Raw genomic sequence first — 57,671 nt, 5'->3', positions numbered from 1 at the left:
GATCTACTACCTGATGACGGACCGTCAGCCGGACGGTCGGCTGCACCGGAACCGAAGCGACATCCTGCACTTCTTCCTGGAGGGCGACCCCGTCGAGTACCACACCGTCGACGCGGACGGGCGGCTGCGGGTGCAGACGCTGGGTGGCGGCGCGGGCGTGCGGCATCTGCTGGTGCCGGGTGGGTGGTGGAAGGCGTCGCGGTTGCCGGAGGGAGCGCGGTACGCGCTGGTCGCGGAGGTGGTGACGCCCGGGTTCGACTTCGCCGACCACGAGTTCGCGCGGGAACAGGACCTGCCGCAGGCGCATCGCGCCGCGCTGCGGGCGTTCCTCGGGTGATGGGGTCGTGAGGCCTCGGGTGAGGGCTGCTGCTCTGTCTCCGCTGCCACGCCTGCGAGGATAGGCAGCATGCGCATCACGGTACTGGCCGGAGGAATCGGCGGAGCGCGCTTTCTGCGCGGGCTCAAGGCGGCGGTCGGTGAGACCGACGAGATCACGGTCATCGGGAACACGGGCGACGACATCCACCTGTTCGGGCTGAAGGTCTGCCCCGACCTGGACACCGTGATGTACACGCTCGGCGGCGGCATCCACGAGGAGCAGGGCTGGGGTCGGGCGGACGAGACCTGGTCCGTCAAGGAGGAGCTCGCCGCGTACGGGGTCGGCCCGTCTTGGTTCGGGCTGGGTGACCGGGACTTCGCCACGCACATCGTCCGCACCCAGATGCTCGGCGCCGGATATCCGTTGAGCGCCGTCACCGAGGCGCTCTGCAGCCGCTGGGAGCCCGGCGTCCGGCTGCTGCCGATGTCCGACGACCGCGTCGAGACCCACGTCGTCATCGAGGACCCCGAGCAGGACGGCAAGCGCCGCGCCGTGCACTTCCAGGAGTACTGGGTCAAGCTCCACGCCGCCGTCCCCGCCCAGGCGATCCTGCCCGTCGGGGCGGAGACCGCGAAGCCCGCGCCCGGCGTGCTGGAGGCCATCGCCGAGGCGGACGTGATCCTCTTCCCGCCGTCCAACCCGGTGGTCAGCATCGGCACCATCCTGGCCGTCCCCGGCCTGCGCGAGGCGATCGTCGCCGCCGACGCGCCCGTGGTCGGCCTCTCCCCGATCATCGGCGGAGCGCCGGTGCGCGGCATGGCGGACAAGGTGCTGGAGGCCGTGGGCGTGGAGACCAGCGCGGCCGCCGTGGCCAAGCACTACGGCCCGGGGCTGGTCGACGGCTGGCTGGTGCACACCACCGACGCGGACGCGGTGGCCGAGGTCGAGGCGGCCGGGATCAGCTGTCGCGCGATGCCGCTGCTGATGACCGACGTCGACGCCGCGGCGGAGATGGCCCGCGAGGCACTGGCGCTGGCCGAGCAGGTGCGCGGCGACCAGGCGAGCAACGGACAGGCGAGCAACGGGCAGGCCGCGAACGGGGAGACGGAACGCGGATGAGCGTCGAGACCGTGGAGATCGTCGGCGTCGACGGACTGCCGGAGGTCGCCGCCGGGGACGATCTGGCCGAACTGCTGCTCCGCGCCGAGGGGTTCGCGCCCGTCGACGGTGACATCCTGGTCGTCACCTCGAAGGTCGTCAGCAAGGCCGAGGGCCGGCTTGTCCAGGCGGACGACCGCGAGGCGGCGATCGACGCCGAGACCGTGCGCGTCGTCGCCCGCCGTGGCCGGACCCGGATCGTCGAGAACCGCCAGGGGCTGGTGATGGCCGCCGCCGGGGTGGATGCGTCCAACACCCCGCCAGGGACCGTGCTGCTGCTGCCCGAGGACCCCGACGCGTCGGCGCGGGCGCTGCGCAAGCGCCTGCACGAGCTGACAGGGTGCCGCATCGGCGTGCTGATCACCGACACCTTCGGCCGCCCCTGGCGCAACGGCCTCACCGACGTCGCGATCGGCGCGGCGGGCGTGCGGGTCCTGGAGGACCACCGCGGCCGGTTCGACAACCACGGCAACGAGCTGGCGCTCACCGTCACCGCCGTCGCGGACGAGCTCGCGTCGGCGGCCGACCTGGTCAAGGGCAAGACGTCCGGCCGCCCGGTCGCGATCGTGCGCGGCCTCGGACACTTCGTCACCGACCCGGACCAGGACGGCGACGGCGTCCGCGCGCTGATCCGCCCGGCGGCGGAGGACATGTTCCGGCTCGGCACCTCCGAGGCGATCCGCGAGGCCGTCACCGGACGCCGCACGGTCCGAGCCTTCACCGACGAGCCCGTCGACCCGGCCGCGGTCCGCCGCGCGGTCGCCGCGGCGATCACGGCTCCGGCGCCGCACCACACCACTCCGTGGCGCTTCGTCCTGGTCGAGAGCCAGGACGCGCGCACGCGGCTGCTGGACGCGATGCTCGCGGCCTGGAACCGCGACCTGGTCGACCTCGACGGCTGGGACCCGGAGCGGGTCGCCAAACGCGTCCGTCGCGGGGACGTGCTGCGCAACGCGCCGTACCTGGTCGTGCCGTGCCTGGTGATGGACGGCTGCCACGCCTACCCCGACGAGCGCCGGGCCGCGGCGGAGCGGGAGATGTTCGTGGTGGCGATGGGCGCGGCGGTCGAGAACCTGCTCGTGACACTCGCGGGCGAGGGGTACGGCTCGGCGTGGGTGTCGTCGACGATGTTCTGCCGCGACACGGTCCGCGAGGTGCTGGCCCTCCCGGCGGAGTGGGACCCGATGGGCGCGGTCGCCGTGGGGCGGACAGCGGACGCGCCGAAGGTGCGTGAACCACGCGATCCAGAAGCCTTTTTGACGGTCAGATAGTTGCAGTTACCTCCAGGGTCGCGGGGCTCTGCTGACGTGCGGCTCCGCCGCGCGGGCGCGAGACTCACCGTGTGCGGATTGCCCTGCTCGTTCTGGGCTCTTCCTGCGCGGGTGGCTTAGCGCAGTTCCCCGCGCCCCTGACAGTGCAACCACCTGCGGGAGCGAACCCCACCTTGTCCCGCCCACGCGGCGGAGCCGCACATCTGCAGAGCCCCGCGACCCCAGGCAGTGCAACTACATCTCGCGGAGATCCAAAGGTGCGTATCGGGGCGCGCGGCGGGGCGCACCCACGTGCATGGTGTGGAGGAGCCTGCAGACGCGGTAGCGATGCGGGCGGTACGGCTCCAGCAGTTCCAGCATCACCGCGTCGTCGCTGCGCTCGCGTCCCGCGAGGGCCCAGCCGACCGTGTTGGGCAGGTGCAGGTCGCCGACCGACACCGCGTCCGCGTCACCGTTGCTGCGTTGCAGCGTCTCCGCCGCCGTCCAGACGCCGATGCCGGGGATCATGGTCAGTCGGGCCTCCGCCTCGGCCGGGGGCATCACTGAGGCCTCCTCAACGCGCGGGGCGACCCGCGCCGCGCGGACGATCGTCGCGGCGCGCTTGCCGTCGACGCGGGCCCGGTGCCAGGCCCAGGACGGGATCGTCGCCCAGTCCTGCGCCGCCGGGGGCGCGTACATGTGCGGCGGGACCTCCGCGTCGCCCGGCGCGGGCTCGCCGTATGTGCGGAGCAGCGTGCGCCACGCCTCGTACGCCTCGCCGGTGGTGACCTTCTGCTCCAGGATCGCCGGGACCAGCGACTCCATGACCAGCCCGGTGCGGCCGATCCGCAGTCCCGCGTGGCGCGCGTGCGCGTCCCGCAGCAGGCGATGGCCGTGCGGGTCGAAGGTGGACGGGTCGTCCTCCGCGCCCAGCCAACGTGGGACCGCGTCCAGCAGCCACGGCGCACCCGCGCCCCACGCGGTCGCCTCGACCGCGCCCTCGGCCGGGCGGGCCCGCAGCCGCAGCGTCCCGACGCCGGCGGGGGTGCGCGAGACCCGCCACAGCGCGCCGTCGCGGTCGCGACGGTAGGACGGGTCGAGGGGACCGCGACGGAGAAATCCGAAGGTCAGGGCCAGGTCGAGCGGTCCGTCCGGCCGCCACACCCGCGTCGCGCAGGAGGTCGGGCGCGACGTCGGACGCGGCGTCCCGCCTGTGGTTCCGCGCCTTCGCGCAGGCGCTCCGGTCCCGCTGTTCACCTGAGTCAGGCTACCTGCACGGAAAGTTCGACGGTGGGGGTCTGGTCTCTTCGCACCGGTCACGCCGTAGGCTGGGCACCACCATGAGCCAGACACCCTTCAGCGGCGCAGAGACCCCCGCCGATCTGCTGCGCTCCCTTCTCGACGCCGATCCGGCCCGCCCGTTGATCACGTACTACGACGACGCCACGGGCGAACGCGTGGAACTGTCGGTCAAGACGTTCGACAACTGGGTCGCCAAGACCGCCAACCTGCTCCAGGACGAGCTCGCCGCCGCGCCCGACGACAGGGCCGCGCTGATGCTGCCCGCGCACTGGCAGACCGCGATCTGGCTGTTCGCCTGCTGGTCGGTGGGCCTGCTGGCCTGTCCCGGCGGCGACCCGGCCAAGGCACAGCTCGTCGTCAGCGGCCCCGACCACCTGGAGGAGGCCCTGACCTGCGAGGGCGAGCGCGTCGCGCTGGCGCTGCGGCCGTTGGGCGGGAGATTTCCGCAGTTGCCGGCCGGCTTCCTCGACTACGCCGTCGAGGTCCCGGCACAGGGCGACCGCTTCGTCCCGTACGCCCCCGTCGATCCGGGCCGCCCGGCGCTGGAGATCGACGGCGAGCAGCTGAGCGGCTCCCACACCGTCTCCCTGGCGGCCGAGCAGGCGCGGCAGTTGGGCGTCGGGCCGGAGGACCGGGTGCTGAGCATGCTGTCGTACAGCGACTGGGACGGCCTCGCGGGCGGGCTCCTCGCCCCGCTGGTCGCCGGCGCGAGCGTGGTGCTGTGCCGCAACAGCGAGAAGCTGCACCCCGACAAGCTCGCTCGCCGCGTGGCGGAGGAGAAGGTCACCCGGACTCTGGGCTGAACTGGTGCAGGCGGGGACGTTGCACTGTCCGGGGGCGCGCGCCCTCGAGGTGGATGCAATGTCCCCCGCGCCCAGAACTGACTGGGTGTCACCCGAGTGGATCACTCAGGAAGTGCCGCGCGGACCGCAGGGCGATGATCGGTGGACGGCTTCATCGATCCCATGACCCGGGGGGCTCCGTGCCGGACGGTCCGATCCGCACGCCGCGCAAGCGGGTCCTGCGTTGGCTGGCGGCCGGGCTCGGCCTGTTGCTGGTCGTCGCCGTAGGCGCAGCGTGGATCGGCTACACCGCGCTGAACTCCAACATTCGCACGGACTCGACCACCGGGCGTCTCCTCGGGCCGGACTCGTCGCGGCCGACGCAGGCGAACGCCGCGCAGAACATCCTGGTCATCGGCTCGGACTCGCGCGCGGGCGCGAACTCCTCGTACGGGAGCTCCGCCGGGGCGCGCTCGGACACCACGATCCTGCTGCACATCGCCAGGGACCGGCGCAGCGCCGTCGCCGTGAGCCTGCCGCGGGACGCCATGGTCGACGTGCCCGCGTGCACGCTGCCGGACGGGCGGGTCACCGACCCCTACTTCGGGATGTTCAACTCGGCCTTCGAACAGGGCGGCACTGCCTGCACCATCCGTACCGTCGAGGCGCTGACGGACATTCGGATCGACCACTTCGTGGTGGTCGACTTCACCGGGTTCAAGAAGATGGTCGACGCGATCGGCGGGGTGCCCGTCTGCCTGAACGCGCCCGTCACCGACAAGGACGCGAACCTGGACCTCCCGGCCGGGCGGCAGACCCTCGACGGCGAGCAGGCCCTCGGCTACGTCCGCGTGCGTTACACCCTGGGCGACGGCAGCGACACCGCACGGATGGGGCGTCAGCAGGACTTCCTCTCCTCGATGGTGCAGCAGGTGGAGAGCTCGGGAGTGCTGCTCAACCCGACCCGGCTCTACCCGCTGCTGGACGCCGCGACCTCCGCGCTGACCGTCGACCCGGGACTGAACTCGCTCGACAAGCTCTACGACCTCGCCTCCAGCCTCTCCGACATGCCGTCAGATCGGACCACCTTCCTGACGGCCCCGCGCGAGCCCTACGCGTACGACCACAACCGCGACCAGTTCAAGCAGCCGGACGCCGGCCGGCTCTTCGAGCAGCTGCGCAACGACCAGGCCGTCTCCGTCTCCGTCACCCCGGCCGGCACCGCGCCGTCCAACACCGCGCCGTCCAACACCGCGCCGTCCAACTCCGCATCCGTCACGGCGGCTGCGACCGCGACCGTCGCGTCCCCCGCGCCGACGTTCAGCGGGCGTACCGGATCGCAGGACATCTGCGGCGCGTCGTAGGCCTGAGTCACCCCACCGGGTGAGGGGTGGCGTCTGCGCGCCGGTCGGTACCGCCGCTCCCGCTACGCTGGGCGCCGCAGGCGCAGGGTGCAGGGCCGGGCAGAATCGGAGCGGTGCGTGGGGACGCGGGGCAAAGGCGGCAAGGGCAACGGACGGCGAGCCGACTCGTCGCGCGCCCACACACGCTCCAGACGTTCCGGCGGACGGGCCGCGCCCCGTCGTGGCACGCACAGCGGGCCATGGCTTGCCGCCGCGGCCGGATTCCTGGCACTGATGGTGATCGGCGGCTTGCTGCTGCTGCACGGCGCCGGCACGCCGAACGCCGCAGCCGCCATCGACGCGACTGCGACCGGGACCGGGACCGGGACCAGCGCGCCCGTGAGCCCCACCGCGCCGCCACCCTCACCCGTCTGCACGCCGGAGCCCGCCGACACGGCGTTCGCGCACGCCGGGCCCAAGGCGCAGCCGATCGACGTCCGGGTCACCGTGCTCAACGGCAGCGGCACGTTCGGGCAGGCGGAGGCCGTGCTCAGCTGGATGCAGAACACCGTCAAGTACCTGCGCACCAGCAACGGCGGCCCGGCCCCGCACAACCAGCCGCTGACCACGCTCGTCTACGCGCCGAACCACATCGCCCAAGCACGGACCCTGGTCGCCGCGCTGGGCCTGCCCGCCGCGTCCCTGCACGGGAACGGGACGTCGAAGGGGCTGCGTGACCCGATGGTGCTGACCCTCGGCGCGGACTTCCACGGCGTCGGCAAGGCGTTCTCCGCCTGCTGAGCCGAGCCCAAGTCGCTGGGCCGCTGCACCCGCTTTGCCTGCTGGGCCCCTGGGCCCTCGGGCCCGAGGCTCAGTCGCGCTGCGCGGTCGTGCTCGCGATGACGCGGTTCGCCAGCGAGCGCGGGCTGGTGAGGAAGCCCCAGCCCCAGGACATGTGCATGGTGGCCAGGGCGACCGGCAGTTGGGCGCGGGCTGAGGCCGACAGGCCGCGGCCCTCCTTGACCGAGCCGAGCAGGATCGCCGCCGCGTAACCGCCCGGCAGCACGAAGGCGACCGGCGTCAGCGCGACCCCCGCGACCAGGCCTACCGCACAGCCGAGCAGGGCCGCCGGCGGGGCGAGGTAGCGGAGGTTGACCGAGCCGCGGTGGTAGCGGGTGACCACGCGACGCCAACGCCCGTAGTCCTTGTACTGCTTGGCCAGGGCCCGGACGCTCGGGCGCGGACGGTAGGTGACCTTGAGGTCCGGCGTGAACCAGATCAGTCCGCCGTCCTGCCGGATGCGGTAGTTGAGCTCCCAGTCCTGGGCCCTTATGAACTCCTCGTTGTAGCCGCCCTGTTGCTCCAGCACCCGACGCCGGAACACACCCAGGTAGACGGTGTCGGCCGGAGCGGCCTCGCCACCGGTGTGGAAGGCGGCGTTGCCGACACCGATCCGGGAGGTCATCGCGGCGGCGACGGCCTTCTCCCACTCGGTCTCGCCCTCGGCGTTCATGATCCCGCCGACGTTGGCCGCGTCCTTCTCGTCGAGCAGCCGGACGGCGGTGGCGATGTAGCCGGGGGTGAGCAGGCCGTGCCCGTCGACGCGCACCACGATCGGGAAGCGCGAGCCCTCGATCGCCGCGTTGAGCCCGGCGGGGGTGCGACCGGTCGGGTTGGGGACGGTGCGGACCTCGCGGGAGGTGCCCGCGGACTCGGCGACCAGGGCGGCGGCGATCTCGTCGGTGTTGTCCGTCGAGGGCCCCAGCGCGATCACGACCTCGATGTCACCGGGGTACTCCTGCTCGAGAATCCGCTCCACGGCGGTGCGCAGGTGCCGGGACTCGTCGAGCACGGGCATGATCACGGAGACGGCTGGCGTGGGCGTGAGGTCCATAGTGGGGCCACGGTACAGCGCCTGCCTGTGACGTCACCAACCCCGTACGAGGACGAGGTGGTCGGCCCGCGTCCCGGCCCGCGCCCAGGCCCGTGTCCCGGCCTGCGGCCGGAGGCTCAGGCCCCGGCTGCGGTGACGACGGCGTCGGTGACGAAGCCGGCGATCACGCCCGCGAGGATGCCCCAGGTGACGAGCTCCTTCATGGCCGCCTTGCGGGCCACCGCGAGCAGCTCGATCACGACGTAGAGGATCGAGCCCGCCGCCAGGGTCAGGAAGCCGATGGAGAGCGTGTCGTTGACGACCGACTGGCCGACGAGCGTGCCGAGGAAGGTCGGGCCGCCACCGATCAGGCCGAGCACGCCGAGCCTGCCCCAGCTCGGGCGGGTGCCCTCCGCCGCCAGCGGGGCGACGATGCCGAAGCCCTCGGTCGCGTTGTGCAGGCCGAAGCCGATGATCAGCAGCACGGCGAGCTGGAGCTCGCCGGAGGCGGCGCTGTTGCCGATGGCCAGGCCCTCGGCGAAGTTGTGCAGGCCGATGCCGACGGCGATCATCATCGACAGCATGCCGAAGCGGGACCGCCCGCTGCCGCCGACGCCGGGCTCGCCCGCCGCCGCAGCCTTGCGGGCCATCAGCCGGTCGAAGTAGACGAGGCCCAGCAGGCCGACGCCGAAGCAGGCGAAGAAGACCAGGCCGTTGCCGGTCGCCGAGGCGTAGTGGTGGTCGCCGAGGGCGCTGTCGATCGGGTCCCACGCATGGGTCAGCACGTCCCAGATCAGGAAGACCAGGATGCCGATGGCAACGGCGTTGAGCAGCGCGCGGGTCCGCGGGAGCGGCGCCTTGAGGCGGCCGACCGGGAGGCCGAGGTAGATGGTGAAGCCGGCGACGGCACCCAGCAAGGTGATCTCGGTCGAGGACATGCGGGGCCTCCCGACGGCAAAAGAGCGCAGAGCGGGAAGGCGCCTGCGGCGAGTTAGGTTACCCTAAGCATCTTCCCCGCCGAAACCCCCCGCCGCGCCCCCGAACGGTGCAACTACCCCGTGCGCAAAGGCTGCTGTATGCGCAAAGGCTGCTGTCAGTTCTGGCCGGACTGCCGCGCCAGCGGGTTGGAGCCGATGGAGTTGGCCACGGCGAAGCTGACCGTCCCGGAGACGTAGCGGTCGTCGGACCACTCGATCGGGCGGCCCGCCGGGGTCGTCGTCATGCGGCGGATGCGCAGCAGCGGGCTGCCGCGACGGATGTCGAGCAGGCGGGCGTCCTCCGCGCCGGCTGCGACCGCGTCGATCACGTGCTCGCCGTAGGCGAAGATCATTCCTATGTCGTCGTAGAGCGCCTGGACCACGGACTCGCACTCGGCGGGCAACCGCTCCACCGCGTCGGCCATCCACTGCGCATAGACGTTGCGCTCCAACAGCACCGGATCCCCGTCGAGTCCGCGGACGCGGAGCACCTGGAGGACCTCCTCGCCCGGCGAGATCTGCAGTCGCTGGGCGTCCTCGACGTTCGCGGGGCGGCGGAACTGGTGGATGACCCGGCCGGTGGCCGTGTGGCCCATGGCCTTCGCCCACTGGGCGAAACTGCGGAGTTCGGCGAAGCTCTGGCTGCGGCGGCTTCCCAGGACCACGCGGCGGGCGCCCTGACGGGAGCCGATCCGGCCCTCCGCGGTCAGCGCCGCAACGGCCTGGCGGACGGTGCCGCGGGAGACCGCGTAGCGGGCGGAGAGCTCCGTCTCGGTGGGCAGCATGCCGCCCACCGGGTACTCCCCGAGATCGATGGCCTGCCGCAGCGCGTCGGCAATCTCCTCGTGCCGTGCTGCCACAGTGCGCTCCTCCGGTCCGTCCCTGTTCTACCCGCTGCTCCACCCACCGTCCGGTTCAGGACAGCGGCGTGATCGTACCGTTATGTGCGCGACCAGCGAAATCCCGTCCAGGGCAGGGGAATCCGACAGGAAATCGAATACGGGTGTTGATACGCCGTTAACCATTCGGTCACCATACTCGGGCGTACTGTCATCGACTTGTTCGGACAAGTGATCTGCACTGACGCCCCCTCAGGAGCCCATCGTGACCTCCACCCCCGCCCGGGCCGCCGCGCTGACCGGCGTACTGGTCGCCTCAGCCCTCGCGCTCACCGCTTGTGGTTCCGCAGCCTCCGTCAACGGCGGCAGCGGGTCCTCCTCCGACTCGGCCAAGGCCTCCACCGCCACCTCCGTCGCCGACTTCGGTGGGATGAACCAGCTGATCGCGGCCGCGAAGAAGGAGGGTCAGCTCAACGCCATCACCCTGCCGAGCGACTGGGCCAACTACGGCACGCTGATGGCCGAGTTCACCAAGAAGTACGGCATCAAGATCAACGATGAGAACCCCGAGGGTTCCAGCCAGGACGAGATCAACGCGATCACCACCCGCAAGGGCCAGGACCGCGCGCCGGACGTCGTCGACGTGGGTGGCGCCTTCGCCGTCACCGGCCAGCAGCAGGGCCTGTTCGCACCGTACAAGGTCGCCAACTTCGCCGAGATCCCGGCCGGCCAGGCCGCCACGGACGGCACCTGGTACAACGACTACGGCGGCTACGTCTCCATCGGCTGCAACGCCGGCAAGGTCAAGCAGTGCCCGAAGACCTTCGCGGACCTGCTCAACCCCGCGTACAAGGGCATGGTCGCCCTCGACGGTGACCCGACGCAGGCCAACGCGGCCTTCTCCGGCGTCTTCGCCGCTGCCCTGGCCAACGGCGGCTCGCTGGACAACGTCCAGCCGGGCATCGACTTCTTCGGCAAGCTGCGCAAGGCGGGCAACTTCAACCCGGTCAAGGCCACCCAGGCCACCGTCGAGTCGGGCGAGACCCCGATCGACATCGACTGGGACTACCTGAACGCCGGCTACGCCGCCGAGTTCCAGTCCAAGGGCATCACCTGGCAGGTCAACGTCCCGACGGACGGCCTGTACGCGTCCTACTACAACCAGGCCATCAACAAGTGGGCGCCGCACCCGGCCGCCGCCCGCCTGTGGGAGGAGTTCCTCTACTCCACCGACGGCCAGAACGGCTTCCTCGGCGGCTTCGCCCGCCCGGTCCTGTTCGACGCGATGAAGAGTGCGGGCACCCTGGACAGCGCGCTGGCCGCCAAGCTGCCGGCCGTCTCCGGCACCGCCCCGATCCCGTCGCAGGCGCAGATCACCGCCGCCAAGGCCCTGGTCGCCTCCAACTGGTCCAAGGCGATCGCCGGGTGACCACCGCTCCCCTGAGCGCGACGCCCGCCCGCCGCCGCCTGCGCAAGGCGGCGGCGGGTCGGCTCGCCGTCGTTCCGCTGCTGCTCTTCGTCGCCGTGGCCTTCGGGGTTCCCGCCCTGGCCATGGCCTACGGTGCGTTCACCACCTACAACCCGGGCCAGCCCAGCCACTACACGATGGGCAACCTGTCCGCCTCGCTGCAGGGCGGCTACCTCGACGCGCTGATCGGCAGCGTCAAGCTGTCCGCGCTCTCCGCGCTGATCGCCGTCGTGTTCGGGCTGATGCTGGCGCAGGCCGTGGTCACCTCGCGGTTCCGGCTGCTGCGCCACGCGGTGCTGAGCGCCTCCGGCGTGCTCGCCAACTTCGGTGGCGTGCCGCTGGCCTTCGCGTTCATCACCACCCTGGGCAACGCCGGTGTGCTCACCACCAAGCTCCACCTGGACCAGCACGGCTGGAGTCTCTACTCCTTCAACGGCCTGACCCTGGTCTACCTCTACTTCCTGATCCCGCTGATGGTGCTGAGCGTCATCCCCTCCCTCGACGGCCTGCGCCGCCAGTGGCGTGAGGCCGCACAGAACAACGGCGCGACGACCTGGCAGTACTGGCGCCACGTGGCCCTGCCGGTGCTCCTCCCCTCGCTGCTCGGCGGGTTCGTGCTGCTGTTCGGCTCGGCCTTCGCCGCCTACGCGACGGCCGCGGCCATGGTCGGCGCGAGCGTGCCGCTGATCACGCTGCAGATCGCCACCGCGCTCAACGGCAACGTGTCGGCCGACGCCACCAACGTGGCCCTGGCCATGAGCCTGGACATGGTGGTCATCGCCACCCTGGTCATGGTCATCTACCTCCCCCTGCAACGCCGGAGTGCCCGATGGCTGGTGTGACCGTCCCCGCCCCGTCGACCAAGACCGGCCCGGTCGGCGCGGGCGATGCCCGTACCCCGGGCCGCCCGCAGCCGCGCGTGCTGGCCCGACTCGGCCGCATCCGCTTCGGGCGCGCCGCGGTGCTGCTGATCGCGGGGCTGTACTTCCTCACCCCGATGCTGTCGACGCTCTACTTCACCGTCGACAACTCCCCCTCGGGCTTCAGCCTCGACGCCTACAAGCAGATCTTCAGCGTCCCCGGCCTCTGGCCCGCGCTGCAGCTCTCGCTGCTTCTGGCGGCCGGCACCATCGTGCTGGTCTACCTGTTGCTGGTACCGACCGTGGTCGCGGTCCGGCTGGGCAGCCCGAGGCTGCGCACCGTCGTCGAGCTGACCTGCACCCTGCCGCTGGTGGTCCCCTCGATCGCGCTGACCGCGGGCATCACGGCGGTGCTGCGCTGGTGCAACGACAACCTGATGCCGACGCCGTTCTACAAGACGTTCGTCCTGGCGCAGAGCGCCAACTTCCCTGTGGTGCTGCTGCTCGCGTACGTGGTCATGGCCCTCCCGCTGGCCTACCGCACGCTCGACGCCGGGGTGCGCGCCCTGGACGTCCGCACACTGCTGGAGGCCGCGCAGAACAACGGCGCGAGCCGGGCCCGCGCGATCGTCACCGTGATCCTGCCGAACATGCGCTCCTCCCTGCTGAACACCGCGTTCATCACCCTGGCGCTGGTGCTCGGCGAGTTCACCGTGGCCTCGATCCTCGGCTACGTGCCCTTCGCGGTCTGGATCGTCAACGGCAACAGCGCCGGGCAGGGCCCGGTGACCGTGGCCGTCTCCATCGTCAGCCTGCTGCTCACCTGGCTGCTGCTGCTCGTGCTGTCCGCCGGTGGCGGACGTCGCAAGGCCGGCGCGAACGAGACCAACTGACCACCACCGCAGCCCCGCTGAGTCGCAATGCAATGAGCCGCACTGAGCCGCACCGCAGTGAGCCGCACCGCACCACCGCCCCAGCTTCACCTCCGAGGAGTCCCAGGAGTGTCCATGACCACCGACCCCGCGTCCGCGACGTCCGTCGCCGCCGTGCCGTCCCCTGCGGGGCCGACGGACGGCACTGCTGCCACTTCGGTTCCCAGCAAAGCACCCGCCACTGACAGCGCTGCTGCCGACGGCAACGGCAGCGGTGCCACGGTCCGGTTCGTCGGCCTGCGCCGCACCTTCGGCGCCACCGTCGCGCTCGACGGCCTCGACCTGACCGTCAACCCCGGCGAGCTGCTGGCCCTGCTCGGCCCCTCCGGCTGCGGCAAGACCACCGCGCTGCGGATGCTGGCGGGCTTCGAGGCTCCGGACTCCGGCCAGGTCCTGGTCGACGGCGAGGACGTGACCCACATACCTGCGCATCGCCGTGACGCGGGCATGGTGTTCCAGTCCTACAGCCTCTTCCCGCACCTGAACGCCCGTGACAACGTGGCCTTCGGCCTGAAGATGCGCAAGGTCGGCACGGCCGAGCGGCGCAAGCGCGCCGAGGAGCTGCTTGAGCTGGTGGGTCTGCCGACCCACGGCGACCGCTACCCGCACCAGATGTCCGGCGGCCAGCAGCAGCGCATCGCGCTGGCGCGCGCCCTGGCCCTGCGCCCGCGCGTGCTGCTGCTCGACGAGCCGCTGTCCGCGCTGGACGCGAAGGTCCGCGAGAACCTGCGCGAGGAGATCCGTCGCCTCCAGCAGGAACTGGGCATCACCACGCTCTTCGTGACCCACGACCAGGAGGAGGCGCTGTCGATGGCCGACCGCGTCGCCGTCATGCACGCGGGCCGCCTGGAGCAGTGCGACACCCCCGCCGAGCTGTACGCCCGTCCCGCGACGGCGTTCGTGGCGGAGTTCGTCGGCACGATGAACCGGATCCCTGGTGTCGTGAACGCCGACGGCAAGACCGTCGAACTCCTGGGCCAGCGGCTGCCCGTGGAGGCGGGCGGCGAGGTCCGCGGGGACGCGGACGTGCTGATCCGCCCGGAGAACGTCCTCGTCACGGCGGGCGGCGGACAGGGTGCGGTCATCACCGCCAGCATGTTCCTCGGCGCGAGCACCCGCCTCACCGTCCAGCTTCCTGACGGTACGTCAGTCAAGGCGGACCTCTCCACCCACGACGCGGCGAGCCTGCCCGCGGGCACGGGCGTGACCCTGAGCCTGCCGGAGCGCGCGGTCCTCGTGGACGCACGACGCTGAGTTGCAACCCCCAGGGGCGCGAGGAACTGCGCGAGCAACCACCGACACGCGGATGGCCCTGCTCGTTCGGGGAGTCACCACTCACAGTGGCTTGTCGCGCAGTTCCTCGCGCCCCTGAACAGTGCAAATACCTCACAGCGCACTTCCATCCCAATCCTCCCTATACGAAAGGCGGAGCCTCGTGCCCAGCCGCGCCACCCTGCAGGCAGTCCTGTTCGACATGGACGGCACCCTCGTCGACACCGAAGGGCTGTGGTGGCAAGCGGCAGCGGACGAGGCGCGGACGCTCGGGCTGACATTGGGGGACGACGACGTCCCCGACGTCCTCGGCCAGGCCGTCGCGCACACCGCCGCGTACCTCTTCCGGGTCAGCAACCGCGCGCGCAGCGAAGCGTCGATCGCCGAAGGGCTGGACCACCGCTTCGTCGCGCTGGTCGCGCAGCAGGTCGTCCCGCTGCCCGGCGCGCTGGAGCTGCTGGACGGGCTCGCGGACGCGGGCATCGCCACCGCCCTGGTCTCCGCCTCGCCGCGGCACGTCGTGGACCTCGTGCTGGACGCCCTCGGGCGGCGTCGCTTCGCGACGTCCTTCGCGGCCGGGGAGACGCCGCAGACCAAGCCTGCGCCGGACCCCTACCTCGCCGCCGTGAACGCGCTCGGCGCCTCGCCGGGCTCCTGCATCGCCGTGGAGGACACCCCCACCGGCGTCGCCTCCGCCGAGGCCGCCGGGGTGGCCGTCGTCGCCGTGCCGTCGCTGACGCCGATCCACCCCGCCCCGGGCCGCACCGTCGTGCGCAGCCTGCTCGACGTCGACCTGGCACTGCTGCAGCGCCTGTTGGACGACACCGCCGCCGCCTGAGGCCCGGCGCCGACGGGGAGGTACTTTCCGATCATGCCTGCACTGTTCCTGGCTCTCGCCATCAGCTCGGAGATCTGCGCGACCGTCTCCCTGAAGTACACCTTCGGCTTCACCCGGCTGCTCCCGAGCATCGTCGTGATCCTCGGCTACGTCGCCTCGTTCGCGCTGCTCAGCCAGGCACTCAAGCAGATCCCGGTGAGCACCGCGTACGCGATCTGGTCGGGCGCGGGCACCGCCGTGGTCGCGGCGATCGGGTTCGTCTTCCTCGGGGAGGGCGTGAACCTGTGGAAGGTGCTCGGTGTCGCGCTGATCATCGTCGGTGTGGTCGCGCTCAACCTCGGTGGCGCCACGCACTCCTGATCTTCGCACTCCCGATCTTCACCTCGGCTTGCGCGCCGGGGATCTCCACCAGCCGGTGGTCACCCGTTGAGGGTGGCTGCCGGCTTCGGCGTTTCCGGGCTCGGCTCACGCGCCCCGGGGCCGGCCCCGACAGGCCTCGACAGGCCTGCACGCCGCCTTAGACGATCATCCAAATGATGACACATTCTGTTGACGCACCCCTTGGCCACACCTACGTTTTCCTTCAATCGAAATGCGGATACCACATCGCGGAATTTTGCCTCGCCCCGGCCACCCCCAGGAGGTCCCGAGTGCCTGCCTCTCCCGCGCCCCACCCCGTCGAGACCCCACCATCCGGGACACCGGGAACCCACCCGGTCGACGAACTCCTGTCCCCTCCCAAGCTCGTCGCCTACGGCCTGCAGCACATCGCCGCGATGTACGCGGGCGTCGTCGCCCCGCCCCTGATCGTCGGCACCGCCTGCGGGCTGACGGGCGCTGAGCTCACCCTCCTGATCGGCGCGGCACTGCTCACCTCCGGCCTGGCCACGCTGCTGCAGACGCTCGGCGTCTGGCGGGTCGGCTCCCGGCTGCCCTTCGTCAACGGCATCAGCTTCGCCGGCGTCGCGCCGATGCTGTCGATCGTCAAGCAGTCCCATCCCGGTCAGGCGCTGCCCGCCATCTACGGTGCGCTGCTGATCGCCGGTGCGGCGACCTTCTTCGTCGCACCCTGGTTCGGCAAGCTCAACCGCTTCTTCCCGCCCGTGGTCAGCGGCACGGTGATCACGCTGATCGGGCTCTCGCTCTTCCCGGTCGCAGCAGGGTGGGCCGAGGGCGGCAACTCCGCCGCGCCCGACTACGGCTCGGCGTCCAACATCGCTCTGGCGGGCGTGACGCTGCTCGTGGTGCTGGTCCTCAACCGCTTCCTCGCCGGGTTCCTCGGCTCCATCTCGATCCTGCTCGGCCTGGTGGCCGGAACGCTGCTGGCGATCCCGCTGGGCAAGAGCAACTTCGGTGCGATCAGCCAGGTTCCGGTCTTCGCGGTCCCGTCGCCGTTCCACTTCGGGGCGCCGACCTTCCAGGCGGGCGCGATCATCTCGATGCTGATCGTGATGCTCGTCTCGATGACCGAGAGCACCGCCGACCTGCTCGCCCTCGGCGAGATCGTGGACCGCCCGGCCGACGCCCGCACCATCGAGGGCGGCCTGCGCGCCGACGGCGCGGCAACCGTGCTGGCGGCCTGTCTCAACGGCTTCGCGGCCACCGCCTTCGCCCAGAACATCGGCCTGATCGCGCTCACCAGAGTGCGCAGCCGGTTCGTGGTGGCCACCAGCGGCGTGATCCTGATCCTGCTCGGCCTCTTCCCGGTCGCCGGTGCGCTGGTCAACGTGGTGCCGCAGCCGGTGCTCGGCGGCGCCGGACTGGCGCTGTTCGGCGCGGTCACCGCGAGCGGCATCCGGACGCTGACCGCGGCGAAGCTGGAGGAGAACGGCAACCTGCTCACCGTCGCCGTCGCACTCGGTTTCGGCGTGCTGCCGATCGCCGCGCCCACCTTCTACGCACACTTCCCGCAGCTGGTGCAGACGGTGATGAACTCCGGGATCAGCGCGGGCTGTCTGGTGGCGATCACCCTGAACGTCTTCTTCAACCAGCTCGGACGACGCAAGCCCACAGCGCCTCCACAGCTGCCGTTGGTGGCCGACATCACGCCCGACCGGGCCGGAGCACCGACCGGGTAGAGTCCCGAGCCATGAGGATCACCGTCATCGGAACCGGATATCTGGGCGCGACCCACGCCGCCTGCATGGCCGAGCTCGGCTATGAGGTGCTGGGCCTGGACATCGTCCCGGAGAAGATCGCGACGCTCTCCCAGGGCCGGTCCCCGATGTACGAGCCGGGTCTCGACGAACTGCTGCAGCGACACGTGGCCTCGGGCCGACTGCGGTTCACCACCGACTGGGCGGAGGCCGGCGCCTTCGGTGAGGTGCACTTCGTCTGTACCAACACGCCGCAGCGCAAGGGCGAGTTCGCCTGCGACATGTCCTACGTCGAGGCCGCCTTCGACTCCCTCGCGCCGCACCTGCGCGAGGGAGCGGTGGTAGTCGGTAAGTCGACCGTCCCGGTCGGCAGCGCGGCCCGGCTGGCGGAGCGGATGGCGTCGGCCGCACCGGCCGACATCGCCGACACGATCGAGCTGGCCTGGAACCCGGAGTTCCTGCGCGAGGGCTACGCCGTGCAGGACACCCTGCACCCCGATCGCCTGGTGGTCGGCACCCGCAGCGAGCGCGCCGAGGCAGCGCTGCGCGAGGTCTACGCCCCGCTGCTCGAAGCGGGCGTTCCGCTGGTGGTGACCGACTTCGCCACCGCGGAGCTGGTGAAGACGGCGGCCAACTCCTTCCTGGCGACGAAGATCTCCTTCATCAACGCCATGGCCGAGGTCTGCGAGGCCTCCGGCGCTGACGTGGTCCAGCTCGCCGGGGCGCTCGCCTACGACGAGCGGATCGGCGGCAAGTTCCTCAACTCCGGCCTCGGCTTCGGCGGCGGCTGCCTGCCCAAGGACATCCGCGCCTTCATGGCCCGCGCGGGCGAGTTGGGCGCGGACCAGGCGCTGACCTTCCTCCGCGAGGTCGACTCGATCAACATGCGGCGCCGCTCCCGGATGGTGGAGCTGGCCCGCGAGCAGTGCGGCGGCGGCTTCCTCGGCCGACGCATCGCCGTCCTCGGCGCGGCCTTCAAGCCCAACTCGGACGACGTCCGCGACTCCCCCGCGCTCAACGTCGCGGCCCAGATCCAGCTCCAGGGCGGCCAGGTCACCGTCTACGACCCCAAGGCCATGGACAACGCCCGCAAACTCTTCCCCGGCCTCTCCTTCGCCCCGACCGCGCACGAGGCCGCGGCCGGCGCCCACGTCGTCCTCCACCTCACCGAGTGGCAGGAGTTCCGCGACCTCGACCCGGCCGAGCTGGGCACCCTCGTCGCCGAACGCCGGATCCTCGACGGCCGCAACGTCCTCGACCCGCACAAGTGGCGTACCGCAGGCTGGACCTACCGCGCCCTCGGCCGCCCGGGGGAATAGCCCGCGCCGTTTTTCGTTGACGTGAGCGGAAGGCCCAGGGACGAAAAGCCCCGGACGACAGGCCCACGGACGACAGGAGCGCGACGGAATGTACGGCGACGCGGAGACGGTGCGCAGAATCCTGACGGAGTCCGGGGACACCTGGGCCGTGGTCGGGCTGTCGAACAACCGGAACCGGGCCGCCTATGGGGTGGCCCAGGTGCTGCAGCGGTTCGGCAAGCGGGTCGTGCCCGTGCACCCCAAGGCCGAGACCGTGCACGGTGAGCAGGGCTACGCGAGCCTCGCGGAGATCCCGTTCCCGGTCGACGTCGTCGACGTCTTCGTGAACTCCGCGCTCGCCGGGGCTGTTGCCGACGAGGCCGCGGCCATCGGGGCGAAGGCCGTCTGGTTCCAACTCGGCGTGGTCGACCAGGACGCCTACGACCGCACCCGCGCGGCCGGGTTGGCGATGGTGATGGACAACTGCCCCGCCATCGAGATCCCGCGTCTGCACGGCTGACCAGCGTCTGCATGGCTGACCAACGTCCGCACGACGGGTCAGCGTCTGCATGACGGCTTGCAGACGCTGACCCGTCGTGGACCACCGGGGCCGTCACGCCTCGGGCACGTCCCGGAGCTTGCGCAGCGGGGAGAAGACCACGAACAGCACGGCCGCCCAGTCGCCGAGGGCAGCGACCGTCATCACCGGCCGGATGCCGAAGTAGCTGCCGAGCACGCCGCCGAGCGCAGCGCCCAGGGGCATCGTGCCCCACATGATCCAGCGCACCGACGCGTTCATCCGGCCGAGCAGGGCCGGCGGGCAGATGGTCTGCCGGTAGGAGACCTGCGCGGTGTTGTAGAGCACCCCGATGACCATCAGCAGCGTGAACCCGACCGCGACCAGGATGGTGGACCAACCGGGCTGGGCGAGCGGGACGAGGAGGCCGGTCCAGCCGAAGAGCAGCGCGGGGAGCCAGATCATCCGGGCCGTTCCGATCGCCTTGCCGAGCCGGTTGGCGATCAGACCGCCGATCAGACCGCCGACCGCCGAGCCCGCCATGACCAGGCCGATGATCCACGGCGCGGCGTGCAGAACACGCACCAGGAAGACCATCTGGAGCGCCATGGTGATGGAGCCGAAGAAGTTGGAGACCGCGGTGGAGGCGACCACCTTGCGCAGGATGGGATGCCCCACGACGAAGCGCAGGCCCTCGATGATCTCCGCCCGCAGATTGCGCTTCTCGCCGGTGGCGGGGAGCGTCGGCTTCTCCTCGGGCGTACGGATCAGGAACAGGCTCAAGGCGGAGATCGCGAACGAGCCGGCGTCGGTGGCGATCGCCCGCGCCGCGCCGACCAGGGAGACCAGCAGACCACCCAGGCTGGGACCGACCAGCTGGGCGAAGGACTGCGTCGTGCCCAGCTTGCCGTTCGCGTCGACCAACTCTTCCTTGCCGACCAGGACCGGCAGGTAGCTCTGGTAGGCGATGGCGAAGAAGACGCTCAGCACGCCGGTGGCCAGGGCCACGAAGTAGAGCTGACCCAGGGTCAGCAGCCCGGTGGCGGCGCCGATCGGGATCGAGGCCGTCAGTACCATGCGGCCCAGGTCGCACCACATCATCAGCCGGTGCTTGGCCGCCCGGTCGACAATCGGGCCGGCCGGCAGTGCGACCAGGAGGAAGGCCAGCGTGGAGGCCGCGGTGAGCAGACCGACCTGGAAGGTCGTCGCGTGCAGCACCAGCACGGCGACGAGCGGCAGCGTCAGCTGTGTGACGCTGGACCCGATGTCACTGATCGTCTGCCCGCTCCACAGCAGCATGAAGTCCCGGTGGCGCCACAGGCCTGCCGCCTTCGGACTCTCCTGCTCCTGCACTTGTTCCTGCTGAACCTGCTCAACCTGCTCTACTGCTTCGGTCGTCATGTCTGCGGACCTTCCGGGACGTCTGTCGGCTCGTCGGTGTTCTGTCGGGAGCAAGCTCTCACCGGGCGCTCCCGTTTCGATCCCGCCCTGTTCCCCGACCCGTCGGCGCAGGCGGGCTCGCGGAACGACCGTCCTCCAGGTCGGCCAGGGCCCGGGACACTGCGGCTTCGAGCTGGGGGTCCCGTCCGGCCGCCCAGTCCTGCGGGGCGATGCCGACCTCCAGGTCCGGCGTCACGCCGTCGCCCTCGAGCGCGAAGCCGGGACCCTCGAACCAGAAAGCGTGCTTCGGATGGGTGACACGGGTCCCGTCCACCAGCGCGATCGGATCGTCCATCCCGTACACCCCGCCCCAGGTACGAACGCCGACGACGGTGAAGCCGTGACCGGCTTGGAGCGCGTGGACGGCCATCTCCCCGTCGGAACCCGTCTGTCCGTCGGCGAGCACGACCACGGGCCCGAGCGGTGAGCCCGGCGGATAGCTGGCGGGCGTCCCCCTGCGGGACACGTCCCAGCCGATGACGCGGCGGGTGAGCCGCTCGACGACCAGCGGCGAGATGTGTCCGCCGCTGTTCTCCCGGAGGTCCACCACCAGTCCCCCGCAGGCGAGTTCCGAGCGCAGGTCACGATGGAACTCGGCCCAGCCGCGGGACATCATGTCCGGTATGTGCAGGTACCCCAGTCGGCCGCCGGACAGCCGGCGCACCTCGCCGCGACGCGAGCGGATCAGGTCGTGGTAGCGCAGGACGGCCTCGCTGCCGGTCGGGAGCACCACGATCCGCCGGTCCCCGTCCGCGCCACGGAGCGTCAGTTCGACCGGCAGGTCGGCCTTCCCGAGCAGGTACGGGGCAGGCCCCCGGCACGGGTCCACCGGACGGCCGTCCACCTCGGCGATCCGCTCACCGGGCCGCACCCGCAGCCCCGGTGCCAGCAGCGGGGAGCGTGCGGCGGCGACTGAGGACTCGCCGGGCAGCAGCCGGTCGATCCGCCAGGTGCCGTCCCCGTGCGCGGACAGGTCCGCGCCCAGGAAAGCCGGGGCCCCGACCGGGCCCGTCAGGGCTGTCGGGGCTGTCGGGGCTATGGGGGCTGTCGGGGCTGTGGGGGCTATCGGGGCTATGGGGGCTATGGGGGCTATCGGGGTTATCGGGGCTATGGGTACCGTCGGGGCGGCCTCCGGCCTGGGAAGCACGTAGGCGTGCGAGGCGCCGAGCGCACCGTGCAGCTCCCACAGCAGGTCCACGAAGTCGTCGTACGAGCCGAGCCGGTCCAGCAACGGCCGGTAGCGTTCGCGCTCCGCCGACCAGTCCACCCCGCACAGGTCGGCGCTCCAGAAGTTGTCGCGCATCAGGCGCCAGGCCTCGTCGTACATCTGGCGCCACTCGGCGACGGGGTCGCAGGTCACCCGCACCCGGTCGAGCGGTACCTCGCCCTGCTCCTGACCGGTCAGGTCCAGCACTGCCAGGCTCGGACCGGACCGGACGGCGATCCGGCTGCCGTCGCCCGAGACCGCGTAGACGTCGACATCCTCGCGCACCACGGTCGCGACGCCCCAGGAGAGATCGAAACGAGCCAGAGCAGTACGGCGTCCTGGCGCCTCGGAACCCGCTGTCGTCTCGCCCAGGTTGCCCGTGCCCGTCGTCTCCGTCCAGACCACGCCGCCGCGCACGGCGCGCAGTTGGGCGAGGTCGCCGGCGGCCACCGGGAAGGCCACCACGCGGTCGGCCATTCCCTCCAGGTCGAGGACCGGGTCCAGGGCGAGGCCGGGAGCCGACGCCGTGGCCGGGCCTTCGGTGGGCCCGGGTCCGAACGGGGACAGCGTGTCGGCAGAGAGCGTCACCAGGTAGGGCCGCACCGTCGGCAGGAACCCCATGTCGAACTGCTGCGCGTCGTACAGCGGGTCGAAGGTGCGGTTCGACAGGAAGGCGAGGTGGAGGCCGTCCTGGGTGAACGCGGGGCAGGTGTCGTTGAAACGGTCGCCGGTGACCTCGAAGACCCGACGGTCACTCAGACGGGCCAGCCGGATGGACGATCCGTTCGCCGGCGTGGAGCCGTCGGAGGGTGACCAGAGTTGCGACCAGGCCAGCAGGGCCGAGTCCGGGGAGAAGACCAGACCGGCGGGCGCGCCGTTGGCGGTGGCGCCAAGCTCGGCCACGGTTCCGGAGCCCAACTCCACCAGCAGCACCCGGCCGTCGTCGGCAGCCACCGCGCAGTGCCGACCGTCCGGGGCGACCGTCAGCTCCTGGACCCGGCCGAGTTCACCGACCGCCAGCCGCCGCTGCTCGACGGGTGCCGCTCCCGGCACCGGCAGCAGTTCGAGCCCGTCCTCGCCGCCCGCGTCGGTGACGCAGAGGACCCCCGCCGTGCCCGGAAGCTCCACCGCCAGCCTGGCGCGGACCCCGGGGGCCGCCAGCAGCTCGTGGCCCGGGGCGTCGACGACGTGGACGCGCTGGGCGGTGCCGCGGACCGTCGCGGTGACCGTCCCGCCGGTGGCGTCCAGGGAGAAGTCCTCCAGCGCCTCCCGTGCGGTGACCGTGCGCGGCTCGCGTCCCGATCGGGTACCGCCCAGCACGACGTCCAGTCGCACCGGCTCGGACTTCGGGGACCCCGGCGACTTCGGGGGCTTCAGGGACCCCGGCGACTGCGGGGATTCGAGGGATTCGAGCAGCCAGAGCTCGCCCGCGCACTGGTAGACGACCCGGGTTCCGTCGGTGGCGGCATGCCTGGCGTAGTACCCGCCGTGGTCCGTGTGGCGGCGCAGGTCGGAGCCGTCGCGGGAGGTCGAGTAGAGGGCGCCGACGCCTTCGTGGTCGGAGAGGAACGCGACGCGCCCGCCGACCCACATCGGGTTGACCAGGTGCGGGCCCACCTCGGCGAGGAGCTCGGTGAACTCCCCGCCCTGCGCTGCGTGGCCCCGCGGTGCGTGCCAGATCCGGCCGCCCATCCCGCCGCGGTACCGCTTCCACCAGGCCGGCTCCCGGTACAGCGGGGTGCCGACCAGCGCCGCGCCGTCGGCGGCGAGGGCGAGGTCCCCGGCAGGTCCGTAGGGCAGCCGCCGGGCAGGTGCGTCCAGCGGCACGGCGTGGGCCCAGGTCCGCATCGTCGGGTGCTGACTCGGGCGGCCGAGCACCAGGACCTCGGAGGTGGACAACCAACCGCGGACCGCGGTCAGGGTGTCACCCCAGTACGTCAGCCGGGTGACGGCGCCGCCGTCCACCGACGAGGCGTACGCCTCCCGGCGGCCCGTCTGTCCGGCGCCACCTCCGCTGTCGCGGGTCGAGGTCCAGGCCACCTGCCGGGCGTCCGGACTCAGCCTGGGGTGCTGGACCGGCACCCGGTCCGAGGTGAGCCGTCGGGCCTGGATGCGGTCGGTCGCCACCGCTCCCAGCTCGGCCAGCCAGACGTCGTCGGCGGCGACGAAGGTGAGCAGGTTCTGCGCAAGGTGCGGATGGCGGAGGTAGGGGCGCCCGCCGACATCGGTGTTCCCGCTGTTCCCGCTGTTCCCGCTGTTCCCGCTGTTCCCGCTGTTCCCGCTGTTCCCGCTGTTCCCGCTGTTCCCGCTGTTCCCGCTGATGCCGCTCATGCCGCCACCAGCCGACGGTCGATGACGGTCTTGATCTTCCCGCTGACGGCGTTCCGTTCGATCCCGCCCTCCGGGCAGAGCTCGACCCGGAACTCGAAGAGATCCAGCGTGTCGTCGAAGCGGTGGGCACTGTCCAGCGTCTTGATCTCACTCATCAGGTGCTCGCGCACCTCCCGGACGTCCAGCGGCAGCGACGACTCGATCCGGATCGCGATGCTCTCCCGGCCGTCAGCCGACTCGACCACCAGCTGCACCTGGGCGGGCTGGTAGCGGGCGAGGGACTCGACCACCTCGGCGTGGGTCACCGTGGCGCCCTTGACCTTGATCAGGCCGTCCGCCCGGCCGAGGTACTCCAGTACCTGGCCGGACACGCCGCACGCGCAGTCCTGCTCGAAGACCCGGCCCAGGTCGCCGATCCGGTAGCGGATCAGCGGTCCCTCGAACTTCTGCAGGGTGGTGATCAGCAGCTCGCCGCACTCGCCGGGCGCCACCGGAGCGCTGTCCTCGTCCACCACCTCGATCAGGTTGTAGTCGGCGTTGACGTGGTGCAGGGTGCCGCCGAGCGAACCGCACTGGTAGCCCAGTTGTGCCCCGTCGTTGGCCGCCAGGACGCTGGTGATGACCTCGGTGCCGAGCTGCTCGCGCAGCCAGCTCTTGTCGGCCTCCGACATCGCCGTGCCGCCGTAGAGGATCTTCTGGATCCGCAGCTCGGGCCGGCGCGCCTTGGCCTCGCGCAGCAGCGGCATGATCAGCACCGGCAGGCCGAGCAGCGCGTTGGCCGAAAAGGACTGACAGAGCATCAGGATGTCGTCCGCGGAGACGTTCTGGGCGGTCGAGTAGCACTCCACCGGCATCCGGGAGAGCTCGCACAGCGTGGTGCTCAGACCGCCGTAAAGGCCGCCACCGTACAGCGTGTTGATCAGACGGTCACCGGGCGCAAGGCCCATCGAGTAGAACAGCGGGACCGCTTCACGGATCATGTTCTCCCAGTCGGTGCGGGAGTACGCGATGTAGCGCGGGGCCCCGCTGCTCGCGCCGCTGCGCAGCACCTCACCGGTGCGCGGGCCGGGGCTGGACAGGTCACGGCTGGTCGGCAGCGAGTGCGCGTCCAGGGCCGCCTTGTCGAGGATCGGCAGCGTGCCCAGCTCGGACAGGCCGCCGACCCGGGGCAGATCCCGGTAGTAGGGCGCGTGACGCGCCTGCTGGACCAGGTAGCGGAGCTTCGCGTCCAGCCGTGGCCGCTGCTCCTCGGTGTCCAGGCCACGGGCTGCCGAGAGAGTGGTCCCACGCCAGTACTCACGGCGGCTGAGCCCGTGGGCCCAGTCCGCCCGGCAGTCCCCGATCAGGACGGTCGCGGCCAACGGGTCGTCCTGCGCGGCGAGTTCGGCGAGTCCGGCGGACAGCCGGATGCGCAGCACGGTCGGCCCGGCGGTCTCAGCGGTCTCAGCGAGCGCGTAAAGCTCGGGGTCGAACCAGCCCGGCAGCGTCGCGTGGTCGGGAAGGACCGGCAGCAGGTCGGGTACGTGCACCGGCGATCCCGCGACGTCCGCCTGCGGGCCGAGGATCTCGGCCGAGGGAAGCGGCACCTCGGCGCGGCGCAGCAGCGTCACCAACTCACGCCAGAAGTCCGCTCGTTCGGTGCGGACGACCACCTTGTTGCCGGTCGCCCAGCCCAGCAGCAGGCCGCGCAGGGTGTTGCCGGCACGGTGGTCGTCCAGCACCACGGTGCCCACCGGGGTGAGCTCGTAGACATCGTTACCGTCGACCACGGACTGCCAGGGATACTGGCTGAGACCGCCGAACAACTCGTCCAACCCCGCGGCGAGTTGCGCATGGTCGAAGAACCGGGACAGGCCGGTCAGCCCTGCCCCGTCGAGCAGCCGGGCGAGCGCCGAGTCGGGGACGGCGGCGAGGTCGCACTGAGCGTGCTCCACCGCGAGCAGCAGGTCGGTGGGGAAGTATCGCATCGTTGGTCTCCTGGCTGGACCGCGACTCAGGCGCGGGACAAGGCCGGTACGTCGGGGGCGAGGGCGGGAGCGGGGACAGCGGCCGCAAGCAGCACGGGCGCTGCGGGCGCTGCGGGCACTGGGGGCACTGCGCGTACTGCGGGCACTGCGGGCGTCGCGGTTCCGACGCGGACGGCCCGGGCGCATTCGGTCAGGAACCTGCCGAGCTCGACGGAGTCCTCCGAGGAGGCCTCGATGAACACCGGCACCAGCCACTCCTGGTAGGTGATGTGGTCCGGCAGCGGCGCCCCCGGGGCGAGGGTGTGCAGGACGTCCACTGCCGGGTGCACGCGCAGGTGTTCCGGGATCTCGATGCGGTGCTCCGCACCGGCTCCCAGGTGGTGCCCCGGGAAGCAGAGCCACGCGTGGTAGCGGCCGGTCGAGGGGGCCGGCTCGGGCCGGGGCAGGCCCAGCCGGATGGCGATCTCGTGCGCCGGAAGGTGGACGCCCGTGTGGCCCAGGTGCGCCTGCAGGACGCCGGCGCCGCCCATCCGGTTGGCGACCTCCAGAAAGACCAGCTCGCCCTGCTCGGTCTCGAACATCTCCAGGTGGATCGCGCCCTCGGCGATCTCGAGCGCCTCGACCACCTGCGCGGCGAAGGCGAAGTGCCGCTCGTCCTGCGGCAGTTGGTACGAGCCGAGCGGCTCGCCCGCGGCGAAGTCGACCGGACGGTTGACGTACCGGCTGACCACCAGCTCCAGCAGCCGACCCTCGCCCACCAGTCCGTCGGCATGCAGGATGGCGCCCTCGACGTACTCCTCCAGCTGGTAGTCCTTCGGATTCTCCAGGCGGCGGTAGGCGACCAGGGCCTCGCGGGCGGTGTCGTGGATCGTCACCCCCTCGCTCGACGCGCCCTGCCGGGGCTTGACGACGGTCCGCCCGGACCAGGGCAGCGGCCCGCAGGGAGGCGGCGCAGCCACGAACCGCGGGTAGCGGATCCCGGACTCGGCCAGCGCCTCCTTCATGGCCACCTTGTCGCGGACCCGCTCCAGCTGCCGGAGCGAGGGGCCGTCGAGCCCGAGGTGCTGGCGGACCTGCCAGGCCTGCAGGATGCCGAACTCGGAGAGCGAGAGGACCTTCTGGTAGCCGTCGGCCGGCGAGGTGCGCCGGGTGACCCCCTCGACGAGATCCTCGTGCGCGTCGAGCTCGATGCGCCGCGCGGGCAGGTCGGCGGGGAGGTCGGCCATGCGGTGGGGGTGGCCGATGTAGGTGACCTCGTGCTCGGCGTGGTCGATGCCGAGCCGGTAGTCGATCTTCCGGTAGGGGACCTGATGTATGACGAGGATTTTCATCCCTGGAACTCCAATGCGGTGATTCCCCAGGTGAAGCCCATGGCGCTGGTGGCCAGCAGGAGCAGGTCGCCCGGCTTCAGCAGCCCCTGGACACGCAGTTGCTGAAGGGCGATCAGCGTGTCGGCGCCGCCCATGTGGCCGAGCCGGGAGTAGTTGAAGACGCTCTTCTCTTCCGGAAAGTCGAGCTCGCGCAGCAGCCGCTCGTGCATGTCCCGGTCGCCCTGATTGATCAGGAGGTAGGACACCTCGGACAGCTTCCGGCCGAGCGCGGCCAGCGTGTCCTCGATCAGTGCGGTGAAGTTCCGCACGTACGCCTCGGCCAGGCCCTTGCGGTGGGCACCACGGCGGATGAGGACCCGGCCCTCCTGGTGCTCCCCGGCGTAGTAGTCCGACCACCCCGGGTCGGTGCGCATCGCCGAGTGGAGCAGGACGAACGGGCCACGGGAGCCGGGGGCGACCAGCACGGCCGCCGCCGCGTCGCCGAAGTTGAACAGCGCCTTGGACTGCGGGTCCGAGTAGTCGACCATGCGCGAGAGCTGGTCGGCCACCAGGACCAGCGCGTGGCCCGTGCCGCGCAGTTCGAGCTTGTCGCCGGCGATCTTGAGTGCGGTCATCCCGCCGTTGCAGAAGTTGGACACCTCGAAGCAGTGCGCCCACTCGATGCCCAACCCGTGCGCCACCTTGGCGGCGGGAGACCAGAACGGGACATCCCACTCCCCCGATCCGGCGTAGACCACGTAGCGGATGTCCGCCGGGTCGACCGTGTTCCGGTAGAGCACCTCGCGCGCGGCCCGGAGGGCCATCTGCCAGGAGAGCTCGTCCTCGTCCAGCGCGGGGAACCGCGCGGCATGCGTGATCTTCAGGATGTCGGCGGCCGGTACCCCGGAGGCGGCGTGCATGCCCGCCACGCTCACCTGCCCTCCGGGGTAGCCGATCCCGAAGTCGACGATGCCGCTCACGGCCGCCGGGTTTCGATGCTGACGCGGTGCACGGTGCGCGAGGCGCCCGGCTCGACCTCGGTGGCGATGTGATAGGTGGTCCGGGTCTTCCAGATGACCAGGTCGTTCGGGGTCCACTGGTGGGTGTAGACGTGGGCCTCGTCATGGATGAGGCCGTCGAGCATGGTGAAGAAGGCCTCGTTCTCGTTCGGGTCGAAGCCCAGCACCGAGTCCATGTACTCGCGGGAGCCGTAGACGTACTCACGGCCGGTGTACTCGTCCTTGCACACCACCGGGTGCTCGACCTTGGGGTGCTCGATGTCGATCAGCGCCTTGAACTCGGCAACCGACAGGCCCACGTGCTCCTGGCGGATCCGCAGCCGCTTGCCGACAGTGTGCAGGCCGATCCGGTCGGACAGCTTCGCCTTCCACTCCTCGGGCATGCGGTCGTACACGTCCACGGCGTTGGCGAACTTGGTGTGGCCGCTGCTGCCGGGCACGTTGACGCCGTGCAGCATGGTGTAGGGCGCGGGGTCGGCCACGAAGGACGAGTCCTGGTGCCAGAAGTTGCCTACTCGGGCGACGCCGAGCGGCTTGTCGTCCTTCATCTCGTTCGAGGAGATCATGATCTCCTCGAACTCGGGGTGGCGGTACTTGCTGATCAGGAACGGCACCGGCCGGCCCAGTCGGGCGGCCAGGTCGATCTGCTGCCGCGGCGTCAGCTCGATACCGCGGACCACCACCAGCTCACGCTCGTGGACTCCCTGGACGAGCTGCTCCCATACCTCCGGGCGCACCAGGTCCTCGTAGCCGGCGTCGCTCAGCTCCAGGCCGATGAAAGGGGTGATCTCGGTGATGTTCACGGTTCCTCCGTCATGCGTGGGTGGGGGTGCGGGTGTGGGTGGGGGTGCCTGGCTGCTGTTGCTGTCTCAGTTCTCATGCAGGCACTGCTGCATCGAGGCGGCGAAGTGCGTGATCTGCGCCTCCGTGCGGAACGGACCGACGGTGACGCGGAAGCGCTCGCCCCCGCGGGCCACCGAGGGGAAGTTGATGGGCTGGACGTAGATGTCGTGCTTCTCCAGCAGGGCGCGGGACACCCGGCGCACGCGCTCCCCGCCGGGCACCATCACCGGTACCAGGTGGCTGTCCGCGTCGATGAAGTCGACGTCCCTGGCGCGGAGTTCGGCTTTCATCAGCGCGGTCTTGCGGTTCAGCTCGGCGCGCATGCCGGTTCCGGCCCGGACGAGCTCCAGGCTCCGCAGGGTGGCGTCCATGGCGGCCTGCGGCATCGCCGTGGTGAAGATGAAGCCGGGGGCGTGGGAGCGTACGTAGTCCAGTGCGGCGTCGGGGCCGGCCACGTAGCCGCCGACGGTGCCGATCGCCTTGCCGAACACGCCCTGGACGAAGGTCGCCCGGTGGTCCCCGAGCTCCTCGCTCAGACCCGCGCCGGTGGCACCCCGGACCCCGATGGAGTGGGTCTCGTCGAGGAAGGTCAGCGCGTGGTACTTCTCCGCGAGATCGAATATCGCGGAGGCCGGCGAGACGTCACCGTCCATGGAATAGACGGATTCGAAGACGATCAGCTTCGGACGGTCCGGGGCGTACCGCGCGAGTTTCTCCTCCAGATCCGCGAGATCGTTGTGCGCGAACACCTCCTTGGTGGCCCCGGAACGAATGATCCCCTCGATCAGCGAGCGGTGGTTCAGGGCGTCGGAGAAGACGACCATGTCGTCGATCGCGGCAATCAACGTGCTGAGCGTCTCGAAATTGGCCACATAGCCGCTGGAGAAGGTGAGGGCACGCTCCTTGCCGTGCCAGGCGGCCAGCCTGCGCTCCAGCTCGACGTGGGTCGTGCTGGTGCCGGCGATGTTCCGGGACCCGCCGGTCCCGGTCCCGTGCAGGGCGGTCGAGGCCAGCTGCGCCCGGATGACCTCCGGGTTCTGGCTCATTCCCAGGTAGTCGTTGCTGCACCAGACCTCGATCTTGCGACCCTCGTACATGGTGTGACCGGGGTCGGCGGCGAGGTGCCCGACCGGCAGGAACTCCCGGTAGAGCTCGCTCTGCTTCAGCTCCGCGATCCGCTCCTCGAAGGAGTCGAAGACCGTCGGCTGCCGGGTCTCGAAAGCGGTGATTGTCATTCTGTCCCCTCCAAGGCGCACTTCATTCGATCCATAGCTGAATGCGCGACTGAATGCGTGACGAATACCGCAGGAAAGGGATTCACCCGGAGTTTCTGGCCGGTTTTCCCCTGTTCCCGCCGTGCTTTCCGGTAATCATCCTGACCCATGGCCGACGCTGAATCCAAGCGATTCGGCTGGCACGATCTCGCCTGTCGTCCTCACGCCAGTACAGCCGCCTCCGCGGCACCCGGTCCCCGTGCCCTGACGCGATACGGAAGGTTTGAGACCCTACGGGCGATGTGTCAGGCTTCCACCTGCTCAACCCTGTTGAGCCGGGGGGATATGGTCGGGAATCAGATGGGAACGGCTGATGCCAGGTTGCCGGGAAGACATGTACGCGCGGGTGCGACGCACGGCGCCCGCCGGATGGGAGAACCCCCTGTGAATCTGCCCGAACTGGACCCGCCCGAGCTGGACCTGCCTGAGCTGAAGCTGCCCGAGCGCTCCGGCCCTCCGCCGCTGGTGTCGCCCGACCACCCCGTCGAACAGGTCACCCAACCCGCCCCGACGCACCTTCAGGAAGAGCTGCTCCAGGTGCTCGAGACACTGCCGGGGGTGGAGATCCGGCCGTCCCTCATCTGCGTTCCGGGCACCCGGGCCGGTCATCTGACGCCGACGCTGGCGCACGGACCGCTCCAGGCCTTCCTGGCCGGCACCGAGTTCGCCCATCTGCACCCGGTGTACGACGGCAGTCTGCACGTGATGCTGCCGCCGTCAGCAGTCGAGGCCGTGGTGACCGGAGGCTGGGGCATACCCGCCGGTCCCGCCGGTTCGGTGCTGGTGTACGGACCGCGCGACGACGCGGAGGCCGAGGTTGCCCGGCAGCTTCTGCTGGCCGCGTACCGGTACGCCTGCACCGAGCCCCGCGGCGGCCGACCGAGCTGAACCCCGGCGAACGAAAGCGCACGAATCACCTCAACAGCCCACCGGTATCCCTGAATTGGGCCCGGAGCGCTGCTTCCGCAGGGATACTCGGGCGCGCGGGATCGCTAGGGGAACGGATCGGGAACGGGTGCGACGAGCCTCGAGGTGTCGGACCAACCGCCACTCTCAAGGGGTAGAAGCATGCGCAGCAAGCTCATCGCACTCACCGTCGTCGTCTGCGGTCTCCTCGCCCTCGTCCTGTGCCAGGCCATGCCGGGTGCGGCGGCCACCCAGGGCCACCGCCCGGCAGGGGCCCTGACGCTGGCGGATGACAACCCCATCCCCAACATCTCCCCGGCCGTGTCGTGAACACCGCTTCGTGAAAACCAAGTTGGGAACACCGCGTCGTGAACGCCGAGTTGGGGACGCCCAGCAGATCAGGCCGGGCACAGCGGATCAGGCCGGGCAGAGCGGATCAGGCCGGGGCAGAGCGGATCAGGCCGGGCGGCGGCGCTCCTCCGGAATGCCCATCGCGGCGAACAACTCGCCTGCCCGGCCCCGGTGTTCTCGCGCCTGCTCCGACTCCCCCAGGGCCTCGGCACAGGCCCCGAGCCCTTCCAGCGCGTAGGCCATCTCGATCCGGAACCCGGTCTCCTCGGCCAGTCGCAACGCCTGTCCGTGCCGTGCCTGGGCCTGGACGTGCTCACCCCGGGCCTGGTGGATCCGACCCAGGATGTTCTCCACCGTGGCCCTGCGTGCGGCCGAACCGCTCGTCCAGACCAGGTCCAGCGCGCGCAGCCCGTAGTCGTAGGCCACCGACGGACGGCCCGCCCGAAGGTGTGCGTCGGCCAGCCGGGCCAGGACCAGTGACGCGTTGCCCGGCCGATGCAGGGACCGGTGCAGTTCCTGGGCGTTCGTGAGGACGTCCAGCGCCTCCTCGTACGACCCCAGGCCGAGATGCGCGTTGGCGAGGTTGACCAGGGCCAGGGCCTCGTTGTCCACCTCACCGAGCTTGCGGTTGATCTCCGCCGAGGTGCGCGCCGCCTCGGCCGCCGCAGGGTACCTGCCGAGCAGGGCGCTGACCGAGCTGATGCTGATCAGCGTCGCCGCCTCCTCGCGCGGACTGCCCAGGGCCCGGTGCAGCAGGAGCGCCGCCTCCAGATCGCGCAGGCCGTCCGCGTACCGGCCCAGACTGTTGCGGAAGGCCCCGAGCCTGCCCAGGCAGGCGGCCTCCCCGTGCCGGTCACCGATCTCCACCGCGATCTCCAGCGCCTGCTCCAGCGCGTCGACGCCCTCCTGCACCCGGCCGAGCTGCCACAGCGCGACCGCGAGATTGGTGAGGCTGAGGCGGAGCAGCAGTCGGTCCCCCAGACGGCGCGATGCAGCCACCGCGAGCTGACCGGCTTCGAGCAACTCCTCGCCACAGCCCTGCATGTGCAGGAACGAGGCGAAGGCGCGGGGCAGATAGGCGCAGTGCCAGTCCAGTCCCCGCCGAGCGGCCAGCCGGACGGCGACGAGCAGGTTGCGGTGTTCCCGCTCGAACCAGGCAAGGGCGGCGTCCGGGGTCGCAAAGGCAGGCAACGCGGCGGTCGGGGCGGGGAGTTCGATGCCGAACTCGACCCGGCCGGGGAACAGCACCTCGCAGGCGCCCTCGACCGCGAGCACGTAGTTGTCCAGCAGCCGACTGACCGCAAGGCCGTCCTCGGGCGCCGTCTCGGCCGTGCACAGGCTGTGGGCGAAGCTGCGGACCAGGTCGTGGAAGGTGTACCGGCCCAGCTCGTGCTGCTCCAACAGGTGCGCGTCGAGCAGCAGTTCCAGCAGCTCCTCCGCCGGGACGGTCGGCGTTCCCAGCAGGGCCGCGGCGGAGTGCACGTCGAGGTCGCCCGGGTGCAGGCTCAGCAGCCGGAAAGCGTTCCGGCACTCCGCATCCATGGCGAGGTACGACAACTGGAGGGTGGCTGCCACGCCGCGGCTGCGCGAGGCCAGTTCGTCCAGCTTCCTTGCCTCGTCGGACAGCCGGTCCACCAGGTACTGGATGGTCCAGCGCGGCCGGTGGCTCAGCCGGGCCGTCGCGATCCGCAGCGCCAACGGCAGCCGGCCGCACAACTGGACCAACTCCTCGGCCGCCGTGGGCTCCGCGGCCACCCGCTGCTCGCCGAGGGTGCGCTCCACCAGCGCCAGGCTGTCCTGCACGGAGAGCACACCGATCGACAGAGCCCGCGCACCGTCCAGGTCCACCAGCCGGATCCTGCTGGTGATCAGCACCATGCACTTGGGGGAGGACGGCAGCAGGGGGCGTACCTGCTCCGCATCGGCGGCGTTGTCGAGCAGGATCAGCAGTCGGCGCTGCGCTGTGGTCATCCGCCACAGTGCGATCTTGCTGAGCAGGTCGTCGGGAATCCGGTCGCCGGGCAGACCCAGGGACCGCAGCATGACGTCGAGCACCTCGCTGGGCTCCCTCGGCTGCTGCCCAGGTGTGAAGCCGTGCAGATCGACGCTGATCTGCCCGTCCGGGTACAGCTCGGCGAGCCGGTGGGCGGCGTGCACCGCCAGCGCCGTCTTGCCACTCCCGCCCATCCCGTCGATCGCGAGGATCGGGGTGCCCTGCGCGACGGGCTCCGCGGCCGCCGAGAGCAGCTGCTGCAGCTGCTCGGTCCGGCCGGTGAAGTCCTGGACGTCGTACGGCAGCGAGCACGGGGCGGGGGCCGGCTGCGCGAGAGCATGCGGCTCCGCAGTGGCCGCAGTGGCCGGGCCGGTCTGGGCGGAGGGGGCGGACGGGGTCGGCGGGCGCGGGGCGGCGAGTTCGGGGCTCGCCCGCAGGATGCCCTCGTGGAGCCCGCTCAGCTCGGGCCCCGGGTCGATCCCGAGTTCCTCGGCGAACAGCGCTCGCACCCGCTGGTACTCCTCCAGTGCCTCGGCCTGTCTACCGGAGCGGTACAGGGCCAGCATCAGCTGGCCGTGCAGAGACTCTCTCAGCGGGTTCTCCCGGGCCAACTCTCTGAGGTCGCCGACCAGTTCGGCGGCCTCGCCCAGGCCGAGCTGCAGCTCGAAGAGCTGCTCGACGGCGGCCAACCGTCGCTCCTCCAGGGAGGTCGCGGCGGCCTGGAGCAGCATGCCGCCCTCCCCGGCCAGCAGCCTGCCCCGCCACAGTTCGAGCGCCGCCCGGAGCTGGTCGACCGCGTTGACCGGCAGTCCCGCGGCCACCGCCTCCCGGGCACGGCGCAGGCGCACCCCGAACAGGCTCAGATCCACCTGGTCGTCGTCGACGGCGACGCGGTAACCGGGACCGTCGGTCACGAAGAGGGCGGCTCCCCCGGGTATGCGCTGGCGCAGGTCGGCGACGATCTTCCGGATCTGGTGCGCGGCGGTGGCCGGGGGCGCGTCGTCCCAGGTGATCTCCACCAGTCGGGCGACCGGAACGACCCGGCCGGGCTCCAGGAGGAGAGCCACCAGGACCCGCTCCTGCAGCGGACCACCCAGACGAAGACGTGCCTCTCCAGCCCAACACTCCACTGTGCCAAGAATGTTGAACCGAATCCGACGTTGCTGGGGATCGACCCGCATACGCATTCCCTCATTGCCGTGCATAAGCCCAGGTCGGGCCGCTGGCACGGATACTACGGAACCTGGTGTCCAGGGGGTACCGAATCGGGAGGGGACCGGGAACGGCTGCTCTCATGCTGAGACGGTCAACAGGCGCGTCCTCGCCTGACATCCCTTGGCCACCGGAGACGAGAAGTGCTGAAACTCCCGCACCTGGATCCGACGTCCGTCACCGTCTATCGGGCTCATGTCGCCCAGCCCAGCGCCACCGAAGAGCAGCTCTGCGCCATGCTGGGCATCCCGCTCGACGAGGTGCGGCGCGCGCAGCGCCAACTGGAGACGCTGAACCTGCTGCGCCCGGCGCCGAACGGCCTGTGGGTCGCGGTCCACCCGGAGACGGCATCCGAGCTGCTGCTCTCCGAAGCCGAGCGGGCCCTGCTCGAACAGCGCACGGCGATGGCCAGCACCCGGGCCCGTCTGGACGCGCTGACCGGCGACTACCTGGACGCCCTCAGGCATCGGCCGGTCAACCGCGGCGTCGAGAGCGTCGAGGGCCAGGAGGAACTGCGGGCGGTCATCGAGGAACTGACCCTCGGCTGCCGCTCCACCGTGGACGCCATGGTCCGGATCAGCGATCACGCCGATCGGGAGTTGCTGCCGGAGATGCAGCTCGACCTCGCGATGCTGGCCGGCCGCGTGCGGGTGCGGACCCTGATGCAGCGCACCGGACCGGGCAACCTGGGCACCAAGTACCTCCGGGCGATCTCCACCGCCGGTGCCCAGGTGAAGAGCCTGACCATGCTGCCCGCGTGCATGTTGGTCTTCGACGGCACGACCGCGGTGCTGCCCCTCGGCCCCGGCGGCGCGCCGGGCCACGGCGTGGTGATCCGCGACCCGGCGGTCCTGCAGCTGCTCACGGAGCTGTTCGAGCAGCATTGGGAGCAGGCGAGCGATGTCGCCGACCCCGCGGCGGCGACGGCGGACGCGGGCCCGACCGACATGGAGCGCGCCGTGCTGCGGATGATGGCGGCGGGCAAGAAGGACGAGGTGATCGCACGCCAGGTCGGCGTCTCGACCCGTTCGATCAGCCGGGTGATCGCCACGCTGATGCAGCGCCTCCAGGCCGACAGCCGCTTCCAGGCAGGCGTGCACGCCACCGCCAACGGGTGGCTGGCGTGACTGTGCCAGGGACAGCTGCCCGCTATCGGGATCCCGCGTCCCGACGGCTGATCAGCGCCTCGACCGCGGTGTCCGCCTCGGCCCTGGTGGTCGCGGTGAAGACCGGGTCCTCACCCCGGTCGTAGCCGTGGCCGCCCTCGCGGGAGATCGCGGGTTGGAGGCCCATGATCGCGCCCAGGCCCGTCGGCGGCATGTCGCCGTAGAGGCACTGGTAGCCGCCCGCCCGGACGGAGAGCATCTCGTGCCAGATGCCGACCGCGCCCCTGCCCGCGAAGTACCGCTTCCAGAATGCGGTTTCGGCCGGTCGGTGGGAGCGCTGCGGGTCGTGTGCGAAGGCGCGGATGTCGCCGGCCCGGCGCCAGTACTGGATCACCATGACCTGGCCCGGCCCCGGGCCCAGGAGCAGGCGGTAGCCGAGCAGTCCGCCCTCTGGGTCGGCGGAGAGCTCGCGCAGCATCCGCGGCATGGCCATCAGCACCGGAACCCAGTGGCGCACCGAGAACCAGCGGTTGACCCGCAGGCCGATCAGCATCATCGCGACCGGCTCGTCGTTCTCGGCCAGGTACCGCCCGCGCAGCGGACCGCGTCGGTGCTCGCGCGCTTGCTCGGGGGTGCGGGGCCCTACTCTGGTCCATTCGGAGCGGGCCAGCAGACGTATACCGTTGACGAGATTGAATCCGTCCATGCATGGATAGTCGCACTATCCACGACGTCTGTCGAGATGTCAGATCGGAGCAAGTCCAGGTGCAGCTGTCGGAGTTGAGCGAGCGCAGCGGGGTCTCCACGGCCAGCATCAAGTACTACCTGCGCGAAGGCCTGCTCCCCGCGGGCACCCCCGTCAGCGCGCGGAAGGCCGAGTACGACGACGACCATCTGCGGCGACTCCGGCTGATCCGGGCGATGCTGTCGGTCGGCGGGATGTCGGTGACCCAGGCCCGCGACGTCCTCGCCGTCGCCGAGGACCCGGCGTTCGGCCGTCACGAGCGGCTCGGCATCGCCCAGTACCTGCTGCCCCCGCAGGTCACCCCGCCGGAAGCGGAGTCGGACGCGGCGGCTCACGCGCGGTGGACCGCCCTGCGCACCGAGGTCCTGGCCCTGCTGCGGGACGAACTCGGCTGGCAGATCACGGAGTTCGCCCCCGCCCTGGACACCCTCACCCGCGCCCTGACCACCCTGCGCGACCTCGGTTACCGCGCGGACGTCGCGTTCCTCCAGCGCTACGGCGAGGCCCTGCGCCCGATCGCGGAGGCCGAGTACCAGGTGATCGAGGAGATCCCGCAGGTGGAGGAGGCGATCGAGGCGACGATCGCCTACACCGTGCTCTACGAGCCGGTGCTGCTGGCACTGCGCCGGCTCGCCCACGAGGACGTGTCGGCGCGACTCCATCCGAACGCCGTGAACTGACGTATTGTCAGCTCCGGCGGAAGACCCGCTCGCCGCCGACGAAGGTCTGCTCGACCGTCGTCGCACCGATCTCGTCGGCGGGGCCCGCGTACGGGTCGCGGTCGACCACGACCAGGTCGGCCAAAGCGCCCGGACGGATCACACCGGTCTCGTCGAGGTGGTTCACGTGGGCGCTGCCAGCCGTGTACGCGGCCAGCATGGTGGTGAGGTCGATCCGCTGCTCGGGGAGGAAGACCTCCCGGTCGTCGCCGTGGTTGACCCGGTTGACCGCGACGTGGATGCCCTCCCACGGGTTGGGCGTGCTCACCGGCCAGTCGCTGCCCGCCGCCAACGTCGCGCCCGCGCGCACCAGATCGCCGAACGGGTACTGCCAGTCGGCCGACTCCCCGCCCAGGAACGGGATGCAGAGCGCGTCCAGCTGCGGCTCGTGCGCGGCCCAGAGCGGCTGCAGGTTGGCGATCGCGCCCAGCTTCGCGAAGCGCGGGACGTCGTCGGGGTGGACCACCTGCAGATGCGCCAGGTGGTGCCGGTTGTTGCCGCGTCCGTTGGCGTGCAGCGCGGCCTCGACCGCGTCCAGCGCCTCGCGCACGGCACGGTCGCCCAGCGCGTGGAAGTGCACCTGGAACCCGAGCGCGTCCAGCTCGGTGACGTACGACCGCAGCGCGACCGGATCCACAAAACTCAGGCCGGAGTTGTCGGTGGTGCAGCCGCAGGCGTCCTTGTACGGGACGGTCATCGCGGCGGTGAAGTTCTCCGCGATCCCGTCCTGCATCACCTTGACCGAGCCCGCCCGGAACCGCCCGGCCGTCAGCTTGTCGCGTCGTGCGACCAGCTCGGGGATCTGGTCCGCGCCGCGCTCCCGGTCCCACCACAGCGCGCCGTTGACCCGCGCGGTCAACTGCCCGTCGTTGGCGGCGGCGAGGTACGCGTCGGAGACGTCCGGCTGGCCGTTGAAGACGCCGAGGATGGCGTCCTGCCAGGCGGTGATCCCGAGCGAGTGCAGGTACGCCTGCGCACGCAGCAGACCCTTGACCCGGTCCTCGACGCTCGCCTTGGGAATGACCCGGGCGACCAGGGCGGTCGCGCCCTCCTGCAGCATGCCGGCGGGCGTGCCGTCCGCCTCGCGCTCGATCCGGCCGTCGGCGGGGTCGGGCGTCTCCGCGGTCAGCCCGGCGAGCTCCAGGGCACGGGTGTTGGCCCAGGCGCCGTGGTGGTCGCGGTTCAGCAGGAAGACCGGCCGGTCCGGCACGACCGCGTCGAGCTGCGCGCGGCTCGGCAGTCCGCCCTCGAAGGCCTCCATCGCCCAGCCCGCGCCGGTGATCCACGGCCGCTCCGGAAACGCGGTGGCGTACGCGGCGATGCGGCGGGTGTACTCACCGAGATCGGTCGCGCCGGAGAGGTCGCACTCCCCCATCTCGACGCCCCCGTACACGGCGTGGATATGCGCGTCCTGGAACCCGGGCAACAGGGCGCGTCCGCGCAGGTCCACGATCTCGGTCCCGGGCCCGGCGAGTTCACGCAGGTCGTCCTGCCCCACCGCGAGGATCCGCTCACCACGTACGGCGACAGCGCTGGCTCGCGTCCGCGCGGAGTCCATGGTGAGCACGGGGCCACCCACGAAGAGGACGTCGACGTCGTTAGGCATGCGTTTCCCCTGTCACCAGCGTTGGTCAGGTTGCATGTTAACTCTTACCTGTCGCCTGCTCAGATCAGACCAGACGCATATGCCAGAGAGCGCACGAGGTCGTTGCAAACGTCCAGGGGCGCGGGGAGCTGCGCGAAAGGCCACCCGCGCAGGTAGAGCCCCGACGAACAGGGCCATCCGCTCATCAGTGGTGTCTCGCGCAGTTCCCCGCGCCCCTGACAGTGCGACTACTGACCGTCGAGTTGACCGATCGTCGAGATCGAAGGTGCGACGTCCCGCAGCTCGTGGGCGACGCGCTCCGCGTCGCGGAGGACGCGGACCGCGTTCTTCCACGTCAGCTTGGCGAGGTCGTCGCGCGACCACCCGCGTCGCATCAGCTCTGCGATCAGGTTCGGGTAACCCGACACGTCCTCCAGGCCCTTGGGCGTGAACGCCGTGCCGTCGTAGTCGCCGCCGAGGCCGATGTGGTCCACGCCCGCGACCTCGCGCATGTGGTCCAGGTGGTCGGCCACCGTCGCCTCCGTGGCCACCGGGCGCGGGTTCGCCGCCTCGAACGCGGCCTGGACCGCAAGCCCCGCCGGGGACAGGTCGAGGTGGTGGAAGCCGTGCGCGACCATGTTCGCGTCGGCCGCCTTCGTCCAGGCCACCGCCGCCGGGAGGACGAACTTGGGCACGAACGTCGCCATCGCCACACCGCCGTTGCCCGGCAGTTGGGCCAGCACGTCGTCCGGGATGTTCCGCACGTGGTCGCAGACAGCGCGCGACGAGGAGTGCGAGAAGAGCACCGGCGCCCGGGTCACCCGCAGGGCGGCGCGCATCGTGTCGGCGGAGACGTGCGAGAGGTCGACCAGCATGCCGAGGCGGTTCATCTCCCGGACGACCTCCTCGCCGAAGCGGGTCAGGCCGCCGGCCTTCGGCTCGTCGGTGGCCGAGTCCGCCCACGAGAGGTTGTCGTTGTGGGTGAGCGTCATGTACCGCACGCCCAGCTGGTACAGCGCGCGCAGCGTCGCCAGCGACTCGTCGATCGAGTGGCCGCCCTCCGCGCCCATCAGCGAGGCAAGTCGGCCGTGCGCCCGAGCCTGCTCCATGTCGTCCGCGGAGAAGGCCAGTTCCAGCTCGTCCGGATAGCGGGCGACCAGCGCGCGGACGCAGTCGATCTGCTCCAGCGTCGCACTGACCGCCTTGTCGCCCGCGTAGTCGCTGCGGACGTAGACCGACCAGAACTGCGCGCCCACGCCGCCCGCCCGCAGCCGGGCGAGGTCGGTGTGCAGGTGCGCACGCTGGTCGGTGGCGATGTCACGCTGCGTCAGGTCGTAGTGGACCTGCTCGCGCAGCTTCCACGGCAGGTCGTTGTGACCGTCGACCACCGGGTACTCGGCGAGCAGTTCCCGTGCCTGCTGCAGCAGTTCCGCGTCCGCCACGGTGGTCAGCCCCCGAAGCCGAAGCTGGCGGCGCCGGCGACCTTGGCCCGCAGCTTGCGGCCCTTCTCGGTGGCCTGCTCGTTGAGCTCCTGCTGGAACTCGGCCATCCGCCGGGCCAGGTCCGGGTCGAACGCGGCCAGCATCCGCACCGCGAGCAGGCCCGCGTTGCGCGCGCCGCCGACGGAGACGGTGGCCACCGGGACGCCCGCGGGCATCTGCACGATGGAGAGCAGCGAGTCCATGCCGTCCAGGTACTTCAGCGGCACCGGGACACCGATGACCGGCAGCGTGGTGACGGAGGCGAGCATGCCCGGCAGATGTGCCGCGCCGCCCGCGCCCGCGATGATCGCCTTCAGCCCGCGACCGGCGGCGACCTCGCCGTAGGCGACCATCTCGCGCGGCATCCGGTGCGCGGAGACGACGTCCACCTCGTAGCGGATCTCGAACTCCTCCAGTGCCTGGGCGGCGGCCTCCATGACCGGCCAGTCGGAGTCCGAACCCATCACAATGCCGACAACCGGCTGCTCGGTCATCTGCTCGGTCATTCCGTGATGTCCCCTCGAAGGTAGGCGGCGGCGTGCCGGGCACGCTCCCGGACGTCGTCCAGGTCGTCGCCGAAGACTGTGACGTGGCCCACCTTACGGCCGGGCTTCACATCCTTGCCGTACATGTGGATGCGGAGCCCGGGGTCGCGCGCCATGCAGTGCAGGTACGCGCTGTACATGTCCGGGTAGTCGCCGCCGAGCACGTTGACCATGACGGTCCACGGCTGACGCGGACGCGGGTCGCCGAGCGGCAGGTCGAGCACGGCGCGGACGTGGTTCTCGAACTGCGAGGTGACCGCGCCGTCGATGGACCAGTGGCCGGAGTTGTGCGGACGCATGGCCAGCTCGTTGACGAGGACGCGACCGTCGCGCGTCTCGAAGAGCTCGACGGCGAGGTGGCCGGTGATGTCCAGCTCACCCGCGATCCGCAGCGCGAGCGCCTGGGCCTCGGCGGCCAGGTCCGCAGAGAGGTTCGGGGCGGGCGCGACGACCTCGTGGCAGATGCCGTTCTTCTGCACGGACTCGACGACCGGGTACGCCACGGCCTGCCCGTGCGGCGAACGGACCACGTCGGCGGCGAGCTCGCGGACGAAGTCGACCTTCTCCTCTGCGAGCACGGGCACGCCCGCACGGAACGGCTCGGCGGCCTCGGTCTCGTCGGCGACAACCCAGACGCCCTTGCCGTCGTACCCCCCACGGGTGGTCTTCAGGACGACCGGATAACCCTCACCCTCGTTCGCGAAGGCGGTCACGTCCGCTGGGTCGCCGACGAGGCGGTGCCGGGGGCAGGGGACGCCGAGGCCGTCCAGCTTGGCCCGCATCAGGCCCTTGTCCTGCGCGTACACCAGCGCGTCCGGGCCCGGCCGGACCGCGAAGCCCTCGGCCTGGAGGGTGCGCAGGTGCTCGGTCGGCACGTGCTCGTGGTCGAACGTGATCACGTCGCAGCCCTCGGTGAAGCGACGCAGCGTGTCCAGGTCCCGGTAGTCACCGAGGACGACGTCACCCACGACGAGCGCCGCGGAGTCCTGCGGGGTGTCCGCCAACAACCTGAAGCGCACGCCCAGCGGGATCGCCGCGTCGTGTGCCATCCGGGCCAGCTGCCCGCCACCGATCATGCCCACCACGGGAAAAGTCACATGGCCAAGGATATCGGGCCAGGCCCGTGGGCTTGTCCCCCAGGGTTGTGGCTGCTCACGACCCTCGTCCGGGCCGGGCTGAACCCGCCCCAGGAGGTGCGGTCAAGGCAGAGTTCCGTGAGGATTTAACAGGAGAAGTATTTGTCACACCGGAGACCGGACTATCGTCGTGTGCGGTAGCCGCGCCGTAATCCGAGGGCGCCGAGTAGAGACGGACCCCGAGACATGACCGCATCCCCTGTCAGTGGCGGACGTACGTCCAGCGCGCTGCGCCGCGTGGCCGGCGAAGCGGCGAAGTTCGGCATCGTCGGGATATCGGGCGTCGTCATCCAGCTGATCGCCTTCTCGATCCTGCTGGACTTCATGCAGACCGTCCGCGCGAACGTGGTCGCGACGCTGATCGCCATCGCGACCAACTACGTCGGCTACCGGTACTGGGTCTACCGGGACGCGGACAACAAGACGCGGTCCCGCGAGATCACCCTCTTCCTGATCTTCAGCGGCGTCGGCCTGGTGGTCCAGAACGTCGTCCTCTACGCATTGGTCTACGGCTTCGGCTTCCACACCAAGCTGGAGAACATGATCTGCAGCATCGTGGGCATCGGCGTGGCCACGGTGTTCCGGTTCTGGGCCTACCGCACGTTCGTCTTCAAGACCGTCCAGCAGGCGGAGGAGGCGGTCGAGGCCGCCGAGCAGATCCTCGCCGCGGAGCAGGTCAAGCGCCAGCCCGTCTACCGCAGCCGCTGAACGCTCCGCGCCAAGAGGCGAGCACTTCGCTCCCGCAGGTAGTTGCACGACGAGGGGCGCGGGGAACTGCGCGAGAAACCCCCCTGTGCGGATGGCCCTGACCGTTGAGGACCATCTGTTGTGGGTGGCTTGTCGCGCAGTTCCCCGCGCCCCTGGGTGTCGCCTAGGCCTCTTCTTCGTGCCGGGCCAGGAAGAGGGCGAAGACCGGCGGTCGCTGCGAGAGCAGCTCCAGACGTCCGCCGTCGGCCTCGGCGAGGTCGCGGGCGACCGCCAAGCCGATGCCGGTGGAGTTGTGGCCGCTGACCGCGCGTTCGAAGACGCGTGCGCCCAGCTCGTCGGGGACGCCCGCGCCCTCGTCCTGGCACTCGATGACGACCTTCGTGTCGCGCACACGCGTGCGCAGGGTGACCGAGCCGTCGCCGTGCATCAGCGTGTTCTCGATCAACGCCGCGATCACCTGGGCGACCGCGCCCGGCGTGCCGACGGCCCAGAGGCCGGGCGGGCCCTCCAGGTACAGCTTGCGGCCGTAGCGGCGCAGCGCCGGGCGCCACTCCTCGGCCTGTTGCTTGATGACCTCGTCCACGTCGAAGGCGACCGCCGACGTGTTGCGCGACTCCCGGCTGTTGGTGAGCAGCCGCTGCACGACGTCCGTCAGCCGCTCGACCTGGACCAGGGCGATCGCGGCCTCCTCCTTGACCGTGTCGAGGTCGTCCGTCTCGATGATCTCCTCCAGCCGCATCGAGAGCGCGGTCAGCGGCGTGCGCAGCTGGTGGGAGGCGTCAGCGGCGAGGCGGCGCTCCGCCGTCAGCATCCGGCCGATCCGGTCCGCGCTGCGGTCGAGGACCTCGCCGACGCGGTCGAGCTCGGGCAGGCCGTAGCGCCGCTGCCGGGGGCGCGGGTCTCCGGAGCCGAGGCGTTCCGCCGTCTCCGCCAGGTCGAGCAGCGGGCGGGTGATCCGCCTGGACTGCCACAGCGCCAACGCCATCGCCGCGGCGATGGTCAGCACCGCGACACCGACCAGGAGCAGCAGCATCCGCAGGATCGACGTGTCGACCGGGCCGCGTGCCTCCTGCACCACCACGGACTCGCCGTGCGGGCCCTTCTCCGTCGCCGTGACCGGGTCGTCGCCGGCCGGGGGCCTGCCCAGCGTGATGGTGCGGCCGTCGACGAGCTGAACCACGGCGTAGCGGCCCGAGCCCTGGTCGTTGAGGCCCGTGAGCGAAGCCGCGTCGATCGGCTCCTTGGCGACGTACCGGTTCTCCACCACGCCGACCATGTGCAGCGCCTCGGTGCGCACCGCGTCCTGCGCCGAGCCCTCGATACTGCGCTTCTCGACCAGCGCCAGCGGCACGCTGAACAGGGCCACCGTCACGAGCACCACGGCGAGGATGGAGTTGAGCAACCTGCGCTTCACGTACGGGGTCCCGCCTAGCCCTTTTCGAAGCGGAAGCCGACGCCGCGCACGGTGGTGATGTAGCGGGGGCTGGCCGCGTCGTCGCCCAGCTTCTTGCGCAGCCAGGAGATGTGCATGTCGAGCGTCTTGGTCGAGGTCCACCAGGTGGTGTCCCAGACCTCGCGCATGATCTGCTCACGCGTCACGACCCGGCCCGCGTCCCGGACCAGGACGCGGAGCAGCTCGAACTCCTTTGCGGAGAGCTGCATCTCCTCCTCGCCCAGCCAGGCGCGGTGCGAGTCGACGTCGATCTTGACGCCGTGCGCGCCGGTGCTCATGTCGGCGGTGCCACGGCGCAGCAACGCCCGTACGCGGGCCAGGAGTTCGGCGAGGCGGAACGGCTTGGTGACGTAGTCGTCCGCACCGGCGTCCAGGCCGACGACGGTGTCCACCTCGTCGGCGCGGGCGGTCAGCACCAGGACCGGGAAGGCATGGCCGTCGGCGCGGAGCCGACGGGCGACCTCGAGACCGTCCATGCCGGGCAGGCCGAGGTCGAGCACGAGCAGGTCGACCGCGCCGCCGGTGCCCGCGGTCTCCAGCGCCGAGGGGCCGTCCTCACGGACGATCACCTCGTAGCCCTCGCGACGCAGGGCGCGGGCGAGCGGCTCGGAGATGGCAATGTCGTCCTCGGCGAGCAGTACACGCGTCATGGCTCGATCGTAGTCCGCCGAGCGGCCCCGTCCCGCTTCCATCGAACGGAGGACCGTACGCCGCATTTCAGGGCCGGTCCGGGGTCGCTGGCCTACCGTCGACAAAAGCGATCCAAAAGTGATCAATGCCGGATGAATGCCACCGGGCCAACGGCCACACGCCACCGGCTCCTGGGGAGAGGCGACGCAGCGCATGGTTCAGGACCTGGCGCCACCGACGGACCGGCACGCACACCGGAGCTTCTTCGGCCAGCCCTGGGGGCTGGCGACGCTCTTCACCACCGAGATGTGGGAGCGGTTCAGCTACTACGGCATGCGCGCGCTGCTGGTGCTCTACCTGGTCGCCCCGCACAGCGACGGCGGCCTGGGCTTCTCCAAGAGCACCGCGACCGCGATCTACAGCGTCTACGTCTCGATGGTCTACCTGCTGACGCTGCCCGGAGGCTGGGTCGCCGACCGACTCTGGGGGCCGAAGAAGACGGTGGCCGTGGCCGGCGGCGTGATCATGATCGGGCACTTCCTGCTGGCGCTGCCCGCCACCGCGTCGTTCTTCGGCGGGCTGGTCTTCATCGCGGTCGGCTCGGGCCTGCTCAAGGCCAACATCTCGACGATGGTCGGACAGCTCTACAGCGGCCCGGAGGACCCGCGCCGGGACGGCGGCTTCACGATCTTCTACATGGGCATCAACCTGGGCGCCTTCGCCGCGCCGCTGGTGATCGGCACCGTCGGGCAGCGGGTCAACTGGCACCTGGGCTTCGCCCTGGCCGGCATCGGGATGGGCATCGGCCTGGTCATCTACCTGATCGGCATGGGCACCCTCAGCCCGAACAGCTCCGTGGTGCCCACCCCGCTCAGCACCGAGGCGAAGCGGAGCGTGCTGCGCAAGGGGCTGTTCTGGCTGGTCCTGGCCGTCGTCTTCTACGCGGTGCTCGGCGGCACCGGCCACTACACGATCAACTGGGTCACCATCCCGCTCACCGTCATCGGCCTGGTCTTCCCGGCCTGGATGCTCTGGCGGATCAAGCACGACCGGGACCTCTCCCCCGCGGAGAACTCCAAGATGACCGGCTACATCTGGTTCTTCGTGGCGGCGGCCGTCTTCTGGATGATCTACGACCAGGGTGGCTCGACGCTCAACATCTTCGCCGCCGACAACACGGCCAACAGCCTGCTCGGGGTCCACTTCCCGTCCAGCTGGTTCCAGTCGCTCAACCCCCTCTACATCATGGCGCTGGCCCCCGTCTTCGCCTGGATGTGGCAGTGGCTGGCGGCACGGAACCGGGAACCGGAGACGGCGACCAAGTTCTCCTTCGGCCTGTTCCTGGTCGGGGGGTCCTTCGCCGTCTTCCTGGGGGCACTGGCCGCGGCGAGCGGCGGGAACAAGGTGACGCCGCTCTGGCTCTGCGTGGTCTACCTGATCCAGACGGTCGGCGAGCTCTGTCTCTCCCCCGTCGGGCTCTCGGTCACCACCAAGCTGGCCCCGGAGAAGTACGGCAGCCAGATGATGGGCGTCTGGTTCCTGGCGGTGACCGCCGGGGACTGCACCACCTCCCTGGCCACCACGGCGGGCGCGGACCTGAACAGCCGCGGCTACGTGGCGGCGGAGGTGGCACTGGCGGTGCTGGCGGGCATCGCGGTCCTGCTCAACCGCCACAAGATCCGCCACTACCTGGGCGAAGTGCGCTGAACTGCGACAACGACCCCAACGTACGTGCACAGAGGAGACGTTGAGGGGGCCGCAGCCCTACCACGCCGAGGAGCCCGGCGGTGGGTGCTGAGAACCACGTCACATCAGGGAACCGAACACGCCTCGCCCCGGAATCGCTGATTCCGCAACCAGAAGCGGGTCGGACTCGATGAATCCCAGGTGAATTGGATAAAAACCAATGGATTTGCAGACGCCGTGACCGAAATCCGGAATCGGGCATAGCGATCAATCAGCGTGATCGCTGTCAAAGGCCGTCAAACGCTGACCTACAGTGGTCCGAATCCCTGTTGTACAGATGGCAAGGAACCACGCAATGCCGCCGATACCTGCCGAGGTCGCCGTAGAGGCCCTGTCCGTTGCTCGGGAGACCCCCAGCCGGAAGACCTTCTTCGGACACCCCCGTGGCCTGTCGACGCTGTTCATGACCGAGATGTGGGAGCGCTTCAGCTTCTACGGCATGCGCGCGTTGCTGGTGCTCTACCTGGTCGCCCCCCATTCCAAGGGCGGCCTGGGCTTGGGCGCCGCGACAGGCATGGCGATCTACTCGATCTACAACGCCATGGTCTACCTGCTGGCCCTGCCCGGCGGTTGGATCTCCGACCGGTTCTGGGGCGCTCGCAAGACCGTCATGATCGGTGGCGCGATCATCATGATCGGCCACTTCCTGCTGGCCGTGCCCGCCGAGTTCTCCTTCTTCATCGGCCTGGGCTTCATCGCCGTCGGTTCCGGCCTGCTCAAGGCCAACATCTCGACGATGGTCGGCCACCTCTACCCGGACAAGAACGACCCGCGCCGGGACGGCGGCTTCACGATCTTCTACATGGGCATCAACCTGGGCGCCTTCGCCGCGCCGCTGGTGATCGGCACCGTGGGGCAGAACGTGAACTGGCACCTGGGCTTCGCCCTGGCCGGTGTCGGCATGGCCCTGGGCCTGATCAACTACATCGTCGGCGGTCGCCACCTCAGCGAGCAGAGCAAGGTCGTCGCGTCGCCCATGCCGCGTGCCGAGCGCAACTCGCTGCTGCGCAAGGCGTCGTTCTGGATGGTCCTGGCCGTCGCCTTCTTCGGCGCCGTCGCCATCAGCGGCCACCTGACGGTGAACTGGTTCATCTGGGCGCTGACCCTGGTCGGCCTGGTCATCCCGGTGATCGTCTTCACCCGCATCAGGCGGGACAAGGACCTGACCGGCGACGAGCGCAACAAGCTCTCCGGCTACATCTGGTTCTTCGTGGCCGCCGCGGTCTTCTGGATGATCTACGACCAGTCCGGCTCGACGCTGAACCTCTTCGCCACCAACAACACGGCGAGCAAGCTGTTCGGCTTCGACTTCCCGAGCACCTGGTTCCAGTCGCTGAACCCGCTCTACATCATGGCGCTGGCCCCGGTCTTCGCCTGGCTGTGGGTGTGGCTGAACCGCCGTGGCAAGAACCCGAGCACGGCCGTGAAGTTCGGCATCGGTTCGGTGCTGATCGGCGCCTCCTTCGTGGTCATGATGATCGCGCAGGCCGCCGCCTCCGGTGGTCACCTGGTCACCCCGCTCTGGCTGGCCATGGTCTACCTGGTCCAGACGGTCGGTGAGCTCACGCTCTCCCCGGTCGGCCTGTCCGTCACCACCAAGCTGGCGCCGAAGAAGTACGCCAGCCAGATGATGGGCATCTGGTTCCTCGCGGTCACCGCGGGCGACTGCGTCGCCGCCGTGCTGCAGCAGCTGCTCGGCAACGCGTTCCTCAGCGACACGTCCTTCGCCATCCAGGGCGCGGCTGCCGCGCTCGCCGGTGTCGCGATGTTCCTGTACCGCCGCAAGGTCCGGGGCCTCATGGGCGACGTGCACTGATGCGCTGACGCACTGACGCACTGACGTCGGAAGGGTGGGTCCCCGTCGGGGGCCCACCCTTCCGCGTTGCCGGTACGGACCGGACCACTCAGCGCTGCTTGCGCAGGCGACGCCACGGCGTGAGCACGAAGACCGCCGCGCCGAGCAGCAGGATCGTGCCGCCGACCAGGCCGAGCGCCTGGTACGGGGCGTTACTGCCACCGGTCTCGGCCAGACCGCCGCTGGTGCTTGAGCTGCCGCCGGAGCCGCTGCTGCCGCCGGTCGTGGCGGACCCGCTGGACCCGCCGGAGCCGCTCGACCCCCCGGAACCGCTGCCGCCGGTGATGCCGCTCGATCCGGCCGCGGTGACCTGGAGGGTGAGCGAGGGCGACGGCTTGGGACTCGGGGTGCAGGTGGTGGTCGTGCCCAGCGCCCTGATGGTCAGCACGCCCGTGGTGAACGTGACCTGGCCGGTGTGCCCGGGAGCGTAACTACCGCTCATGTCACTCGGCTTGATCGGGGTGTTGGCCGGGATGGACGCGGAGTTGGCGGGGCCGGTCAGGGTCAGCGTGCCACTGTCCGCGCCCGCGACGTCGACGGTGGTGCTGGGCGTCATCGAGCCGGCCGGAAGCGCGACCGGCGAGGAGGAGACACCGGAGGCGAAGGACTCGGTGAGCTTGTAGGAGCTGCCGGACTTCACCGCGCTGATGGTGATCTGGGGCTTGGCGCTGACGTTGCCGATCGGCGTGGTGCAGGCGTAGTCGACGGTCACCGGGGTGCCAGGGAACGAGCTCCCGCCACCTCCGGTGCCGCCGGTCGTCGTACCTCCGGCCGAGCTGCCGGTGCTGCCTCCCGTGCTGCCGCCGGTCGTTGAACCGCCGGAGGTTGTGCCGCCGGAGGTCGTGCCGGTGCTGCCTCCCGTCGTGCCGCCGGTCGTGCCTCCGGTGCTCCCGCCCGACGTGCCGCCCGTGGTGCCGCCCGTCGTTCCCCCGCTCGTGCCGCCGCCGGAGCCCACCTGAAGGGTCAGGCCGGGGCTGGGCGTGGAGTCGGGCGTGCAGGAGGTGTTCGTCGACATGACGTTGACGTTGTAGTCCTTCGGCGTGAAGGTCACGCTCCCGGCTGTGGTGAGCTTGATCGTCGCCGTCATGTCGGAGAGCACCATCGGCGAGTTCTTCGGGATCGGCGGGTTGGTCCGCGTCCCGGTCATCGCCAGCGTGCTGCTCTGGGCGCCGCCGACGGTCAGATCGCCCGTCGGCAGCACGGAGTTGGCAGCCAGGTCGACATAGCCGGGGTTCTGCGAGGCGGCTTGGACGAAGTGCCAGGTGATGGTGACCGTGTCGCCCACACTCGGGCTGGCGTTGGAGCTGGAGACGGCGACGACCGTGGTGCCGTGCACCGCGCCGCCGATGGGTGGGTTGCAGGTGGTGGCGAAACTGTCGTCGGCCGCGGAGGCGCTGGGCGCGCCCGCGATCAGCGAAGCGCCGACCAGGGCCATGATCAGGCCCCCGGCCAGCCGGATCCTCTTCACGTGTCAGTGGTCCTTTCCGCTCGGGGTGGTCGGACCAGGGGTGCGGGCCTGGGGTGGTGCGGGCTTGGGTGCGGAGGTGGCCACCGTCCCCGGCGCGAACCAGGGCAGGGTGGGCTCTCGCTGCGGCGATGCGGTGGGCGGCACGGTCGGGGCGTAGCTGGGCGGCAGCGGCACCAGTGTCGGAGCCGTCGGAGCCGCAGGCGTCGGCGGCAGTACGGCGGTCTCCGCGTCCGGATTGACGAACTCGCCCGGCTGGACGGCCGCGACCGCTACCGGCGCCTGCACCGGCACTGGCACGTGGGGCGGCGCGGGAGGCATCACGAACGGGCTCACGTCCGCCGACGGCGCGGCGCGGCGTGGGTCGCCCGCGCGGCGGCGGCCGAGGTGGGAGCGTCGCCGGTCCCGTGCGCGCTGGGTGACATCGGGCCGGACCCTGTCGAGCACGGCAAGGCCGAGCCGGAAGAGACCGACCGCGACCACGACGAAGAGCAGCACCCAGAAGACGTCCACGCCCCACGCCACGGGCAGGTCCTCGTGCTGGGTGGTCAGGGTGCGGCCCTGGTAACTCAGGCCGACGAAGTACTCGCCACTCGCACCGGAGTCGAACTGCACCGGCAGGTCGATCTCCTGCTGTTTGCCCGGCTCCAGCGTCCCCTGCCAGGGCGCGGCGCTCCAGTCGGGTGCCAGCACCGAGTGCCAGGTGCCGAGTTGGAACTCGGGGTTGGTGATCGGGCTGCCGCCCATGTCCGCGACGACCATCCGCAGGGTGCGGTCGGGCGGCGCACCGAACCAGTTGAGCGGTCCGTTGCCGCCGCTCAACGAGGCGCTCAGCATCACGAGTTGTCCGGCCCCGGCCGCGTTCTGCGGGATCGGCGCGGTCGGCGCGCCCATCACGTCGAACGGCGTGTTGACGCTCTGCTGGTTGCCCATGACGGCGCTGACGTGGATCACACAGGGGCAGGGCTTGGGCGGCGTCGCGACCGCGAGCTGCTGGCTGAACTGCCCGTCGGCACCGGTGGTGACGGCACGTCCGGTGGCATTGGCGCAGTCGTCGGTGCCCGCGATGGCGTCCTGTCCGCAGAGCAGCACGGTGAGCAGTGCGGACGCGGGCCAGCCGGAGCCGGAGACGGTGATGGTCACACCCGGCTTGGCCACTGCGGGCACGGCGGTGGCCGTCGGGTTGCTGCCGCTGCTTCCGTCTGCGTGGGCGGCGGCGACCGGCAGTCCGACCGCCCCGCCGAGCGCCCCACCGGCCGCCAGCAGCAGCACGCACAGCAGGGTGGCGAACCGTCCCGTCCTGCGCAGATGACGATGCGTCATGCGGCCACCCCCGTCGGCTTCCGGCTCGCCTCGCGGACGCGACGCCAGGCGTCGCCCGGGCCTCGGTGGATCCGTCGCCGCTTGGCGCGCACCCAGAGCCAGGACCCGCCGCCCAGGAGCAGCAGCACCAGGAGCATCGCCTGCGGCAAGGGCAGCACCAGATAGCCGCCGTTGCCGTTCGCGGAGGCGCCGGTGGCGCCGTCCGTCGCCTTGACCGCGACCGAGACGTCGTCGACCAGCGGCGGACCGGGCAACGCCCGGGTGAGTTGCACCGACTGGCCCGGCAGCAGTTCCAGACCGGTGTCTGTCAGTGGGCCCTGATAGACAGAACCGAACCAGCCGGACTCGGTGATCTCGACGCGCGGGTGGAGCGTCACGTTCCCTTGGTTGGTGAGGGTGTAGTGGAGCACCGCCGTGTCGGCCCCGAAGTCGGCAAAGGCCGGTGCCGAGCGCTGGACGGTGACGGACGTGACGGCGAGCGCGGGCACGGAGACGCCGGTCACGTGCAGGTAGATGCGCGCTGCGACGGCGTGCTGGGCGGTGGTGCCACGCGTGGCTGCCACCGCCACGATCGCGCCCGGGTGGTCACCGGGCTCGGCAGTGACGGGGAGCGAGAGGGTGAAGGGGATGTCGGCCCGGGTCCTGGGCGGCACGGTCAGCCGGGTGGCGCTCAGAATCAGCCACGCGCCGACGCCGGTCATGCCCTGGCCCTCGCCATGGAGCTGGAACGTCATGGGCCGGGTGCCGAGGTTCGCCACGGAGACGTGGTCGCTCAGCGTCCGGCCGGGCGCGGATTCGAGGTAGAAGTACTGCCGGTCCCCCGGGCCCGGCGTGGTCACGCCGGGCGGCGGGGTGGGGAAGACGGCCCAACCTTCGTTACTGCTGGTGTCTGCGGCCGACGCCGCCCCCGCACCGCCGAACAGCAGCGCGCCGAACGCCACCACTGCGGTGAGCAGGACCACCACGGGGGCGGCAAAGGCTGACGCGTTGAAGGTCCGCCGCGATGGCGGCAGCACGGCGAGCGGGGATTGCGGCATCGGTCAGCCTCCCTTGCGGGAGCCCGGGGTGGTCGGCCCCGGACCCCTTGGAACTCACGAACCGTCAGATGGAGAACTTGGGTTGGGCACTCATATGCGGGCGCCTGGGCGCGCGGGACGGTTGCGCCGGGTGAGCCAGAGCGCGCCGGAGACGCCGACGAGCAGAACGGTGCCGCCGAACAGGCCGAACGCCACGGCGTCGTCCGCCGGACCGGTCTGCGGGAGGGTGCTGCCGGTGCCGCCGGCGCTGCTCGACCCGCCGGTGGAGCTCGATCCGCCCGAACCGCCGGAGCTCCCCAAGCTCCCGGAGCCGCCGGAGCTGGAGCCCGAACTGGACCCGCCCCCGCTGCTGCCCCCGGAACCGGAACCGCCGGACGCGTTGGACACGTTGAGCGTCAGCGCGACCGGCGTTCCCGAGGCGGTGCAGTTCGTGGTGGTGCCGAGGGCCGCGATGACCAGCTTGCCCGGGGTCAGCGTCACCGAGCCGTTGTGGTGCGGGGTGTAGGTCCCGGTCATGCTGCCCAGCTTGATCGGGGTGTTGGCGGGGATCGTCTGCGCGTTGCCGCTGCCCTTCGCGACAAAGCTGCCCGAGTCGGCCCCGCCGACGTCCACGGTGACGCTCGGCACCATCGAACCCGCGCCCAGCGCCACCGGGCTGGACGACACGCCGTTGGTGAAGGTGACCGTGACGTTGTAGTTCGACCCGCTCGCGGTCGCCTCGACGTCGACCTGCGAGGTCGCCGACTTGGTCCCGATGGGCGACTGACACACGTAGTTGACCGGGACCGTCGAGGCGTGTGCCGGTGTGGCCACCGCCGCTGCCATGCCGAAGGCGAACAGACCCGCTGCCGCCGCCCCCCGGGTGATCCTCCTGCTGCCGCTCACGCTCGCCCTCCTCCGGACCGTGCACCTTACTGACTAGTCGTCAGATTTGCCGACGGTACGGCAGGCACACATCAGGGGGAAGCCTCGTGCAGCGACCTTCTCAGGGAACGGTGTGAACGTCTGGGAAGGCCGAGGTGCGCGAGCGGAAGCGAAGGGCGCGTCAGAGCACGCGCACGCCCCCCTGCCAGACCGCGCTGACCAGCGGGACACCGGGACGGTAGGCGAGGTGGACGTGCGACGGAGCGTCCAGCAGCACCAGGTCGGCACGGGCACCGGGCGCCAGGTGCCCGATGTCGGTCCGCCGCAGCGCGCGGGCGCCGCCGAGGGTCGCCGCGACCACGGCCTCGTCCGGCGTCATCCCCATGTCGCGGACCGCGACGGCGATGCAGAACGGCATGGAGCTGGTGAAGCTCGACCCGGGGTTGCAGTCGGTCGACAGCGCGACGGTCGCGCCCGCGTCGATCAAACGGCGCGCGTCCGGGTAGACGGCGCGCGTCGAGAACTCCGCACCCGGCAGCAGCGTGGCCACGGTGGTGTCCCGGGCGTCGGCCAGCGCCTTGACGTCCGCGTCGGACAGGTGGGTGCAGTGGTCGGCGCTGGCCGCGCCGAGCTCGACGGCGAGCTGCACGCCGGGCCCCTCGGTCAGCTGGTTCGCGTGCACACGCGGGAGCAGCCCGCGGGCTGCTCCCGCAGTCAGGACCGCCCGCGCCTGGTCGCCGTCGAACGCCCCGCGCTCACAGAACACGTCCACCCAACGGGCGTGCGGCGCACAGGCGTCCAACATCGGCCCGGTCACCAGGTCCACGTATCCGGCCGGGTCGTCGGCGAACTCGGGCGCGACGACGTGCGCGCCCAGGTAGGTGGTCTCGGCGGTATGCGCACCGGCGATCCGCAGCGCACGCGCCTCGTCCTCGACGGTCAGCCCGTAGCCGGACTTCACCTCGACGGTGGTGGTGCCCTGCCGCTGCATCTCCTTGACGAACCGCCGCAGGTTGGCGTCGAGCGCCTCGTCCGAGGCGGCACGCGTGGCGGCCACGGTCGTCCGGATACCACCCGCGGTGTACGCCTGCCCCGACATCCGCGCGTTGAACTCGGCGGTACGGTCACCCCCGAAGACGAGGTGCGAGTGCGAGTCCACGAACCCGGGAATGACGGCCCGCCCCTCGGCGTCCACCCGGTCGTCCGCGTCCGGCGCGGAGTCGGCGGCGCCGACCCACGCGACCTGACCGTCGTGGACGACCACCGCGGCGTCGGTGAGCGTGCCGAGCTCGGGATCGTTGGTGAGCAGGCTGCCGATGTTGGTGATCAGGGTGGTCACGTTCTCGCTCCTAGTCGAGGGAAAAGCTTGAGGCGGCGGGAAGTTGCACTATCCAGGGGCGCGGGGCTCTGCTGATGTGCGGCTCCGCCGCGTGGCCGGAGAGCAGCCGGTGTGCTCCCGCAGGTCGTTGCACTATCCAGGGGCGCGGGGAACTGCGCGAAAAGCCACCCACGCAGGTAGAACACCGAACGATCAGGGCCATCCGCACAGAGTGGTTGCCCGCGCAGTTCCCCGCGCGCCTAGCGAAGTGCAGCGATCGCGTCGTTCAACGCGCGGCCCGTCTCCGGAACCGTGGTGTGGACACCACCGCGCACCACGACGCGCCCGCCGACGACCACGTCCCGCACCTCGGACGGGCCCGCCGCGAAGACCGCCGTCTCCACGCCCAGCTCCGGCGGCTGGCCCGCCGTGCGTGGCGTGTCCAGCGCCACCGTGCAGAAGTCCGCCAGCGCCCCGCGCTCCAGGCGGCCCGCGTCCGTCCAGCCCAACGACGCGTGGCCGTCCTCCGTCGCGGCGCGCAGCAGCGCTGCCGCCGTCCAGTGGCCGCGCTGCTGCGTCGCCAGACGCTCGTTCAGCTCCAGCGCGCGCGCCTCCTCGAAGAGGTCGATCACCGCATGGCTGTCGGAGCCGAGCGAGACCGGGCAGCCGCCGTTGGCCAACTGCCGTGCCGGGCCGATGCCGTCGGCCAGATCGCGTTCGGTGGTCGGGCACATGCAGACGACCGTGGAGGAGTCCGTCAGCAGCCGCTGGTCGTCCGCCGTCAGGTGGGTCGCGTGGACCGCGGAGGTCCGCGGGCCGAGGACGCCGTGGCGGGCCAGCAGCTGGGTCGGCGTCATGCCGAACCGCGCCAGGCAGGCCTCGTTCTCGGCGACCTGCTCCGAGAGGTGCACGTGCAACGGCGCGCGCCGCTCCTTCGCCCAGGCGGCGACCGTGCCCAACTCCGCTGCGGGCACGGCGCGCACCGAGTGGATCGCGGCACCGATCTTGGCGTGGTCGCGCTCCTTGAGCAGCGAGACGCGGTTGGCCCAGGCCTCCGCCGTGCCGTCGCTGAACCGCTCCTGGTGCCGGTTCGGCGGCTCGCCGAAGCCGCTGGAGAGGTAGCAGGCGTCGAGCAAGGTGATCCGGATCCCGGCCCGCGCCGCAGCCTCGATCAGCGCCTCGCCCATCGCGTTCGGGTCGGCGTAGGGGGCGCCGCCCGGCTGGTGGTGGACGTAGTGGAACTCGCCGACCGCGGTGATGCCCGCCAGCGCCATCTCGGCGTAGACCGCTGTCGCCAGCGCGAGGTAGTTGTCCGGGTCGAGCGCGTCGGCCGCCCGGTACATGGTGTCGCGCCAGGTCCAGAAGGTGCCGCTGCCGACCTGGACCGCACCGCGCAGCGCGCGGTGGAAGGCGTGCGAGTGGGCGTTGGCGTGGCCGGGCAGGGCGAGGCCGGTGAGGACGGTCGCGCCGGCGGGCGCGGGCCCGCTGTCCGCGGTGATCGCGCTGATCCGGCCGGTGGCGTCGACGTCGATGCGGACCGCCTTCTCGACGGCGGGCATCGACGCGCCCTCGCGCCGCAGCCAGGCGTGCGGGGCCCAGAAGACGGTCGCTGCACCCTCACTCAACTGCATGACATAGCCTCCAGGACCTTGGCCAGCGCGGCGACGCCGGCCAGGCAGTCGGCCTCGTCCGCCGTTTCCGCGGGCGAGTGCGAGACGCCGGTGGGGTTCCGTACGAACAGCATCGCAGTCGGGACGGCCGCGGAGAGGATTCCCGCGTCGTGCCCCGCGCCGGTCGGCAGCACCGGCGTGTCGGGACCGAGGACGGAGACCAGCTGGTCCCGCAGCGGCGCGTCGAAGTCCACGACCGGCGTGTATGACTCGCGCACGACCTCCGCGCGCACCCCGTCGCGCTCGGCGCGCTCACGGGCGGCCGCGCCGATCTCGTCCACCAGCGCGGTCAGCGTCGCCTCGTCGGCGGCGCGCGAGTCCAGCCAGGCGCGCACCAGCGAGGCGATCGCGTTGGTGCCGTTGGGCTCGACGCTGACCTTGCCGAAGGTGGCCAGCGCACCCGCCAGCCGAGCCTTCTTCCGGGCCGCCAGAACGGTGTTGGCGTAGGTAAGCATCGGGTCGCGCCGGTCCTCGAGGCGCGTGGTCCCGGCGTGGTTGGCCTCGCCGTGGAAGTCGAACCGCCAGCGGCCGTGCGGCCAGATCGCCGAGGCGACGCCGACCGGGTGCGGTGTCTCCGCCAGGTGCCGGCCCTGCTCGACGTGGAGCTCGACGTACGCGCCGACGCGCGCCAGCCGCGCCTCGTCCTTGCCGATCGCGGCCGGGTCCTGCCCGGCTGCGGCCATGGCGTCCGGCAGCCGGACGCCGTCGGCGTCGCGCAGCTCAAACGCCTGACCCTGCGTCAGCACACCTGCAGTCAGCCGGGATCCGACACAGGCGACGCCGAACCGGGCGCCCTCCTCGTCGACGAAGTTGGTCAGCGCGATGGGCTTGGTCGGCCGGACGCCGCGCGCCAGCAGCGCGTCGAGCGCGGCGAACGAGGAGACCACGCCCAACGGCCCGTCGTACGCGCCGCCGTCCGGAACGGAGTCCAGGTGGGAGCCGGTGACGATGGCCCCCTCTCCCTCAGGATCCCCGTACCAGGCCCACTGGTTGCCGTTGCGGTCCACCTCGTAGGTCAGGCCGCGCTTGCCGGCCTGCTCCTCGAACCACGCGCGGCACTCCGCGTCGGCGCTGGTCCAGGCGTGCCGGCGGTAGCCGCCGGACTTCTGGAAACGACCGACCGGAAGGAGCTCGTTCCACATCCGGCGGTAGCCGTCCGCGGCGTCGCCGATCTCCTCCTCGTACGCCTTCGTCATCTGACCGTCACTCACCCTCGCGCATCGGGATGCGGACCTGGCGTTCGTCGGCGACGTCGGCGGCGAGGTCGTAGCCGGCGTCGACGTGGCGGATGACGCCCATGCCCGGGTC

At 71.0% G+C, this 57,671-nt stretch carries 47 protein-coding genes and 1 pseudogene (1 of these 48 running past the window's edge); 22 read left to right on the top strand and 26 right to left on the bottom strand.

The window, feature by feature from the left end:
* The 3 genes and pseudogenes from ABH940_RS31625 to ABH940_RS31615 form a co-directional block, all read left to right on the top strand.
* On the top strand, positions 1 to 337 hold the 3' portion of the coding sequence (locus ABH940_RS31625; RefSeq protein WP_370072126.1) for a cupin domain-containing protein. Its footprint begins 128 nt before the window's first position; the window shows 337 of its 465 coding nt (coding positions 129-465); the start codon falls outside the window, past its left edge; the stop codon is at positions 335 to 337.
* A gap of 69 nt (positions 338 to 406) precedes the next feature.
* Positions 407 to 1,369, top strand: a pseudogene (gene cofD, locus ABH940_RS31620) (2-phospho-L-lactate transferase); the annotation flags it as partial.
* 65 nt (positions 1,370 to 1,434) lie between these two features.
* Positions 1,435 to 2,748, top strand: a complete 1,314-nt coding sequence (locus ABH940_RS31615; protein WP_370106843.1) for a coenzyme F420-0:L-glutamate ligase — start codon at positions 1,435 to 1,437, stop codon at positions 2,746 to 2,748.
* Between the two features lie 234 nt (positions 2,749 to 2,982).
* Here ABH940_RS31615 and ABH940_RS31610 read toward each other — a convergent pair whose 3' ends face one another.
* Positions 2,983 to 3,993 carry a DNA-3-methyladenine glycosylase gene (locus tag ABH940_RS31610; protein WP_370106849.1) on the bottom strand — a complete coding sequence of 337 codons (1,011 nt, stop codon included), beginning with the start codon at positions 3,991 to 3,993 and terminating at the stop codon, positions 2,983 to 2,985.
* Positions 3,994 to 4,067: 74 nt separating this feature from the next.
* Between ABH940_RS31610 and ABH940_RS31605 the strand changes: the two genes are divergently transcribed.
* From ABH940_RS31605 to ABH940_RS31595, 3 genes are all read left to right on the top strand, one after another.
* On the top strand, positions 4,068 to 4,832 hold the full coding sequence (locus tag ABH940_RS31605; protein ID WP_370072124.1) for a TIGR03089 family protein: 765 nt from the start codon (positions 4,068 to 4,070) through the stop codon (positions 4,830 to 4,832).
* A gap of 179 nt (positions 4,833 to 5,011) precedes the next feature.
* Positions 5,012 to 6,175: an LCP family protein gene (locus ABH940_RS31600; protein WP_370072123.1), complete on the top strand. Its 1,164-nt coding sequence runs from the start codon at positions 5,012 to 5,014 to the stop codon at positions 6,173 to 6,175.
* Between the two features lie 273 nt (positions 6,176 to 6,448).
* Complete coding sequence (locus ABH940_RS31595) at positions 6,449 to 6,955, top strand: LytR C-terminal domain-containing protein (protein WP_370106842.1); 507 nt, start codon at positions 6,449 to 6,451, stop codon at positions 6,953 to 6,955.
* Between the two features lie 70 nt (positions 6,956 to 7,025).
* Here the strand turns inward: ABH940_RS31595 and ABH940_RS31590 are convergent, their stop codons facing one another.
* The 3 genes from ABH940_RS31590 to ABH940_RS31580 form a co-directional block, all read right to left on the bottom strand.
* Positions 7,026 to 8,048, bottom strand: a complete 1,023-nt coding sequence (locus tag ABH940_RS31590; protein WP_370072121.1) for a glycosyltransferase family 2 protein — start codon at positions 8,046 to 8,048, stop codon at positions 7,026 to 7,028.
* Positions 8,049 to 8,164: 116 nt separating this feature from the next.
* Complete coding sequence (locus ABH940_RS31585; RefSeq protein WP_370072119.1) at positions 8,165 to 8,965, bottom strand: ZIP family metal transporter; 801 nt, start codon at positions 8,963 to 8,965, stop codon at positions 8,165 to 8,167.
* A 155-nt stretch (positions 8,966 to 9,120) separates the two neighbouring features.
* Positions 9,121 to 9,864 (bottom strand): GntR family transcriptional regulator, encoded by a 744-nt coding sequence (locus ABH940_RS31580; RefSeq protein WP_370072118.1) that lies wholly within the window; start codon positions 9,862 to 9,864, stop codon positions 9,121 to 9,123.
* Positions 9,865 to 10,108: 244 nt separating this feature from the next.
* On the opposite strand from ABH940_RS31580, the gene ABH940_RS31575 reads away from it, so the two are divergent.
* The 9 genes from ABH940_RS31575 (at position 10,109) to ABH940_RS31535 (ending at position 19,127) form a co-directional block, all read left to right on the top strand.
* Positions 10,109 to 11,272, top strand: a complete 1,164-nt coding sequence (locus ABH940_RS31575) for an ABC transporter substrate-binding protein (protein ID WP_370072117.1) — start codon at positions 10,109 to 10,111, stop codon at positions 11,270 to 11,272.
* Positions 11,269 to 12,153, top strand: a complete 885-nt coding sequence (locus ABH940_RS31570) for an ABC transporter permease (protein ID WP_370072116.1) — start codon at positions 11,269 to 11,271, stop codon at positions 12,151 to 12,153. Before ABH940_RS31575 ends, ABH940_RS31570 begins: the two co-directional genes overlap by 4 nt.
* Positions 12,141 to 13,064, top strand: a complete 924-nt coding sequence (locus ABH940_RS31565; RefSeq protein WP_370072115.1) for an ABC transporter permease — start codon at positions 12,141 to 12,143, stop codon at positions 13,062 to 13,064. The genes ABH940_RS31570 and ABH940_RS31565 overlap by 13 nt, the downstream gene beginning before the upstream one ends.
* A 114-nt stretch (positions 13,065 to 13,178) precedes the next feature.
* Positions 13,179 to 14,357, top strand: coding sequence for an ABC transporter ATP-binding protein (locus ABH940_RS31560; RefSeq protein ID WP_370072114.1), 1,179 nt, complete (start codon positions 13,179 to 13,181; stop codon positions 14,355 to 14,357).
* A gap of 181 nt (positions 14,358 to 14,538) precedes the next feature.
* Entirely contained in the window at positions 14,539 to 15,213 is a 675-nt protein-coding gene (locus tag ABH940_RS31555; RefSeq protein ID WP_370072113.1) for an HAD family hydrolase, read from the top strand.
* A 33-nt stretch (positions 15,214 to 15,246) separates the two neighbouring features.
* Positions 15,247 to 15,573, top strand: coding sequence for a multidrug efflux SMR transporter (locus ABH940_RS31550; protein ID WP_370072112.1), 327 nt, complete (start codon positions 15,247 to 15,249; stop codon positions 15,571 to 15,573).
* A gap of 290 nt (positions 15,574 to 15,863) precedes the next feature.
* Positions 15,864 to 17,291, top strand: a complete 1,428-nt coding sequence (locus ABH940_RS31545) for a nucleobase:cation symporter-2 family protein (RefSeq protein WP_370106841.1) — start codon at positions 15,864 to 15,866, stop codon at positions 17,289 to 17,291.
* Positions 17,292 to 17,302: 11 nt separating this feature from the next.
* A complete protein-coding gene (locus ABH940_RS31540; protein WP_370072110.1) occupies positions 17,303 to 18,628 on the top strand; it encodes a UDP-glucose/GDP-mannose dehydrogenase family protein in 1,326 nt (441 codons plus the stop codon).
* 88 nt (positions 18,629 to 18,716) lie between these two features.
* Entirely contained in the window at positions 18,717 to 19,127 is a 411-nt protein-coding gene (locus tag ABH940_RS31535; protein WP_370106840.1) for a CoA-binding protein, read from the top strand.
* Between the two features lie 93 nt (positions 19,128 to 19,220).
* Here ABH940_RS31535 and ABH940_RS31530 read toward each other — a convergent pair whose 3' ends face one another.
* The 7 genes from ABH940_RS31530 to hemA all read right to left on the bottom strand — a co-directional run bounded on the left by ABH940_RS31530 (position 19,221) and on the right by hemA (position 30,476).
* Complete coding sequence (locus ABH940_RS31530) at positions 19,221 to 20,525, bottom strand: MFS transporter (RefSeq protein WP_370106839.1); 1,305 nt, start codon at positions 20,523 to 20,525, stop codon at positions 19,221 to 19,223.
* Between the two features lie 58 nt (positions 20,526 to 20,583).
* Positions 20,584 to 24,102, bottom strand: coding sequence for a PDZ domain-containing protein (locus ABH940_RS31525; RefSeq protein WP_370106838.1), 3,519 nt, complete (start codon positions 24,100 to 24,102; stop codon positions 20,584 to 20,586).
* On the bottom strand, positions 24,099 to 26,069 hold the full coding sequence (locus ABH940_RS31520) for a phenylacetate--CoA ligase family protein (RefSeq protein WP_370072106.1): 1,971 nt from the start codon (positions 26,067 to 26,069) through the stop codon (positions 24,099 to 24,101). The genes ABH940_RS31525 and ABH940_RS31520 overlap by 4 nt, the downstream gene beginning before the upstream one ends.
* A gap of 26 nt (positions 26,070 to 26,095) precedes the next feature.
* Complete coding sequence (locus tag ABH940_RS31515; RefSeq protein ID WP_370106837.1) at positions 26,096 to 27,400, bottom strand: acetyl-CoA carboxylase biotin carboxylase subunit family protein; 1,305 nt, start codon at positions 27,398 to 27,400, stop codon at positions 26,096 to 26,098.
* Positions 27,397 to 28,359 (bottom strand): 3-oxoacyl-ACP synthase III family protein, encoded by a 963-nt coding sequence (locus ABH940_RS31510; protein WP_370072104.1) that lies wholly within the window; start codon positions 28,357 to 28,359, stop codon positions 27,397 to 27,399. The genes ABH940_RS31515 and ABH940_RS31510 overlap by 4 nt, the downstream gene beginning before the upstream one ends.
* Positions 28,356 to 29,201 carry a TauD/TfdA dioxygenase family protein gene (locus ABH940_RS31505; RefSeq protein ID WP_370106836.1) on the bottom strand — a complete coding sequence of 282 codons (846 nt, stop codon included), beginning with the start codon at positions 29,199 to 29,201 and terminating at the stop codon, positions 28,356 to 28,358. The genes ABH940_RS31510 and ABH940_RS31505 overlap by 4 nt, the downstream gene beginning before the upstream one ends.
* A 66-nt stretch (positions 29,202 to 29,267) precedes the next feature.
* Complete coding sequence (gene hemA / locus ABH940_RS31500; protein WP_370072102.1) at positions 29,268 to 30,476, bottom strand: 5-aminolevulinate synthase; 1,209 nt, start codon at positions 30,474 to 30,476, stop codon at positions 29,268 to 29,270.
* 423 nt (positions 30,477 to 30,899) lie between these two features.
* Between hemA and ABH940_RS31495 the strand changes: the two genes are divergently transcribed.
* Both ABH940_RS31495 and ABH940_RS31490 read left to right on the top strand, forming a co-directional pair.
* A complete protein-coding gene (locus tag ABH940_RS31495; RefSeq protein ID WP_370106835.1) occupies positions 30,900 to 31,403 on the top strand; it encodes a luciferase family protein in 504 nt (167 codons plus the stop codon).
* A 180-nt stretch (positions 31,404 to 31,583) separates the two neighbouring features.
* Positions 31,584 to 31,751 carry a hypothetical protein gene (locus tag ABH940_RS31490; RefSeq protein WP_370106834.1) on the top strand — a complete coding sequence of 56 codons (168 nt, stop codon included), beginning with the start codon at positions 31,584 to 31,586 and terminating at the stop codon, positions 31,749 to 31,751.
* Positions 31,752 to 31,877: 126 nt separating this feature from the next.
* Here ABH940_RS31490 and ABH940_RS31485 read toward each other — a convergent pair whose 3' ends face one another.
* The gene (locus ABH940_RS31485; protein WP_370106833.1) at positions 31,878 to 34,832 is read right to left on the bottom strand and encodes a BTAD domain-containing putative transcriptional regulator; all 2,955 of its coding nucleotides are present in this window, start codon (positions 34,830 to 34,832) and stop codon (positions 31,878 to 31,880) included.
* 288 nt (positions 34,833 to 35,120) lie between these two features.
* On the opposite strand from ABH940_RS31485, the gene ABH940_RS31480 reads away from it, so the two are divergent.
* Complete coding sequence (locus ABH940_RS31480; RefSeq protein WP_370072098.1) at positions 35,121 to 36,104, top strand: LuxR C-terminal-related transcriptional regulator; 984 nt, start codon at positions 35,121 to 35,123, stop codon at positions 36,102 to 36,104.
* A gap of 22 nt (positions 36,105 to 36,126) precedes the next feature.
* Here the strand turns inward: ABH940_RS31480 and ABH940_RS31475 are convergent, their stop codons facing one another.
* Positions 36,127 to 36,789: a monooxygenase family protein gene (locus ABH940_RS31475; RefSeq protein WP_370072097.1), complete on the bottom strand. Its 663-nt coding sequence runs from the start codon at positions 36,787 to 36,789 to the stop codon at positions 36,127 to 36,129.
* A 74-nt stretch (positions 36,790 to 36,863) separates the two neighbouring features.
* On the opposite strand from ABH940_RS31475, the gene ABH940_RS31470 reads away from it, so the two are divergent.
* A complete protein-coding gene (locus tag ABH940_RS31470; protein ID WP_370106832.1) occupies positions 36,864 to 37,508 on the top strand; it encodes a MerR family transcriptional regulator in 645 nt (214 codons plus the stop codon).
* Between the two features lie 7 nt (positions 37,509 to 37,515).
* Here the strand turns inward: ABH940_RS31470 and ABH940_RS31465 are convergent, their stop codons facing one another.
* The 4 genes from ABH940_RS31465 to ABH940_RS31450 form a co-directional block, all read right to left on the bottom strand.
* The gene (locus ABH940_RS31465) at positions 37,516 to 39,153 is read right to left on the bottom strand and encodes an amidohydrolase (protein ID WP_370106831.1); all 1,638 of its coding nucleotides are present in this window, start codon (positions 39,151 to 39,153) and stop codon (positions 37,516 to 37,518) included.
* A gap of 227 nt (positions 39,154 to 39,380) precedes the next feature.
* Complete coding sequence (locus ABH940_RS31460; protein ID WP_370072094.1) at positions 39,381 to 40,574, bottom strand: dipeptidase; 1,194 nt, start codon at positions 40,572 to 40,574, stop codon at positions 39,381 to 39,383.
* A gap of 5 nt (positions 40,575 to 40,579) precedes the next feature.
* The gene (gene purE, locus ABH940_RS31455) at positions 40,580 to 41,119 is read right to left on the bottom strand and encodes a 5-(carboxyamino)imidazole ribonucleotide mutase (protein WP_370106830.1); all 540 of its coding nucleotides are present in this window, start codon (positions 41,117 to 41,119) and stop codon (positions 40,580 to 40,582) included.
* A complete protein-coding gene (locus ABH940_RS31450) occupies positions 41,116 to 42,255 on the bottom strand; it encodes a 5-(carboxyamino)imidazole ribonucleotide synthase (RefSeq protein ID WP_370106829.1) in 1,140 nt (379 codons plus the stop codon). The genes purE and ABH940_RS31450 overlap by 4 nt, the downstream gene beginning before the upstream one ends.
* 225 nt (positions 42,256 to 42,480) lie before the next feature.
* Here ABH940_RS31450 and ABH940_RS31445 point away from each other — a divergent pair, with 225 nt between their 5' ends.
* Positions 42,481 to 43,002: a GtrA family protein gene (locus tag ABH940_RS31445; RefSeq protein ID WP_370072090.1), complete on the top strand. Its 522-nt coding sequence runs from the start codon at positions 42,481 to 42,483 to the stop codon at positions 43,000 to 43,002.
* A 163-nt stretch (positions 43,003 to 43,165) separates the two neighbouring features.
* Here the strand turns inward: ABH940_RS31445 and ABH940_RS31440 are convergent, their stop codons facing one another.
* Positions 43,166 to 44,416, bottom strand: a complete 1,251-nt coding sequence (locus ABH940_RS31440; protein ID WP_370072089.1) for an ATP-binding protein — start codon at positions 44,414 to 44,416, stop codon at positions 43,166 to 43,168.
* 14 nt (positions 44,417 to 44,430) lie between these two features.
* The gene (locus tag ABH940_RS31435) at positions 44,431 to 45,105 is read right to left on the bottom strand and encodes a response regulator transcription factor (RefSeq protein ID WP_196198261.1); all 675 of its coding nucleotides are present in this window, start codon (positions 45,103 to 45,105) and stop codon (positions 44,431 to 44,433) included.
* A gap of 193 nt (positions 45,106 to 45,298) precedes the next feature.
* On the opposite strand from ABH940_RS31435, the gene ABH940_RS31430 reads away from it, so the two are divergent.
* Both ABH940_RS31430 and ABH940_RS31425 read left to right on the top strand, forming a co-directional pair.
* Entirely contained in the window at positions 45,299 to 46,792 is a 1,494-nt protein-coding gene (locus ABH940_RS31430) for a peptide MFS transporter (RefSeq protein WP_370072088.1), read from the top strand.
* A 334-nt stretch (positions 46,793 to 47,126) separates the two neighbouring features.
* On the top strand, positions 47,127 to 48,647 hold the full coding sequence (locus ABH940_RS31425; RefSeq protein ID WP_370072087.1) for a peptide MFS transporter: 1,521 nt from the start codon (positions 47,127 to 47,129) through the stop codon (positions 48,645 to 48,647).
* An 88-nt stretch (positions 48,648 to 48,735) separates the two neighbouring features.
* Here the strand turns inward: ABH940_RS31425 and ABH940_RS31420 are convergent, their stop codons facing one another.
* From ABH940_RS31420 to ABH940_RS31390, 7 genes are all read right to left on the bottom strand, one after another.
* Positions 48,736 to 50,154: a hypothetical protein gene (locus ABH940_RS31420; protein WP_370106828.1), complete on the bottom strand. Its 1,419-nt coding sequence runs from the start codon at positions 50,152 to 50,154 to the stop codon at positions 48,736 to 48,738.
* A gap of 3 nt (positions 50,155 to 50,157) precedes the next feature.
* Positions 50,158 to 51,474, bottom strand: a complete 1,317-nt coding sequence (locus ABH940_RS31415; protein ID WP_370106827.1) for a neocarzinostatin apoprotein domain-containing protein — start codon at positions 51,472 to 51,474, stop codon at positions 50,158 to 50,160.
* Positions 51,471 to 52,511 (bottom strand): hypothetical protein, encoded by a 1,041-nt coding sequence (locus tag ABH940_RS31410; protein WP_370106826.1) that lies wholly within the window; start codon positions 52,509 to 52,511, stop codon positions 51,471 to 51,473. The genes ABH940_RS31415 and ABH940_RS31410 overlap by 4 nt, the downstream gene beginning before the upstream one ends.
* A gap of 90 nt (positions 52,512 to 52,601) precedes the next feature.
* Positions 52,602 to 53,396 (bottom strand): LPXTG cell wall anchor domain-containing protein, encoded by a 795-nt coding sequence (locus ABH940_RS31405; RefSeq protein ID WP_370072082.1) that lies wholly within the window; start codon positions 53,394 to 53,396, stop codon positions 52,602 to 52,604.
* Positions 53,397 to 53,556: 160 nt separating this feature from the next.
* The gene (gene hutI, locus ABH940_RS31400; protein ID WP_370072081.1) at positions 53,557 to 54,714 is read right to left on the bottom strand and encodes an imidazolonepropionase; all 1,158 of its coding nucleotides are present in this window, start codon (positions 54,712 to 54,714) and stop codon (positions 53,557 to 53,559) included.
* A 239-nt stretch (positions 54,715 to 54,953) separates the two neighbouring features.
* Complete coding sequence (locus tag ABH940_RS31395) at positions 54,954 to 56,324, bottom strand: formimidoylglutamate deiminase (RefSeq protein ID WP_370072080.1); 1,371 nt, start codon at positions 56,322 to 56,324, stop codon at positions 54,954 to 54,956.
* Positions 56,315 to 57,559: an allantoate amidohydrolase gene (locus ABH940_RS31390; protein ID WP_370106825.1), complete on the bottom strand. Its 1,245-nt coding sequence runs from the start codon at positions 57,557 to 57,559 to the stop codon at positions 56,315 to 56,317. The genes ABH940_RS31395 and ABH940_RS31390 overlap by 10 nt, the downstream gene beginning before the upstream one ends.
* Positions 57,560 to 57,671 lie beyond the last annotated feature (112 nt).

This window comes from Streptacidiphilus sp. BW17 (assembly GCF_041262485.1).
GTDB lineage: Bacteria > Actinomycetota > Actinomycetes > Streptomycetales > Streptomycetaceae > Streptacidiphilus.
This window is presented reverse-complemented; position numbering and strand designations above follow the sequence as displayed.

Excerpts from the sequence above, each read along its gene's own strand:
- ABH940_RS31605 (WP_370072124.1), top strand. The coding sequence starts at position 4,068 with ATGAGCCAGACACCCTTCAGCGGCGCAGAGACCCCCGCCGATCTGCTG.
- purE (WP_370106830.1), bottom strand. The coding sequence starts at position 41,119 with ATGACCGAGCAGATGACCGAGCAGCCGGTTGTCGGCATTGTGATGGGT.
- ABH940_RS31595 (WP_370106842.1), top strand. The coding sequence starts at position 6,449 with ATGGTGATCGGCGGCTTGCTGCTGCTGCACGGCGCCGGCACGCCGAAC.
- ABH940_RS31560 (WP_370072114.1), top strand. The coding sequence starts at position 13,179 with ATGACCACCGACCCCGCGTCCGCGACGTCCGTCGCCGCCGTGCCGTCC.
- ABH940_RS31535 (WP_370106840.1), top strand. The coding sequence starts at position 18,717 with ATGTACGGCGACGCGGAGACGGTGCGCAGAATCCTGACGGAGTCCGGG.
- ABH940_RS31590 (WP_370072121.1), bottom strand. The coding sequence starts at position 8,048 with ATGGACCTCACGCCCACGCCAGCCGTCTCCGTGATCATGCCCGTGCTC.
- ABH940_RS31520 (WP_370072106.1), bottom strand. The coding sequence starts at position 26,069 with ATGCGATACTTCCCCACCGACCTGCTGCTCGCGGTGGAGCACGCTCAG.
- ABH940_RS31530 (WP_370106839.1), bottom strand. The coding sequence starts at position 20,525 with ATGACGACCGAAGCAGTAGAGCAGGTTGAGCAGGTTCAGCAGGAACAA.
- ABH940_RS31445 (WP_370072090.1), top strand. The coding sequence starts at position 42,481 with ATGACCGCATCCCCTGTCAGTGGCGGACGTACGTCCAGCGCGCTGCGC.
- ABH940_RS31585 (WP_370072119.1), bottom strand. The coding sequence starts at position 8,965 with ATGTCCTCGACCGAGATCACCTTGCTGGGTGCCGTCGCCGGCTTCACC.
- ABH940_RS31430 (WP_370072088.1), top strand. The coding sequence starts at position 45,299 with ATGGTTCAGGACCTGGCGCCACCGACGGACCGGCACGCACACCGGAGC.
- ABH940_RS31475 (WP_370072097.1), bottom strand. The coding sequence starts at position 36,789 with ATGGACGGATTCAATCTCGTCAACGGTATACGTCTGCTGGCCCGCTCC.
- ABH940_RS31550 (WP_370072112.1), top strand. The coding sequence starts at position 15,247 with ATGCCTGCACTGTTCCTGGCTCTCGCCATCAGCTCGGAGATCTGCGCG.
- ABH940_RS31525 (WP_370106838.1), bottom strand. The coding sequence starts at position 24,102 with ATGAGCGGCATCAGCGGGAACAGCGGGAACAGCGGGAACAGCGGGAAC.
- ABH940_RS31415 (WP_370106827.1), bottom strand. The coding sequence starts at position 51,474 with ATGACGCATCGTCATCTGCGCAGGACGGGACGGTTCGCCACCCTGCTG.
- ABH940_RS31465 (WP_370106831.1), bottom strand. The coding sequence starts at position 39,153 with ATGCCTAACGACGTCGACGTCCTCTTCGTGGGTGGCCCCGTGCTCACC.
- ABH940_RS31615 (WP_370106843.1), top strand. The coding sequence starts at position 1,435 with ATGAGCGTCGAGACCGTGGAGATCGTCGGCGTCGACGGACTGCCGGAG.
- ABH940_RS31425 (WP_370072087.1), top strand. The coding sequence starts at position 47,127 with ATGCCGCCGATACCTGCCGAGGTCGCCGTAGAGGCCCTGTCCGTTGCT.
- ABH940_RS31435 (WP_196198261.1), bottom strand. The coding sequence starts at position 45,105 with ATGACGCGTGTACTGCTCGCCGAGGACGACATTGCCATCTCCGAGCCG.
- ABH940_RS31565 (WP_370072115.1), top strand. The coding sequence starts at position 12,141 with ATGGCTGGTGTGACCGTCCCCGCCCCGTCGACCAAGACCGGCCCGGTC.
- ABH940_RS31490 (WP_370106834.1), top strand. The coding sequence starts at position 31,584 with ATGCGCAGCAAGCTCATCGCACTCACCGTCGTCGTCTGCGGTCTCCTC.
- ABH940_RS31410 (WP_370106826.1), bottom strand. The coding sequence starts at position 52,511 with ATGCCGCAATCCCCGCTCGCCGTGCTGCCGCCATCGCGGCGGACCTTC.
- ABH940_RS31540 (WP_370072110.1), top strand. The coding sequence starts at position 17,303 with ATGAGGATCACCGTCATCGGAACCGGATATCTGGGCGCGACCCACGCC.
- ABH940_RS31515 (WP_370106837.1), bottom strand. The coding sequence starts at position 27,400 with ATGAAAATCCTCGTCATACATCAGGTCCCCTACCGGAAGATCGACTAC.
- ABH940_RS31395 (WP_370072080.1), bottom strand. The coding sequence starts at position 56,324 with ATGCAGTTGAGTGAGGGTGCAGCGACCGTCTTCTGGGCCCCGCACGCC.
- ABH940_RS31390 (WP_370106825.1), bottom strand. The coding sequence starts at position 57,559 with ATGACGAAGGCGTACGAGGAGGAGATCGGCGACGCCGCGGACGGCTAC.
- hemA (WP_370072102.1), bottom strand. The coding sequence starts at position 30,476 with ATGACAATCACCGCTTTCGAGACCCGGCAGCCGACGGTCTTCGACTCC.